The sequence below is a fragment of the Rathayibacter sp. AY1F4 genome (assembly GCF_002931775.1).
Classification (GTDB): Bacteria; Actinomycetota; Actinomycetes; order Actinomycetales; family Microbacteriaceae; genus Rathayibacter.
In genome coordinates, this window is the sequence record NZ_PSVE01000019.1 from 1 (window position 1) to 56,611 (window position 56,611).

Below are 56,611 nucleotides of genomic sequence, written 5' to 3' on the forward strand. Positions count from 1 at the left end.
GGCGACGCTCGCGCCGACGAAGACGATCGTGTTGCCGGTGGCCTTCACGAATCCCGGGTCTCCCAGGACCTCCGCGCGCACCGCGGCAGCTCGGCGCCAAGCTCGGCGTCTGGGTCCTCCTGCTGATCGGCGCCGCCTTCGCGGGCCTGCCGATCATCTGGATGGCCGCCAGCTCGTTCAAGTCGAACACCGAGATCTTCGAGTACCCGCCGCGGCTGATCACCGACACGTTCTCGTTCGATGCGTACTCGGGCATCCTCGGCGACCCGACCAAGGTGCGCTTCTTCATCAACAGCTACGTCGTGGCGATCGCCGTGGTCGTGCTGACGCTCGTGGTCGCGATCCTCGCCTCCTACGCGTTCAGCCGCTACGAGTTCCGCTTCAAGCGCCCGATCAACGTGATCATCGTCAGCGTCCAGGCGGTCCCGCCGATCACGCTGCTGATCCCGTTCTTCGGCCTGATGGTGGTGCTGCGCCTCTACAACACCTACCAGGGCCTGATCCTCACCTACCTGGTCTTCACCCTGCCGTACGCGATCATCATGCTGACCGGCTACTTCAACACCCTCCCCCGGGACCTCGACGAGGCGGCGCGGATGGACGGGGCCGGCCCGATGACCGTGCTGTGGCGGATCCTGGTGCCCATCGCGATCCCGGGCATCGTCTCGGTCGGCGTCTACACGTTCATGATCGCGTGGAACGAGTACCTGTTCGCGCTGACCCTCACGCGCACCGACGACATGCGCACCGTCCCCATCGGCATCCAGCTGCTGATGGGCCAGAACTCCTACGAGTGGAACGAGATGATGGCGATGAGCATCCTCGGATGCATCCCCGTCCTCCTCCTCTTCCTCTTCTTCCAGCGGTACTTCATCGGCGGCATGACCGCCGGGGCCGTCAAGAGCTGAGGCGCGCGACCGCGCGCCCGGAACCACCACAGAGAAGGACGATCACAGAATGCTTGTATCCGGAAAAGACCTCCTGGACGTCGCGAACGCCAACGGCTTCGCGGTCCCGGCCTTCAACGTCAGCGACTACGCGATGATGAACGGGCTGTTCGAGATCAGCGAGGAGAAGCAGTCCCCGCTCCTGATCGCCATCCACCCCGACGAGCTGAGCCACACCGGCGTCGACATCCTGCACGCGATCATCGCCCGCGCCCACCGCTCGAGCGTCCCCGTCACCATCCACCTCGACCACGGCGCGACCTACGAGCAGGTGCTGCTGGCGATCAAGTCCGGCTTCACCTCCGTGATGATCGACGGCTCGATGCTCCCCTACGACGAGAACGTCGCCGTCACCAAGCGCGTCGTCGACACCGCCCACGCGGTCGGCGTCTCGGTCGAGGGCGAGCTCGGCACGATCGGGAAGACCGACGACGAGGCCGAGGACGGAGCGGCGAGCATCATCTACACGGAGCCCGACGAGGCCGTCGACTTCGTCTCGTCGACCGGCGTGGACAGCCTCGCGATCGCGATCGGCACGAGCCACGGCCTCTACCCCGCCTCGATGAAGCCGGCGCTCAAGCTCGACCTGCTCGCCGAGATCAAGAAGCGCGTAGCCGTCCCCCTCGTCCTCCACGGCGGCTCGAACAACCCCGACGCCGAGATCGCGGAATCGGTGAAGCGCGGAGTGAACAAGATCAACATCTCGAGCGACATCAAGGCGGCGTACCACAACCGCATGCGCGAGGTGCTGGCCGACCCGTCCGTCCGCGAGCCGAACACCATCCAGCCGCCGTCCATCGCGGCGATGAAGGAGACGGCCGCGCAGAAGATCGACCTGTTCGGCTCCGCCGGCAAGGCCTCGCTCTACTAGGCGCGGGAGACGTGGTGAACGCGAGGATCGTGCTCGGACTGGGCGGGACCGTCGACTACGAGATCGACTGGGACGACGCGGTCGTCCAGGCCCTCGTCGACGACTACCGGATCGCCCCGGACGAGCTCACGACGACGGCGCCGGTCGACACCGAGCGCGATCTCGTCGTCGCCCTCCTCGCGTTCCTCGCCGTCGGCGCGGGAGGGGAGAGATTCGCCTCCTCCTCCTGCGTCGTCGAGGAGTTCGCGCAGCGCTTCCCCCGCAGGATCACCCTCGGCGGGACGGGCGTCCGGGCCGGCTACGCACTCGCGGTGCACGGTCTCGTCGCGACCCAGCACCTGGTGAGCATCGACGACCACGTGCGCCGGCTGCTCCCCGTCGGCAACGACTACGTGCTCAGCGCGACGGCCGACAGCACCGACCCGCACCTGATCGTGCAGTTCCCCCGCGGCGCGCGGGTGCGGGTCGGCGATGCGGAGCTCGTCGCTCCGCACCCCAACCGGGTCATCGTCTCGAACGACCCGCCCAACCGCGAGCTGCTGCTGGCGGAGGAGCTCGGCACGGTCCTCGCGGACGCCCGCATCGTCCTCGTGTCCGGCTTCAACTCGATCCAGGACGAGGCGGTCCTCGACGACCGGCTCGCCACACTCCGCCGGCACCTCGACGCGCTGCCCCGCGGCGCGGTCGTGATCTACGAGGACGCGGGCTTCCACCTCCCCGAGCTCCAGGCACGAGCGCGGGCGGCACTGCTCGATCGGGTCGACGTCCTCAGCATGAACGAGGACGAGCTCCAGGCGATGCTCGGTCGGCCGATCGACCTGCTCGACACCGTCGCGGTCGTCACCGCGCTCCGCGACGCCGCCGCGCAGCTCCCGGGACCGGTGCTGATCGTGCACACCCGGCACTGGTCGGCGGCCGTCGGCGGCCGGGCGCATCGGTACCGGGGGGCTCTGCGGGGCGCCGTCACGATGGCCAGTGCCCGCTACCTCCTCGGGGACGGCTTCACCGCCGCCGACTACGACCGCGTCGGCGGACTCCCTCCCCAGCCCGGCTCGCAAGCGGTGTGCGCAGCGGTGGAGTCGACGCTCGAGGCCTGCTGCGTCCCCGGGCTCGTCCTCGAGACGGACCGGCCGACGACGATCGGCCTCGGCGACACCTTCGCCGGCGGCTTCGTCTCGGCCCTCGCGCGCGGCGAGTCCTGACGGCAGGCGAGGCCGGGCTCCGAGCCTCCGCAGGAACGCCGACGGCCCCGGACCCCGCTGCTGCGGGACCGGGGCCGAGGGCGTCGTCCGGGGAGGACTCAGCGGCGCTTGGACTGCGCGCGTCGCTCCTCGCGGTTGGCGGGGGCGTCCGAGCCGCCCGGCTTCTGGCCGAAGGCGCCGGTCGTCGGAGTCTCCTCCGCCTCGCCCTCGGGGAGCGCCCTGCGGGCCTCCTCGGCGCGGGCCTTCGCGGTGGCCGCCTGCTGCACCTGTCCGCGCTGGTCGCGGACCTCGACGCCGCCGGTGTCGCTCGGGGCCGAGTAGCTGAGCTTCTCGGCCGGAGCGACCGGCTGAGCGAGGCCCTTGGCCGCGACTCCGGCGACCTCGCCCTGCTTCTGGGTCACCTCGACCTCGAGGTTGAAGAGGAAGCCGACGGTCTCCTCGCGGATCTGCCCCATCATCTGCTGGAACAGGGCGAAGCCCTCGCGCTGGTACTCGACCAGCGGATCACGCTGGGCCATCGCGCGCAGGCCGATGCCGTCCTTGAGGTAGTCCATCTCGTAGAGGTGGTCGCGCCAGCGGCGGTCGATCACCGAGAGCACGACGCGGCGCTCGAGCTCGCGCATGGCGGGAGAGCCCAGCTGCTCCTCGCGGTGCTGGTAGGCGAGCTGCGCGTCCGAGAGGATCTCGCGGCGCATGAACTCCTTGTTGATGCGGCCGCGGCTGCCCGCCTCCTGCACCACCTCGTCGATGGTGAGGCTGATCGGGTACAGCGTCTTCAGCTCGGTCCAGAGGGCGTCGAAGTCCCAGTCGTCGCCGTTGCCGTCGCCGGTGTGCACCTCGAGGATCTCGTCGATCACGTCGACGAGGAACTTCTGGGTGCGCTCGTGCAGGTCGTCGCCCTCGAGGATGTGGCGGCGGTCCGAGTAGATCGCCTCGCGCTGGCGGTTGAGGACGTCGTCGTACTTGAGGACGTTCTTGCGGATCTCGGCGTTGCGGGCCTCGACCTGCGACTGGGCGCTGCGGATGGCGCGCGAGACGACCTTCGACTCGATGGCGATGTCGTCCGGGACGTTGCCCCGGCCCATGAGCGCCTCGGCGGCGCCGGAGTTGAACAGGCGCATGAGGTCGTCGGTGAGCGAGAGGTAGAAGCGGCTCTCCCCCGGGTCGCCCTGGCGGCCCGAGCGTCCGCGGAGCTGGTTGTCGATGCGGCGCGACTCGTGGCGCTCGGTGCCGAGCACGTAGAGGCCGCCGGCGGCCTGGACCTTCTCGGCCTCCTCGCCCACCTTCTCCTTGACGGCGGCGAAGACCTCGTCCCACGCGGCCTCGTACTCCTCCGGGGTCTCGGAGGGGTTCAGGCCCTTGGCCGTCATCTCGGAGACCGCGAGGAACTCGGCGTTGCCGCCGAGCATGATGTCGGTGCCTCGACCGGCCATGTTGGTCGCGACGGTGACGGCGCCGAGGCGGCCGGCCTGGGCGACGATGGCCGCCTCCCGCGCGTGGTTCTTGGCGTTCAGGACCTCGTGGCGCACGCCCTTCTTGGCGAGCAGGCGCGAGAGGTACTCGCTCTTCTCGACGCTGGTCGTGCCGACGAGGACCGGCTGCCCGGCCGCGTGGCGCTCCGCGATGTCCTCGACGACCTGGGCGAACTTGACCTGCTCGTTCTTGTAGACGAGGTCGGCGTTGTCGATCCGCTGCATCTTGCGGTTCGTCGGGATCGGTACGACGCCGAGCTTGTAGGTCGACATGAACTCGGCGGCCTCGGTCTCGGCCGTTCCGGTCATGCCGGAGAGCTTCGCGTAGAGGCGGAAGTAGTTCTGGAGCGTGACGGTCGCCAGGGTCTGGTTCTCGGCCTTGACCTGCACGCCCTCCTTCGCCTCGATGGCCTGGTGGATGCCCTCGTTGTAGCGGCGTCCGGCCAGGATGCGCCCGGTGTGCTCGTCGACGATCAGGACCTCGCCGTTCAGCACGACATAGTCCTTGTCCTTCTTGAACAGCGCGCGCGCCTTGATGGCGTTGTTGAGGAACGAGATCAGCGGGGTGTTCGCCGACTCGTAGAGGTTGTCGATGCCGAGGTAGTCCTCGACCTTCTCGATGCCGGGCTCGAGGACGCCGACGGTGCGCTTCTTCTCGTCGACCTCGAAGTCCTCCCCCTCGTCGAGGCGCTTGGCGAGGTTGGCGAACTCCGCGAACCAGCGGTTCGCCTCGCCCGAGGCCGGCCCGGAGATGATCAGCGGGGTGCGGGCCTCGTCGATGAGGATCGAGTCGACCTCGTCGACGATGGCGTAGAAGTGGCCGCGCTGGACCATGTCCTGCGCCTGCCACGCCATGTTGTCGCGGAGGTAGTCGAAGCCGAACTCGTTGTTCGTGCCGTAGGTGATGTCGGCCGAGTACTGCTCGCGGCGCTGCTCCGGGGTCTGGCCCGAGAGGATCACTCCGGTCGTCATGCCGAGGGCGCGGAACACGCGCCCCATCAGCTCGGACTGGTACGACGCGAGGAAGTCGTTGACCGTGACGATGTGCACGCCGCGGCTGGCGATCGCGTTGAGGTAGGCCGGGAGGGTCGCGACGAGCGTCTTGCCCTCTCCGGTCTTCATCTCGGCGATGTTGCCCAGGTGCAGGGCGGCACCGCCCATGAGCTGCACGTCGAAGTGGCGGAGGCCGAGCGTCCGGCGCGAGGCCTCGCGGACGGCGGCGAACGCCTCCGGCAGCAGGTCGTCGAGGGACTCGCCGTTCGAGTAGCGCTCGCGCAGCTCGACGGTCTCGTTCTTCAGCTCCTCGTCGCTGAGGTGCGTGAAGTCCTCTTCGAGGGCGTTGACGGCCTTCGCGTAGTTCTCGAGGCGGCGGATGACCCGCCCCTCCCCGACGCGAAGGACCTTTTCGAGGACAGAGGCCACGGGGTACTCCAAAAAAGTAGAAGACAGGAGTCGCGCGCCGGAGCGCGGACCGCGACCAGCCTAGCCGGGGCGGGCGGCGAGCGGTCGGGGCGACGCGTCCGCCCTGGGCGGACTCCCTGCCTGGGCACGGGGAGGGCCCCGGAGCGGATGCTCCGGGGCCCGGGGTCGGATCTCAGCCGGCGGCCTGCTCGGCGAGCTCGTCGGCCTCGTCGCCGAGGCCGATCACGCCGTAGTCCCAGCCCTTGCGGCGGTAGACCACGCTCGGGCGGTTCGTGTCGGAGTCGATGAAGAGGTAGAAGTCGTGTCCGACCAGCTCCATGTAGTCGACGGCGTCGTCGACGGTCATCGAGACGGAGGCGAAGACCTTCTTGCGGATGACGACGGGGCAGTACGGCTCCTCGACCTCGTCCTCGACCGGCTCCGGCGCCACCTGCACGGGGATGACGCCTGTGCTCAGCTGCTCCAGCACCGCCGCGTCGGCCGGCTGGATGGCGACGACGCTGAAGTCGTCGGCGGCCGCGTCGCGGAGCGAGGTCGGCCGATGCTGGCCCCGATGGACCTTCTTCCGGTCCTTGGCGCGTCTCACCCGTTCGAGCAGCCGGCCGATGGCGACGTCGAACGCCGCGTACTTGTCGGCTCCGCTCGCCTCGGCCCGGACCACGGGCCCCTTGCCGATCAGCGTCAGCTCCACGCGGTCGCCGCCGGCCGAGCCCTTGCCCTCGGCGTGCCTGCTCGCCTTGATCTCGAGTGCGAGAGCACGATCGGCGAGGTGCGCCACCTTGTCCGACTTCTCCGTCGCGTACGCGCGGAAGCGATCGGTGATGTCGATGTTGCGTCCTGTGATGTCGATGTCCATGACAACCTCCCAGTCGAGTACGGCGTGCCGCCTTTCTCCGGGGCGGACCGTTCACGCCGTGCCCCCACCGTAGACCCCGGCCACCGGATCGTCACCGGGAGTTCGTCCGGATTCTGCTGCTACGTTCCCTCCTCGTTGCGCGGTGCCGACCAGGGCCGCCGCGGCCCGGACCGTCCCGCCGGCCGCACGCACGGCGCGCCGGAGCTCGAGCAGGGTCGCGCCGGAGGTGACCACGTCGTCGACGAGGACCACCGGCGGCCACGACGAGAGCGGACGGCGGGCGCGGAACGCCCCGTCGAGGTTGCCGCGCCGCTCGACGCGGCCGAGCCCGACCTGGTCGCGGACCATCCGCGACCGCCGGAGAGGACGCGCCGCCCGCCCTCCCGCCGCGGCGACCAGCTGCGCGACGGGATCGGCACCCCGCCGCACGCGGCCGAGCCAGGAGCCGGGCGGGACGACCAGGATCGCGGGGCTGCCGGCGAGCGCCGCGCCGAGAGCGGGACGCAGCAGCGCGCCGAGCGGGGCGAGGCTGGCCGTGCGGCCCTCCTCCTTCAGCGCGACGACGAGGCGGCGCACCGTGCCCTCGTACGGGGCACCGGTGACGACGAGGAGCGGATCGTCCGGCGGTCCCACGACGCGGGTCAGCAGGCAGGCCGAGGCGGCCGCGTCGGCCGAGCAGTCCGGACAGGGCGCCCGGCTCGTCGGCTCTCCGCAGGCGGGGCACTCCAGCGGGAGGAGGACGGCGAGGGCGTCGAGCAGGTGATCGGAGAGCATGCCTTCCACGCTCGCCGTCCGGGCCTCGGCGCGGAGGGCTGATACGTCGGATCGGGACGATCCGCCCGCCCGACGCGCCTGGGGAGGAGCATCCGGAGCGCTCCGTCGTCGACAGGGCTCGTCGCCGCCGACAGGACCGGTCAGGACCCCATGCCGGTCTGCGTCGCGAGCAGCCGGATGTCCGTCGCGGTCGTCTGCCAGGCCGAGCCCCGCTGCTGCCGGAGCTCCCCGCCCTCGGCGAGGATGCGGACCTGGGTCGAGGTGTTGCCCGCGGCGATCTGGACCGTGCCCGTTGTCGTGCCGAGCGCCGTGGCGCCTCCGCCGAGCAGGTTCATCGTGACGGCGTCCTCCCCCGTCGAGCCGCGCACGACCGACACCACGTCGAGCTCGTCCGTCCAGGCCGCGGCGACCGCGGTCCCCAGGGTCGAGCGGAGGACGACCGGCTCGCCGACCGCCACCGGGTCGCCGTCCCGTGAGCGGGTGATGCCGGCCACCAGCACCGTCGCCTGCTGCCCGTCCTGGGCGAGCGCCAGCATCCGGGTGCCGTCGCGCGACACGGCGATCGAGGCGAGCGACTCGACCTCGCTCCAGGCCGTCGCGACCTGCATCGAGCGCGAGCCGTCCGCGGAGTACGCCACCAGCTGCCCGGGCGAGGCCGACGGCACGGACCACACGTACCCGAGCGGATCGATCGTCGGCGCGACGAGGCCCGACCGCGCGTCGAGGAGGACGTCGGCGCCGTCGGGCTCCACGAGGCTCACACCCGCGGCGGTGAGCACGGCGGCCGATGCGTCCGAGTCGGCCCCGCGCTGCTCGCCGAGGACCGCGGCCCGCGGCTGCAGCGCCTCGATCCGATCCGAGATCCCGAGGCCGGCCAGCCCGGAGGAGCCGAGGAATCCGAAAGCATCGTCGGTCAGCACGAGCGGCCGGGTGTCGACGCGGGGCGAGGTCGGCAGCCCGGTGACCTCGGAGGGGACGTCGATCGGGTTCTGCTCGACGGAGAGCGCGACTCCGGTGACGTTCGAGACGTTCGCGAGGCTCCGGTTCAGCTGCAGGGCCATCAGCCGCCACTGCGCCGGATCGGCCTCGAGAGCGGCCGGGTTCAGGTCCACCACGGCGCGCTGCGACTCGACCGGGACGGTCTCGGCCGCCAGGGTCGTGCCGGTCGGGAAGGCCGACACGACGGCGGCGGAGTCCCGCAGCCACGGCGTGGGGCCGCGCAGCAGCTCGGTGACGATCGTGGTGCTGGTGGAGCTGTCGGCGCGCGAGGCGAACCAGCGCAGGTCCGGCACCAGGTACTGGTATCCGGGGTCGAAGAAGTAGAGCGCGTGCGTCGAGAAGACCTGCTCGAAGGTGGTGCGATCGATCACCACGCCGCTCGGCGGCGCGCTGATGCGCCACTCGCCGTTCTCCTGGACGAAGCCGTAGTCGAGGGTCAGGCCGGCCGTGGTGGCGACGTCGGTGTAGACGCCGGTCGCGTCGACCTCGGCGACGGGCGTGATCGTCAGCGAGAGCGTGGATCCCGACTGCGGCGAGGCGGAGCGCTGGCCCTCGTCGACCGTCACGTGCTCGCCCGGCGTCCAGTCGGCTCCGGTGGAGAGGAACTCGCGGGCGATCTTGTAGTTGTTCTGCGGGCTCGACGCGGCGTCGATGAAGCCGGTCAGGATGTCGCGCTGCGACGCACCGACGGCGGGTCCCGACGGGAGGAAGTCGTACTGGAGGTCCTGCGGCGCGGTGTCTGGCCGTCCGACTCCGACGTCGCCGTCCCGCGGGATGCCGGCGCACCCGGCCAGCCCGAGCGCGAGCAGCGCGGCGGCCGCGGCGGCGCGGACGACGCCGCGCCTCACGGGAGCACCCCCGCGGCCCTGACCGGAGGAGCCTGCAGCGGCGGGAGGACGATCGGGCCGCTGTAGGCCTGCTCGCCCGCGTCGACCGGGGGAAGCGGGAGCGGCGAGGCCTCGATCCGCTCGCCGCGGTGCCGGGGCACGGTCAGGCGGAAGCAGGCGCCGCGGTCGGGCACGGACCAGACCTGCAGCCAGCCGTGGTGCAGTGCGGTGTCCTCCTGCGCGATGGAGAGGCCGAGGCCGGTGCCGCCGAGCGTGCGGCGGCGGGACGGATCGGCGCGCCAGAAGCGGTCGAAGACGCGCACCACCTCCTCGCTGCTCATGCCGTGCCCGTAGTCGCGCACGGCGAGGGCGACCGCGCTGGCGTTGCTGTCGACGGTGACGACGACCTCGCGGCCGTCGCCGTGCTCGATCGCGTTGCCCAGCAGGTTGCGGACGATCCGGCGGATGCGGCGCGGATCGAGGTCGGCGTCGAAGTAGCCGCCCGGGGCGGAGAGAGTGAGCCGGGAGCCGTTCGCCTCCGCGATCCCCCGCATCGCCTCGATCTCGTCGCCGGCCAGCTTCACCAGGTTGACCGGCTCGAGCTCGAGCTCGGCCGATCCCGCGTCGTGGCGGGAGATCTCGAGCAGGTCGGCGAGGAGGCTCTCGAAGCGGTCGATCTGGCTGTGCAGCAGCTCGACCGTGCGCTCGGCGACCGGGGCGAAGTCCTCGCGCTGGTCGTAGAGCACGTCCCCGGCCAGCTTCATCGTCGTCAGCGGCGTCCGGAGCTCGTGCGAGACGTCCGAGACGAAGCGCTGCTGGACCTGGCTGAGCGTCGCGAGCTCGCTGATCCGGTCCTGCAGACTGTCGGCCATGCCGTTGAAGGACCGGGCGAGGGTCGCGATCACGTCCTGGCCCCGCTCGGGGATCCGCACGTCGAAGTCGCCGGCGGCGAGGCGCTGGCTCGTCTCGGCCGCGACCCGGACCGGGGCGACGACGATCCGCACGACGACCCAGCTGACCGCTCCGATCAGCAGGATGAGCAGGATCCCCGCCACGTTGAGCACCTGCTGCACGAACTGGAGCGTCCGCTCCGCGTCCGCGAGGGAGTAGCCGATGTACAGCTCGTAGCGCCCGGCCGAGCTCGGCAGCTCGAGGGTCGAGCCGACGAGGATGCCGGGCTGCTGCTGACCGGAGGCGTCGAGCGTCACCGACTGCCAGTACTGCCCGTCGGAGCCCGCCTGCACCCGCTCGCGCAGCGCGTCGCTGATCACGCCGTTCTGCAGCTCGCGGTTGTAGATGTCCTGGGGCGCCAGCGAGGACGCCTCCTGGTCGGGCGAGCGCACGACGGCGATCAGCGCGGAGGAGGAGGCGTCCCGGACGGCGGTGCGCACCGAGCTCATCACCTCCTCCATGTCCTGGCGGGTGGAGACGGTGGCGGCGTCGAGGTATCCCTGCGCGGCCCGGGTCGCGCGCGACGTGTCGCCCGTGACCTGCGTCAGCCGCGACTGGAACAGGTTGTCGCTGATGCTGTACGAGAGGTAGACGCCGGTCGAGCCGATGGCGATGCCGCTGAGCAGGACCGTGATCGCGACCGCGCGGAACTGCAGCGACGTGCGCCACACCCCGAGCACGCGGCGGGGCCACCGGCGCACGTCGGGAGCGGCGAGGCGGGGCACGGTCAGCCCGGGAGGACGGCGCCGGCGCGGTAGCCGACGCCGCGCACGGTCATCACGATGCGGGGGTCGTCCGGGTCCTTCTCGACCTTGGCGCGCAGGCGCTGGACGTGCACGTTCACGAGGCGGGTGTCGGCCTTGTAGTGGTAGCCCCAGACCTGCTCGAGCAGCATCTCGCGGGTGAAGACCTGCTGGGGCTTGGAGGCGAGGGCGAGGAGGAGGTCGAACTCGAGCGGGGTCAGGCCGATGCGCGTCTCGCCGCGGCGGACCTCGTGGCCGGCGACGTCGAGGCTCAGGTCACCGACCTGCAGCACCGCGTTCGCGGCGGCGGTGGCGGGACGCAGGCGCGTCCTGATCCGCGCGACGAGCTCCTTGGGGTCGAACGGCTTGACCATGTAGTCGTCGGCGCCGGACTCGAGGCCCTGCACGACGTCGGAGGTGTCGGACTTGGCCGTCAGCATGATGACGGGGACGCCGGACTCGGCGCGGATCGCGCGGCACACCTCGATCCCGTCGATCCCGGGCAGCATCAGGTCGAGCAGGACCAGGTCCGGCCGGGCCCGCCGGAAGGCCTCGAGGGCGCCGGAGCCGTCCGCGCAGAAGGAGACGTCGTACCCGTCGGCGCGCAGGACGATGCCGATCATCTCGGCCAGGGCGGCGTCGTCGTCGACCACCAGAATGCGCGCGCTCATCGGTCTGCTCTTCCTCGTCTCGGGTCGCGCCCGCCCACGGCGCGCACGGTGACCCGACCCAGGCTAACCGACGCACCTCCCCGCGGGCGGGGAGCGGGCTCGGCGGCCGAAGGGGTCCGCTCGGGGGAGGACCCCGCCCGCACGCCTGTGACAGCATGGAGGGGATGACCGACGCAGCTCAGTGGCCCCCGCCCGCAGGGCGTCCGGACGACGCGGCCGTCCCGGCGCAGGACGGCGACCGTCGCAGGCCGCTGCCCGCTCCCGTCGCCCCGGCCTGGTCGCCCGCGCCGCCGAGCTCAGGTCCCGTACCACCCGCTCCCGCCGGGGGCTCCTGGTCGCCCGCCGGCGCCGGCCCCTGGTCGCCCGGACGCCCAGCGCCCGGCTGGACTCCCCCGCCCAAGCCCGGTCTCGTGCCGCTGCGCCCGCTCGGCTTCGGCACCCTGCTCGGCGCCCCGTTCCAGGTCCTCCGCCGCAGCCCCCGCACGACCCTGGGCGTCGCCCTGCTGGTGCAGGGCCTCGGGTCGGTGCTCGCCCTGGCGGTCTACGGCCTGATCGCGGTGCTCGCCGTCGGGCGCATCGCGCAGGCGGAGTCCGCCGACCGCGACGCCGTCGGCGCGGGCTCCCTCGCGGTCGTGGTCCTGGCCGCCCTCATCCCCCTCGCCGTCTCGCTCGCCAGCGGTGCCCTCGTGCAGGGCGTGGTCGTGCTCGAGGTCACCCGCGGCGTCCTCGGCGAGCGGGCGACCTTCCGACAGCTGCTCGCCCGGCTGCGGGGCCGCTTCTGGGCGCTGATCGGCTGGACGGTCCTGCTGGGCGTCGGCTACCTCCTCCTGGTGCTCCTCGCCGTGGCGCTCGCCGTGCCGCTGTTCGTCATCGGAGCGATGGACGGGACGTCGAGCGCGATCGTCGGCGGGATCCTGGTGCTCGTCGGCTCCGGCCTGGTCGCCCTCGCGCTGGGGGTCTGGCTGTCGACGAAGCTCGCCCTGGTTCCGAGCCTGATCGTCGTCGAGCGGCTGCCGCTGCGCCGTGCGGTGGCGCGCTCCTGGCGGCTGGTGGCGGGCGGCTTCTGGCGCACCTTCGGCGCGCTCGCGCTGATGACCGTGATCATCCAGGTCGCCGGCCAGATCGTGGCCACGCCGTTCAGCCTGCTCATCCCGATCGCCGGCGCCCTGATCGCCCCGACCGACCCTGACGCGCAGCTCGTCACCTCGCTCGTGGTGACGATCGCCTCCGTCGCCGTGGGCTTCGTGATCGGCGCCGTCGGCACCGTGCTCCAGTCGGCCGTGACGGGCCTCGTCTACCTCGACCGACGGATGCGCCGCGAGGGCTTCGACCTGGTGCTGATGCGCCACGTCGAGGAGCGCGCGGCGGGCCGCCCCTCCCCCGATCCCTTCCCCGTGCCGGAGCGCCCGTGATCCTCGCCGCGGCCCCTCTCGAGCCCGACGCGGAGCAGGCGCGCCGACTCCTCCTCGAGGAGCTCGCCGACCCGCGCTACCGGGCGGCCGAGCCGACCCTCTTCGACCGGGTGGTGCAGGCGGTGCGCGACTGGTTCGCCTCCCTCACGCTGCAGGGCGACGGCCCGCCGGTGCCGATCGCCGCCGTGATCGGCGTGCTCGTGCTGGTGGCGCTCGTGGTGGCCGCGCTCGTCATCGCCGGACGGCCCCGCGCCGGTCGCCGCAGCACCGTCACGGGAGCGGTGCTCGCCGACGACGACACCCGCTCGGCCGCGATCCTCCGCTCGCTCGCCGAGGCCGCGGCCGCCCGCGGGGATTGGGACGAAGCGCTCGTCGAGCGCTTCCGCGCCCTGGTGCGCTCCCTCGACGAGCGGACCGTCCTGCGGGTCTCGCCCGGCACGACCGCGCTCGGCCTGGCGTCGCGCGCCTCCGCGGCCTTCCCCTCCTCCGCCGCCGCGCTGCGCCGCACGGCCGACGACTTCGACCGCGTGCGCTACCTCGGGCAGCCCTGCGGCCCGGCCGAGTACGAGAGGGTCGCGGCTCTGGACCGCGAGCTCGGCGCGGCCTCGCCGGTCCTGGACGCCCTGGCGGCGCCCCGGTGAGCGCCGACACGGTCTCCAGCCCGACCCTCGGCGCACTGCTGCGCCGCGGACGGGTGTGGGTGCTCCTCCTCGTGATCGTCGCGGTCGGCACTCTGCTGCTCACCGTCGCGACCGGGACCCGGGTGGCCGCCCCGGACCTCGACGTCGACAGCGCGACCCCGGACGGCGCCCGCGCGCTCGCCCAGGTGCTGCGCGATCAGGGCGTCGAGGTCGTCCGCGCCGACGACCTGGACTCCGCTCTCGCCGCCTCCTCCCCCGAGGCGACACTGCTCGTCGACGACCCGGACGTGGCCCTCGACGAGGCCCAGTACCGCCGGCTCGCCCGCGCCTCGGCCTCGCTCGTCCTGGTGACCCCGGGAGGAGCCGCGCTCGACGCCCTGCTGCCGGATGTCCGCTTCGCCGGCTCCCCGGCCGGCGACGGCCCCTTCCGCGCCGAGTGCCCGCTCCCGGCGGCCGAGCGCGCCGGGACGCTCCCCGCCGGAGGGAGCACGTACCGGATCCTCGACGACGGCGACGCCGTCGGCTGCTTCCCCTCGGGCGACGACGGCTTCCTGCTCGTGAGCACCGTGTTCCCGCAGGGCGCCGAGGTCACCGCGATCGGCGACGCCGACCTCCTCCGCAACGGCACCGTCGGCCAGGACGGCCGCGCCGCTCTCGCGCTCGGACTGCTCGGCGGTGAGGACCGGCTGGTCTGGTACCGCGCCGGAGCCGCCGACTCGGCGAGCACCACCCCTGCACCCGCCGACCTCGCGCCCGGCTGGGTGACCCCGGCTCTCCTGCTGCTGGTGGCCGTGTTCGTCGCCTCCGCCGTCTGGCGCGGCCGCCGGCTCGGCCCGCTCGCGGTCGAGCCGCTGCCGGTCGTCGTGCATGCGAGCGAGACGGCCCGCGGCCGCGCGCGGCTCTACGCGCGCGGAGCCCTGCGGCCCCGCGCCCTCGACGCACTGCGCATCGGCACCCTCCGGCGGACGGCCGCGCTCCTGGGACTCGCTCCGGCGACCGGGGTCGACGAGATCGTCGCCGTCGCCGCCGAGCGCCTCGGCCGCGATCAGGCCGCGCTGCGCCGTCTGCTCGTCGACGACCTGCCGGGCGACGACGCCGCCCTCGTCGCCGCCTCCGACGACCTCCTCCGCTTCGAGAGCGCGCTTCGCGCCGCCCTCTCCCCGACGACCGCCCGACGACCGGAAGGCCCCTCCCGATGAGCGACACCACCCCCTCCGCCCGCGACGGAGCGCCGGTCTCCGACGACGACCTGCGCGCCGAGCTCGACCGGGTCCGCTCCGAGGTCGGCCGCGCGGTCGTCGGCCAGGACGGCGCCGTCTCCGGGCTCCTGATCGCCCTGCTCGCGGGCGGGCACGTCCTGCTCGAGGGCGTCCCCGGAGTCGCGAAGACGCTCCTCGTGCGCGCCCTGTCCGTCTCGCTCGGCCTCGACACCCGCCGGGTGCAGTTCACGCCGGACCTGATGCCCGGCGACATCACCGGCTCCCTCGTCTACGACGCCTCCACCTCCGGCTTCGCCTTCCGGGAGGGCCCGGTCTTCACGAACCTCCTGCTCGCGGACGAGATCAACCGCACGCCGCCGAAGACCCAGGCCGCGCTCCTCGAGGCGATGGAGGAGCGCCAGGTCAGCGTCGACGGGCGCACCCTGCCTCTGCCGGACCCGTTCCTCGTCGCCGCCACCCAGAACCCGGTGGAGTACGAGGGGACCTACGTGCTCCCGGAGGCCCAGCTGGACCGGTTCCTGCTCAAGCTCGTGCTCGACATCCCGCCGCGCGACGTCGAGGTGGAGGTGCTCTCGCGCCACGCCGCGGGCTTCGACCCGCGCGATCTCGACGCCGCGGGCGTGCGACCCGTGCTCGACGCCGCCCGTCTGCGCGCCGCCCAGGCCTCGGCCCGGCGCGTCGGAGCCGGCCCCGACGTCCTCGGCTACATCGTCGACCTCGCCCGCGCCACCCGCGAGAGCCCGAGCGTCAAGCTCGGCACCAGCCCCCGCGGCTCGACCGCCCTGCTCGCGGCGTCCCGCGCCTGGGCCTGGCTCAACGGCTACGGCTCGATCACCCCCGACCACGTGCAGGCGATGGTCCTGCCCGTGCTGCGCCACCGCATCCAGCTGGAGCCGGAGGCGGAGCTCGAGGGCGTCCGCACCGAGGCCGTCCTGGGCGGGATCCTGCAGCAGGTCCGCGTCCCGGTCTGAGCCGTGCACCTCACCGGACGCAGCGTCCTCGTCCTCCTCGTCGGCCTGCTGCCGGTCGTCCTCCTGGGCGGCCGCCTCGAGGTCGCCTTCGCCGTGCTCGGCCTCTGGCTCCTGGCCTGGGCGGTCCTCGTCGGGATCGACGTCGCGGTCGCGGGCTCGCCCCGGGCCGTCGTGCTCGAGCGGCGGGTGCCGGACCGGGTGCGGCTCGGCGAGCGGGCCGAGGCGACCCTCCTGGTCACGAGCACCGGCCGCAGGAGGATCACGGGGGTCCTCCGCGACGCCTGGGAACCCTCGGCCGGCGCCCTCGAGACCCGGTCGTCCCTGCGTCTGCCGCCGGGCGAGCGCCGCGCGGTGACCACGGTCCTGGAGCCGCTCCGCCGCGGCGAGCGCCGGGCACTCCACGTCACCATCCGCTCCCGCGGGCCGCTCGGGCTGGCCGGCCGCCAGGCGACGCGGGCCGCGCCGGCCGTCGTCCGGGTGCTGCCCGCCTTCCGCTCCCGCCGCCACCTGCCCTCGCGCCTGGCGCGGCTGCGCGAGCTGGAGGGGCGGACCAGCGTGATGATCCGCGGCCAGGGGACCGAGTTCGACAGCCTGCGCGAGTACGTCCGCGGCGACGACGTCCGCTCGCTCGACTGGCGGGCGACCGCGCGGCGCCGGGAGCCGGTCGTCCGCACCTGGCGCCCGGAGCGCGACCGGCGCGTGATCGTCGTGCTCGACACGGGCCGCACGTCCGCCGCCCGGATCGAGGACGAGCCGCGCCTGGACACGGCGATCGAGGCGTCACTCCTCCTGGCGGCCCTCGCGGCCTCGGCCGGCGACCGGGTCGACGTCCTCGCGTTCGACCGCACCCGGCGAGCCCGCGTGCACGGCGCCACCGGCACGGAGGTGCTGACCCGCGTCGTGGACGCCCTCGCCCCCGTGCAGCCCCAGCTCATCGAGACCGACTGGGCGGCGGTCCCCGCGCAGGTGCGCACCCTGGCCTCCCAGCGCTCGCTGGTGGTCCTCCTCACCGCGCTCGACTCGGTCGGCTCGGCGGAGGGGCTCCTCGCGGTGCTCCCGCAGCTCACCCGCGTGCACACGGTCGTGGTCGCCTGCGCGCTCGACCCCGAGCTGCAGCGGATGGCGGAGGACCGGAGCGACCGGGCCGCGGTCTACTCCGCCGCCGCCGCGGAGCGCTCGCTCGCGGACGTCGACCGGCTCTCGGCCGCCGTCCGCCGTCTCGGCGGGGACGTCGTGCTCGGCAGCCCCTCCGCGCTCCCGCCGGCGCTCGCGGACCGCTACCTCGCGCTCAAGGCGGCCGGACGGCTCTGACCTGCGAGAGGGGGCGTCGTCGGTCCCGGGAGCGCTGATCGACGGCCCCGCTCCGACGGCTGCGCTCGTCCGGCGCGGCTCAGCCGGCCGCGATGCTCCGCGACCCGGCCTCGAACCGGTCGAGGTCGCCCGTCTCCCCCGCCCGCACCGCGCGCCCGCCGACGACGATCATGTAGAAGAGGAACGCGCCGAGGGCGAGCGCCCCGATCCCGATCTTGAGCCACCAGGGCCAGGGCGCCGGAGTGACGAACCCCTCGATCACGCCCGAGACGAGCAGCACGAAGACCAGGCCGATCGCCACCGTGAACAGGCTCCGCGCGTCCTCGGCGAGCGCCTGGCCGCGGGTGCGCGCGCCGGGAGCGATCCAGGCCCAGAAGATCCGCAGGCCCGCGGCCGCGGCGACGAACACGGCCGTCAGCTCGAGCTGGCCGTGCGGCGCGATGTAGAGGAAGAACGTGTCGCCCTCCCCCACGTGGAACATCACCGCGATCGACGTGCCGAGGTTCTGCGCGTTCTGCAGCAGGATGTACGGCACGTAGACGCCGACGATCCCGAAGGCCACGCACTGCGCCGCGATCCACGCGTTGTTGGTCCAGACCTGCCCGGCGAACGAGGCGGCGGGGTTCTCGGAGTAGTAGTCGATGAAGTCGCCCCGGGCGAAGCGCCGCAGCTCCTCGTCGTCGCCCAGCGCGGCGAGCAGGCGCGGGTCGCCCAGGATCCAGAGCGCGTAGAGCGTCGCCACCACCGCGGTCGCGAGGGCGACGGCGAGCGTCAGCCAGCGCAGCCGGTGCAGAGCGGCCGGGAGCGAGAGGACGACGAAGCGGGAGACCGCGGCGAGCGGCTCGTCTCGCGTGCCGGTCAAGCGTCCCCGAGCCCGCGAGAGGGAGACGGCGAGCCGCGTGCCGACGGCCGTCGATCCGGCGGTGGAGGAGATCGTGGCGAGGTCGGCCGAGGCCGCCTGGTAGCGCTCGATCAGCTCGTCCGCCTCGGCTCCGGTCAGGCGGCGCCTGCGCGAGAGCTCGTCGAGGCGGGTCCACTGCGCAGCGCGCGCGGCCGAGAGAGCGTCGATGTCCATCTCCTGACAGGATAGCCAGGCACGCCGCCGAGGCCGAGCATCCGGGAGGAGCACCGTGGAGGAGCAGCGCACCGAGTTCGACGACGCCGACCTGGTCACCGGCGAGGCGATCGCGCTCGAGGTGCCCGTCACCTCCTTCGTGCTCCGTGCGGTCGGCGCGATCATCGACCTGATCGCGGAGCTCCTGCTCGCGCTGGGCCTGTTCCTCCTGGTCTCCTCCCTCTCCGGGGACGGCGGCCTGGACCCCGCTGCCTCGGCCGCCGTGGCGATCGCGGCCCTCGTCATCGCCGTGGTGATCGTGCCGGTCACCGTCGAGACCGCCAGTCGCGGGCGCTCGCTCGGGAAGCTCACCGTCGGCGCTCGCGTCGTCCGCGACGACGGCGGTTCCATCGGTTTCCGGCACGCCCTCGTGCGCGGCCTCACCGGCGTCCTCGAGATCCTGATGACCTTCGGCGGGCTCGCCGCGGTCGTCGGCCTCCTCTCGCGCCGATCGCGCCGTCTCGGCGACGTCCTCGCCGGCACGCACAGCCAGCTCGAGCGCGTCCCCCGCGCGGAGCCGCTGGTCGTCGAGATCCCGGAGCCGCTGCGGGGCTGGGCCGTCACGGCGGACACCGCGCGCCTCCCCGACGCACTGGCGCGCCGACTGGCGCAGTTCCTCCGTCAGCGCCACGGCATGACGGAGCCCTCGCGCTCGCAGCTCGCCGCCGCGCTGGCCGACGAGACCGCGGTCCACGTCTCCCCGCTGCCCGCCGCGCCCGCGGAGGACTTCCTCCTCGCCGTGGCGGCCCTCCGCCGGGCGCGGGAGGAGCGCGCCCTTCTCCTGTCCGACCAGCGCCTCGAGCGGCTGGCCCCCGTGCTCTCGAGCACACCGCGCGGCTTCCCCGAGCGGTCCTGACGCGCGCGGCAGCGGCCTAGGCGGGTCCCGCGCCGTAGCGGACGGTCTCCCAGCCGCGCGGGACGAGGAGCCGCCGGTCGTGCTCGACGCAGAGGTCGTAGCCGTGCGGATCCGGCGCAGGACTCAGCGGCCCGACCGCCACCAGCGAGTCGCGGTAGTCGTAGGTCAGCGTGACGACGGCCTGCGCGCGGCAGCCCGTCCGCGAGCAGTGCCGTCCGGTCATCGCCGCCCACAGTAGCAATAGGCTGGAGCCATGCCCCGTGCTCGTCGTTCCGCCGCTCGCCCGACGAGCGGGTCGCGCGGAGGCTCCCGCGACCGGCACGGCCGCGGCGCACGAGGGCCGATCACCGGTCCGCACCTCCCCCTGCTGCAGACCCGCTCCGACTTCTTCGAGGCGACGATCGGCTCGGCCTTCGACTACCTGCGCGGCACCTGGCCGGAGGAGCTCGCCGGCATCCGCGTCGACGTCGCGGCGACTCCCGACGTCGACCCCGACCGGCTGCAGGGCACGGGCATCGCGCGATGGCGCGTCGACCACGCCGCGCGCCGCATCACGCTCTACCGCGTGCCGATCGAGCGCCTGGCGAAGCTGCACCGCCGCGACGAGTGGCACCAGCGCATGCTGATCGAGAGCTACGTGTTCCGCGCCGTCGCGGAGCTGCTCGGCCGCGACCCGTGGGACATCTCCCCGGACCGCTACCGGCACCCCTGAGGCGTCGGCAGCTCTGAGGCGCCGGCAGCGCCGAGGCGCCGCCGCCCCGCGTCTCAGTGCGAGTAGACCGTGATCGGCGAGGAGAGCGGTCCCGGCGGGACGATCGTGTACGAGGCGATCCGCCCGTCGCGCGCGATCGAGACCGAGGCCTGCACCGGCTGGGTGCTGCTGACGACCGCGCCGTCGCCGTCCAGCGGGGTCGCGAGAGCCGCGAACGGGCCGAGCTCGAGCGTGCGGGTGCCGCCCGGGGCCTCGATCTCGACCGAGGCGGTCGAGTCGCTGCCGTTGACCAGGTGCAGTCGCGCGTCGCCCTCGCGCGTGCCGGCGACGCCGAAGGGCGTCGTGGTCGCGGTGCCGGAGGCGAACCAGGCGAAGTCCGTGCCGGCCGAGCCGGTCGAGGTCGTCCGCCCCGCCGCGACAATCGGCTGATCGGCCCGCAGGACGATGCGGTAGGAGCCGTCCGCCAGGCCCGTGAGCGGGACCTCGCCGACGAGGCCGGCGGGGACGACGACCTGGGTGGAGGCGCCCGACCCGCTCGGGTCCTCGTTGGTGACCTCGACCGAGACCGTGCTGTCGGCGTCGCCGGGGGTGAGGATGCGCAGCACGGGGCTGCCCGCGCCGCCGCTGCCGTCGTCGCTCGCGGTCTCGGCCGGAGGCGACGTGACGGTGAAGCCGGCGATCACGGCGAGCGTGTCCGGGCCGGCGGAGGGGCCGGTGGTCTCGACGCCCTCCGGGGTGAGCCCGGAGATGGCGCTGCTCTGCATGCTCGCGGCGACCTCGCCGCCCCGGGCGGTCACGTGCACGACGGGCTGGACGACCCCGGGGGCGAGCCCCGCGAGCGGGAGCGCGCGGACCGCTCCGGCCGGAACGACGATGCCCGTGGCGCCGGTGGCCTGGACGGTGCCGGTCTCGGAGAAGAGCGTGAGGTCGACGGTGGAGGCGACCTCGCTCGGGTTCGCCAGGATCAGCACGGAGGTGCGCCCGACGTCGGTCGAGCCGGCCACGAGCCAGCTGTCGGCCGAGGGCTCGGCGCAGGCGCGGGCGGACAGTCCGGAGAGGGTGTCCGTGCCGATGGCCTGGACGGTGGCTCCACCGGGAGCGGGGTCGGCGCCCGCGGGCACGCTCAGACCCGTGATGCCGGTGCCCGGTGCGGCGACGTCGTCCTCGTCGAGGACCGTGGGGTCCGAGGTGGAGCCCTCGGGCCGGACCGCGGTCGCCGCGCCGTCGAGGGCGCGCAGCTGCTCCGGCTCGCCGGCGTCGATCAGATCGCCGCCGCAGACCAGCGAGCTGTCGGCCGCGACGGGCGTCACGACGACGCCCTCCGCGGCGCTCGAGACCAGGGGGGACGGGAGGAGCTGGGGCACGACCACGGCGGCCGCGGCGATCACGACTCCGGCCGCGCCCACCGCACCGCGCAGGGCCGTCCGGCGCCGACGGGCGGCCGAGGGTGCGCGATCGGGCGTCGAGGCCGCGGCGCGATCGGCGCGGCGCTCCGCGCGGGAGCGGCGGGCGGAGGACTCGGGCATCTGCTTCTCCTGGTCGGCGGGGTCAGACATCGTCGTTCCCGTCGTCGAACTGGCCGGTGGCCTCGCCCGGCTCGTCGTCGATCCCGGCGACCGCGCCGCTGGAGCGGCCCCGCTCGAGGGAGAGCCCGGTGGGCACCGCCAGCAGGAGGGCGACGACGAAGACGAGGAGGAGGGCGATCGTGTAGGCGATCCCGAAGGGTCCGACCACGCCGGACGGAGCGGCCTCGGTGCGGGTCCCCTCCGTGTCGACGGCCGTCCAGAGGAGCCCGTAGCGGGTGTCGCCGACGGCCGAGAACGCCGCGTTGCCGTCGAGGGAGACGGCCGCCCGCGCGCGCACGGCGGCGGCCGCGTCGCCGACCTGGGTGCCGGCCGGCTCGGTCAGCACGACGAAGCGCACGCCGAGGCTCTCGAGCGCGGAGGGGACGTCGTAGCCCGTCCGCGAGACGAGGTTGCCCGCCAGCTCGTCGATCGCGTCCGTGCTCTCGGCGCCGGTGTTCGCGAGGGTCGACTGCTGGTCGAGGGTCGCGCCCGCTCCGCGCTCCAGTCGGGCGAGGATGCCGCCGTCGGCCTGCGGGACGAGCACGATCGTGCCCACCCGCGGGTCGTTCCGGGCCTCGGCCGCCACGTAGGCGGGGAGCGAGCGGTCCGACGTGGTCGACACCGACGTGCCGGCGCCGGTCGGGAAGGCCACCGCGAGCGGACCGACCAGTGCTGCCGCCGCGGCCGTGACGACGAGCGCCGGCACCACGCGCACCGAGCGCACGGCGGCGAGCGAGAGCGACGCGCCGATAACCAGGCCGAGCCAGTAGAGGCTGAGACCGGTGCCGCTCCAGACGGAGACCGCCTCGGAGCCGGTGGTCGCGACCTGCACGCCCTGGGCGAGCGAGGCGGTCACGAGACCCGCCGCCGCGACGCCGACGCCGCCGAGGGCCGAGAGGTTGTTCGGGAGGAGGAGGGCGGCCAGCGCCGCGACGATCAGCGGCACGACGAGCACGGCCGTGACCAGCGGGGCGGCGGAGGCGCCGATCCCCAGACCGCCGAGGAACGCGAGCCATCCGTCGGGCAGACCGGCCGGGAACCCGGCGAGCAGCGCGACGAGGTCCGACTGCGCGGAGGGCAGCGGGACGCCCGGATCCGCGAGGACGCCGAGCCAGTCGCCCCGCGGTGCGCGGGCGACCACCAGCGGGAAGAGCAGGACGGCCGCGGGGATCGGCAGGCCGAGGAAGCGGCCGATCCGCCGCCCCGAGGTGGCGACGACGACGAGCCAGATCACCAGGAGCGGCACGGCCAGCACCGGCGCGCACGCGACGACGGCCGCAGCCAGGATCGAGGCGCTCGCGGAGGCGGACCAGGAGCGATACGCGCCGAACCCGGCGAAGAAGAGCCAGGGAAGCAGCACGTGCACCAGCAGCGGGGCGGGGCGCCCGTCGGCCTGCGCGGCGAAGAAGGCGGGAGCGAGGATGTAGACGAGGGCTCCGGCGGCGCGGGCGGTCGCGCGCGGGGTGAGCCGCGCGATCATCAGCCAGGCGCCGAGGGCGGCAGCGGGGAGCGCGACGAGATAGAGCAGCACCATCGAGTAGCTGGGCGACCAGAAGGTCAGCGAGCCGAGCACGGCGAGGACGGCGGCGAACGGGTCCGCCGCGCCAATGAATCCCGAGCCGAGGTCGCGCCAGCCGTAGGCCGCGTTGCGCCACAGCTCGCCGACGGTCGGCGAGAGCGTCAGCAGACCGCCGCCGCTGAGCGCGGGAGCAGCGAGGAGCGGCGTGTAGACCACCAGGCCGGCGAGCGCGGCGACGAGGACGACCCACACTCCCCCGCCCTGGAAGAAGTGCAGCGGATGGCGATCCCGCCCGGCCTGCACGCGCACCGCGTCGTGGCGCACCGAGCGCAGCTGCCGCACCACGTCCAGCGGGATGCGCAGCGGCGCGACGGCCTTCCAGCCCACGTTCTTCGACGAGCGGAGAACGGTGCGGGCCCGCAGCACCTTCGTCCCCCCGAAGGCGACGACGAGGGCCGCCAGCAGCTCCCCTCCGACCAGCCCGGGCTGCTTGCGCAGCAGGCGCACGACCGCGCGGCCGATCGCCAGCGGGACGAGCGAGAGCCAGTGCAGGAGGAGGAGCGCGACGGGCGCGTAGGCGAGCCGGCGGTGCAGCTGCGCGGTGCGGTGCTGACGCGCCCGGCGCCGTTCGCCGCTGTCGATGCGGCGGCCGTCGGGGCGCTGCAGCCCGATGCGGGCGGTGGTGACGCGGGCGTCCGGCACGCGGCTGACCCGGTGCCCGGCGAGCCGGGTGCGGATCGAGAAGTCGAGCGCGTCGTCGACGACCGGCAAGCCGGGGTCGAAGCCGCCGAGCTCCTCCCAGAGGGAGTGGCGCACGAGCATGCCGCCGGCGGCGACGGCCAGGACGTCGGGCGTGGAGTCGTGCTGCCCCTGGTCGAGCTCGTCCTCGACCAGGTGGACGGTCGTGCCGTGCTTGGTGATCGACTCGCCGTAGCTGCGGATGTAGCCGGAGCGCGTCCAGTCCATGATCTTGGGGCCGGCGACCGCGACGGAGGGGGCGACCTCGACGGCTCCCAGCAGCGCCGCGAGGGCGCCGGGCTCGGGGGCGGAGTCCTGCGCGAGCAGCCACAGCCACTCGTCCTCTCCGGCCGGCGGCTGCATCACGCGGACAGCGCGGGCCACGGCCTGGCCGAAGGGGAGGTGCTCGGCGACCTGCACGAGCTGCGTCGGACCCCAGGACGCGAGGAGCTCGTCGGTCGTGTCCTTCGAGCCTCCGTCGACGAACACCGTCGCGTCGGGCTGACGGGTCTGCGCCCGCAGGGCCGCGAGGGTTCGTTCCAGATAGGCCGCGCCGTTGCGCGCGACGAGGACGGCGGTGACTCGTGGATACATCGCGGACCACCCTAAGCGATGCCGCCGCGCCGCCCGCCTGCGGCTCGCCGCCCCGTCGGTCGGGTCGCGGCGAGGAGGGGACTAGGCCCGGCGGCGCAGCTTCCGGCGCTCGCGCTCGGAGAGGCCGCCCCAGATGCCGAAGCGCTCGTCGTTCTCGAGCGCGTACTCGAGGCACTGGGCCCGGACCTCGCACGAGGTGCAGATCTTCTTGGCGTCGCGGGTCGAGCCGCCCTTCTCGGGGAAGAAGGCCTCGGGATCGGTCTGCGCGCACAGCGAGTCGACCTGCCAGGAGAGCGCGCCCCCCGGCGCCTCGGTCGCGGTGTCGATCCCGGGTCGGACCCCGGGCACGCCCAGACGGACCGGATCGACGAACCAGTCCTCGGGGACTCCGGAGTGCTGTTCCGGAAGCGTCATGCCGTCTCCTACCCCGCCTGCGAACCGATGATCGGCGGCCGCTCCTCCCGGAGCCGCTGCCTAGGTAATTACAGCGGTGTCATTCGCTCAGGTCAAGTCGCGGACCATAAACCCTCAACCCGCCGTGGAGGGTTCACGACACACCGGCGTGTCGCGAACGTGAGATCCGATCAGGCGGTCGCGGCGCTCCGTGCGCGCCAGGCGCTCTCCACCATCTCGGCGACCGTGTGCCGCATCTCCCAGCCCAGGTCGCGGGCCGCTGTCGCGCCGGAGGCGACGATGCGGGGCGGATCGCCCGGCCGCCGTGGGGCGACCTCGGGCGTGAAGGCGATGCCGGTGCTGTCGGCGATCGCGCGCATGATCTCGCCGACGGAGGCCCCGGATCCGCTGCCCAGGTTGTAGACCGGGTCGATCGGCTCGCCGGCGGCCAGGCGGCGCGCCGCGGCGACGTGCGCGAGCGCCAGATCGGCGACGTGGATGTAGTCGCGGACGCAGGTGCCGTCCGGCGTCGGGTAGTCGTCGCCGTTGATCCGGGGCGTGCGGCCGTCCAGCAGCGCCTCGAAGACGAGGGGGAAGAGGTTGTGGGGGCTGGTGTCGTAGACGTCCGGGTAGCCGGACCCGACGACGTTGAAGTAGCGCAGGGAGGCGTGCCGGACGCCGTGCGCCCGCCCCGCGTCCGCGAGCAGCCACTCGCCGATCAGCTTCGACTCGCCGTAGGGCGATTCCGGGCTCTTGGGGGTGTCCTCGGTGACGATCTCGACGTCGACTGCGCCGTAGACGGCAGCGCTCGAGGAGAAGACGATCGAGGAGACCCCGGCGCGCTCCATCGCCGCCAGCACGCGCATGGTGCCGGTGACGTTCTGCTCGTAGGTGTGCAGGGGGCGCTGCACCGAGACTCCGGCGTACTTGAACCCGGCGACGTGGACGACGCCCTCGATGTCGTGCTCGGCGAGCACGCGGTCGAGCAGGGCCTCGTCGAGGATCGAGCCCTGGTGGAACGGGACGCCCTCGGGCACGAACGACGCGTGCCCCGAGGAGAGGTCGTCGAGGACGACGGGGTCGATGCCCTGCTCCGAGAACGCGCGCACCACGTGCGCTCCGATGTACCCGGCTCCCCCGGTGACCAGCCATGCCATGTGGATCCTCCTCGGTCCGGGCCCGCGACTCCGCGCACCGGAAGACACCCTAGCGGCGGGGATCGGCGGCGCGGATCGGCCGGATGACGCCGGGTGGCGATATCCTGCCGCCGTGCTCCGCTCCGTCGCCCTCCTCGCCCTGCCCGGCCTCGCGCCGTTCGAGTTCGGGGTCGTCTGCGAGGTGTTCGGGATCGACCGCGGCGCCGACGGAGGTCCCGCCCTCGACTTCCGGATCGCCACTCCCTCTCCGGGCCCCGTCCGGACGAGCCTCGGATTCGACCTGCTGATCGCCGATGGTCTCGACGCGGCCCGGGACGCGGACCTGATCGCCGTCCCCGCCCACGGCCGCGGGCCCGCCGACGAGCGGGTGCTCGACCTCCTCCGCGAGGCTCACGAGCGCGGCGCGTGGATCCTCAGCGTCTGCAGCGGGGCCTTCACCCTGGCGCAGGCGGGCCTGCTCGACGGCCGGCGCGCGACCACCCACTGGATGCACGCCGCGGAGCTCGCCCGGCGCTTCCCCTCCGTCACGGTGGACCCCGAGGTGCTCTACGTGCAGGAGGGGCGCATCGTGACGAGCGCGGGCACCGCGGCCGGCATCGACGCGGCGCTGCACGTGGTGCGCGAGGAGCTGGGCGCGACGGCGGCGAGCGTTGTCGCCCGGCGGATGGTCGTGCCCCCGCAGCGCCACGGCGGGCAGGCGCAGTACCTGCGGACCCCCGTTCCCGAGGCGCGCGCGGACTCGCTGGCCGAGGTCACCGAGTGGATGCTGGAGCACCTCGACGAGGACCTCTCGATCGAGGCGCTGGCCCGTCGGGCCCTGATGGCCCCCCGCACCTTCGCGCGCCGCTTCCGGGCCGACCTCGGCACGACTCCGCTCGCCTGGCTCACCCGCCAGCGCCTCCTCCGGGCGCAGGTGCTGCTGGAGGAGACGGAGCTGACCCTCGAGGCGGTCGCCGCGCGGGTCGGCTTCGGCACGGCCGCGGTGATGCGCCACCACTTCACGCGCGTCCTGCGGACCACGCCGGCGGTCTACCGCCGCACATTCGCCGCCTGAGCGGCCGGCACCGGGATCGCTGGAGGGATCAGACCGTCGCGACGAAGAGCCTGCCCCGTCCGGTGACGGCGAGAGCGCCCTCCGACGGGGTCACGAACACGCTGCCGCCGCGCTCGACGCGGACCGAGCCCTCGGCGCCCTCGAGCGAGAACGAGCCCTCGGTCGCGATCGCGATGGCGGGTCCGTGCAGGGCGACGCGGGCCGGCGACTCCGACTCCGGCTCCACGACGGCGAGCACGAAGTCGGGGACGTCCGGACGGTAGACGCGCACGCCCGGCCCGGCCTGCTCGGCCGGGAGGTAGGGCACGGGCAGCGGCGAGAACTCGAGCACGCTCACCAGCTCGGGCACGTCGATGTGCTTGGGCGTGAGGCCCCCGCGCAGCACGTTGTCGGAGGCGGCCATCAGCTCCACGCCCGTGCCCGCGAGGTAGGCGTGGATGTTGCCTGCGGGCAGGTAGAGCACCTCGCCGCGGGCGAGGCGGACGCGGTTGAGCAGGAGCGAGAGCACGATTCCGGGGTCGCCCGGGTAGCTCTCGGCCAGGTCCCGGACCGTGGTCGTCTCGAGGCGGTCGTCGCCCGCGGACGCCGCGACGACCGCGGACACCAGCGCGGCGACCTCGGCACGGTCGCCGTCGGCGAGCAGCCACGACACGGCGCCGCGGAGGACCTCCGAGGGCTCGCCCTCGAGCGTCCGAGCGAACCGCGCGATCGCGGCCGCCTCCTCCGCCGGGGCGCGCCCGGCCAGCTCGGCGAGCAGCGCCCGGGCGTCCGCCGGCTCACGGAAGCCGCAGAGCGCGTCGAAGGTCTCGCTGAGCGCGTAGATCAGCTCGGGCTTGTGGAACGGGTCCTTGTAGTTGCGATCGGCGGCGTTCCGCGGGATGCCGGCCTCCTCCTCCTCGACGAACCGACGCCGGGCCCGCTCGGACGAGGGGTGGGCCTGGAGCGACAGCGGCCCGCCCGCCGCGAGGATCTTGAGCAGGAACGGCAGACGGGGAGCGCCCGAGACCGGATCGACCGACCCCTCCACTCCGGCGAGCGCCGCCTCGGGGTGATCGGCGACCCACTCGGCGAGCGTGCCGGCGCCGACCGAGGCGGGGTCGAGGATGCGCGCGGGCGAGCCCGGGTGCGCGCCGAGCCAGAGCTCGGCCTCGGGGGCGCCGGAGGGCGCGGTGCCGAGGGCCTCCGAGATGCCGGTGAGCGAGCCCCAGGCGTAGTCGCGGGGGGTGTTGCCGATCGGGATGAACACGGGAGCGCTGGCCTTCCGTCCGAGGGGTGGGTCCGAGCCGCTCAGCCGGACGCGCCGGGGCCGCTCCGCTGCGACGCTAGCAGGATCCACAACGCGGGCCCGGGAGGAGGGCCCGCCTGTTGGTGCTCTCCGCCAGCGGACGCGGCACTCGCAGGCGCGCTTCGTACGCTGGGAGTCGCAGCACTGTCGCCGTCGGAGCGGTCGCCGTGCCGCATCCGACGAGCGAGGGAGCACAGAGCATGGACAGCACGACCTTCGAGACCCTGGGGGCCGACTTCTACGGGTTCGAGGCGGCGCTCACGCCCGCCGAGAAGGAGCTGCTGGTCGGCGTCCGCGCGTTCCTCGAGGAGCAGGTGCGGCCGATCGCCGACGAGTACTGGGAGCGCGCGGAGTTCCCGCGGCAGCTGATCCCCGGGATCCACGCCACCGGCGTCATCGGCCTCTCCTGGCCCGAGACCCGCGCGATCGAGAACTCCGCCGTGTTCCGCGGCTGGGTGGCGCTCGAGCTGGGCCGGGTGGACGCGGGCATCGCGACCTACGTCGGCGTGCAGAACGGCCTGGTGATGGGCACGGTCGGCGTCGCCGGCTCCGAGGAGCAGCGCGCCGAGTGGCTGCCGAAGCTCGCCTCGGGCGAGGTCGTCGGCGCCTTCGGCCTCACCGAGCCGCACTCCGGCTCCGACTCCGCCCAGGGCCTGCGCACCACCGCCCGCCGGGACGGCGACGACTGGATCCTCGACGGCGAGAAGCGCTGGATCGGCAACGCGACCTTCAGCGACGTGACCGTGATCTGGGCGAAGGACGCGGAGGACGGCCAGGTGAAGGGCTTCCTCGTCCCCACCTCGACACCGGGCTACCGCGCCACCGCCATCGCGCGCAAGCAGAGCCTGCGGACGGTGCAGAACGCCGACATCATGCTCGAGGGCGTCCGCGTCCCGGAGTCGCTGCGCCTGCAGGGCGCGAACTCGTTCCGCGACACCGCGAAGGTGCTCCGGCTCACCCGCGCCGAGGTCGCCTGGCAGGCCATCGGCGTCGCGATAGGCGCCTACGACGCGGCGCTGCGCTACGCGAAGGAGCGCGTGCAGTTCGGCAAGCCGCTCGTCGGGCACCAGCTGGTGCAGGACCTCCTGGTCAAGAGCATCGGCAACATCACGGCCAGCATCGCCCTGGCGACCCGCGTGTCCGAGATGCTCGACGCCGGCGAGCAGCGCGACGAGCACTCCGCCCTCGCGAAGGCCTACGCGACGGCCCGGATGCGCGAGACCGTCGCCTGGTGCCGCGAGGTGATGGGCGGCAACGGCATCGTCCTCGACTACGGCGTCGCCCGCTTCTTCGCCGACGCGGAGGCCCTCTACTCCTACGAGGGCACCCGCGAGATGAACACGCTGATCGTCGGCCGCTCGATCACCGGCACCGCCGCGTTCGTCTGAGCCTCCCGTCCAAGCCGTCTCCCCCGAGGGGGCGGCCCGGCCGGGGAGCGAGCGGCGGCGCGCCCGGCACGCCGCCGCGCCGCCCCCGCTCCCTAGACTGGTCGCCATGATCCGACGCGCCGCCCCCGCCGCTCCCCGAGCGCTCGCGGTGGCGGTGCTGGCCGTGCTGCTGGCCGGCCAGTCGCTGCGGAACCTCGCCGGATGGTGGGGCTGGGGCGTCGTCGTCGCGGTGCTCCTGGGCGCCTCGATCGCCGTGCTCGTCCGCGCCCGTCCCCGCCTGCGCTGGGCCCGCACGCCGAAGTCGCTGGTCCTCTTCCTCGGGCTCGCGGTGCTCTCGCTGCTGTGGTCCGCCTATCCGGGAGCGAGCGCGATCGGAGTCACGGCGCAGCTCGCGACGACGCTCGGCGGCGTCGTCCTCGCCGTCACGCTGAGCAGCCGGGAACTGCTCACGGCTCTCGGACGGGCCCTGCGCCTCTCGGTCGGCCTGTCGCTCCTGTTCGAGCTCGTGATCGCGGTCGTCGTGCGGCAGCCCGTCCTGCCGTTCGGCGTCGAGCCTCCCGCCGACGGACCGACGCCCGACGCCTTCTACTGGTCGCAGGCCGCCCTCTTCACCGGCGAGCCCGTCCAGGGGATCGTCGGCAACCGCAACCTCCTCGGCTTCCTCGCCCTGCTCGGCCTGACCGTGATCGCGATCGAGCTGGCGGCCCACTCGATCCGGCGCCGCTGGGGAGCGGTCTGGGTCGCCCTGTTCGTCGCGACCCTTCTGCTCACCCGCTCGGCGACCGTCCTGCTCTGCCTCGTCGCCGTCGTCCTCGCGGCCGCGTTCGCGCTCTGGGCTCGCCGGAGGGGCGAGTCCCGCCGCCGTCCCGTCTACCTGACCGCCGCGGGGCTGGCGGTGGCGACCGTCGCCGGAGGCGCCGCGGGCTGGGGCGCCCTCCTCGGCCTGCTCGGCAAGAGCGAGGACGCCACGGGCCGCCTCGACATCTGGGACTCGGTGATCGCGCTCACACTGCAGCGCCCGGTCCTCGGCTGGGGCTGGGTCAGCTACTGGGCTCCCTGGGCCGCCCCGTTCGACACCCTCGCCGAGCGCAAGGGCGTGCTCTACCTGCAGGCCCACGACGCCTGGCTCGACGTCGCCCTCCAGCTGGGAGCGGTCGGCCTCGTCCTCTTCGCGGCGCTCGCCGTCTCGACGCTGTGGCGCTCCTGGTTCCGCGCGGTCGACCGCCCGCGGCGCGACGCGACCTCGACCCTCCCCTACACGGCCGTCAGCCTCGCTCCGCTGCTGATCGTGGTCGCCCTCCTGGCGCAGTCGCTGTTCGAGAGCCGGATCCTGATCGAGGGAGGCTGGCTGCTCCTCGTCCTCTTCGCGGTGCAGACCAAGCGGCCGGCGACCGAGACGCCCGAGGTCCTCGCCGCGACCCCGCTCCCCCTCGCCGACGCCTCCCCGAGGCGATGAGGCCCCGCCGCCCCTCGCTCCCCGCCTCCGTCGCCGACGCGACGGCGTCCCCGCAGTTCGCGGCGGCCCTCGCGCAGACCACTCTCGTCACCGTCCTCTGCGCCCCGGCGGTCCGCGGGCTCCTCGGCTGGCCCGGCTACATCGCCGCCGTCGCCACGCTCACCGCCCTCGCGGCGGTCATGCTCGTCCTGCGGCGCGGGCGGCTCGACTGGGAGGGCCTGCTGCCCACGAGCATCCTGGTGTTCCTCGGCTGGATCGCGCTCAGCGTGCTGTGGAGCGACTACACCTGGGCCACGGTCTCGAGCGTCGTCTACCAGTTCGCCCTGGCGTTCCTGGCGATCGCGATCGGCCTGACGCGCGACATCATCCAGATCATCCGCTCGGTCGGCGACGTGCTGCGGGTCGTGCTGATCGCCTCGCTGGCCGTGGAGGTGCTCTCGGGGGTGCTGATCGACCAGCCGCTGCGCTTCCTCGGCGTGGAGGGCCTGCTCGCGGTCGGCGGGCCGATCCAGGGACTCGTCGGCACGCGCAACCAGCTCGGGCTGGTCTGCCTGCTGGCGATCGTGACGTTCTCGGTGGAGCTGATGACCCGCTCCGTCGCCCGCGGGCCGGCCGTCGCCTCGATCGCCCTCGCCGCGGTCACCCTCCTCTTCACGCGCTCCGCCGTGAGCGCGGGCGTGCTCGCCGTGGCCGTCGTCGTCGCCCTCGCTCTGCGCTGGGTGCGCCACGGCGACGGCACCCACCGCCGTCGGCGGCAGTTCGCGGTGCTCGGCGTCGCCGCCGCGGCCTCCCTCACCGTGTGGCTCCTGCGCTACCGGGTGATCGAGCTGCTGAACGCGGGCAGCGAGTTCGAGTTCCGGCTGCGGCTCTGGCAGCAGGTCTGGCGCTTCACGGACCTCGCTCCGATCGTCGGCTGGGGCTGGGTGGGCTACTGGCGGCCCGACCTCTACCCCTTCACCGCCATCGACTACCTTTCGGGCCGCCCGCACTCGTCGAGCCTCAACGCGCTCTTCGACGTGGCCCTGCAGGTCGGCGCGGTCGGGGTGGTCCTCTTCGTCGTGCTGATCGGCCTCGCGCTCTGGCGCTCCTGGCTGATCGCCTCCGAGCGCAAGGCGGTCGTGCACGTCTGGCCGGTGCTGGTGCTGACCGTGCTGATGGTCACCGCGCTGGCCGAGAGCTCGATCCTGCTCGACGCCGGCTGGCTGCTCGTGGTGCTCTGCGCGATGCGCGCGGCCCAGGGACTGAGCTGGCGCCGGCTCCTGCACCCGCGGGACTGACCGGACTCCTCAGCGCCCGCGCCGCCGCGCCACCTGGCGGAGCACGGCGAGGTGCTCCTCCCGGCAGCGCTCCCAGCTGAAGGACCGGGCACGCTCGACGCCGAGCGGGCCGAGCTCGCCGGTCCGCTCGATCGCCTCGAGGATCCCGTCCGCGATCGAGCGCGGCTCGAACGGATCGACGTAGACCGCGGCGTCCCCGCAGATCTCCGGGAGCGAGCCCGCGTCGGAGGCGGCGACCGGGCATCCCGACGCCATCGCCTCGATGGGCGGGAGGCCGAAGCCCTCGTAGAGGCTCGGGAACGCCAGCACCGCGGCTCGGCGGTAGAGGTCGGCGAGCTCCTCCGGAGTGACGTGGCCGCGCCACTCGACGAAGTCCGGCAGCGGGCCGAGGCGGTCCAGATCCCCTCCGGTCAGCACGAGCCGGAGGGAGTGCCCCTCCTCCCGCAGGAGGCGCACCGCCTCGAACAGGCGGGCGTGGTTCTTGTGCGGCCAGGCGCGCGCCGGGTAGAAGACGAAGTCCTCGCGTGTGCCCAGATTCGCGACGAAGCGCCGGGTGTCCACGCCGAGATGCGACACGTGGATCCGCTCCTCCGGGATGCCCAGCAGCTCGACGATCCGCCCCTTGGTGAAGGCGCTGATGGTGATGACCGCGTCGGCGCGGCGAGCGGTCGCCTCGTAGGCGAGCCGGCGGAAGACGCGCTCGACGCAGGGGAAGAGGTGCGGGAGGTCGCGGTGCTGCAGGTCGAACAGCATCTGCACGTGCCCCTGCCGCCGCGACGGCCACGGGAGCGGGACCGTGAACGGGAAGTAGAGCACCGCGTCCCGGCCCAGGCGCCGGCGCAGGCTCGGCGTGCGCAGGAGCGCCTGGAGCATCCCCACGGCCCGGCGGCGGTGGCCCGCCCCGCTGACGACCCCCTCAGCCACGACCTCGGGCACGCCCTCGCTGAAGCCGCGCGCGTTCTCGGGGACGAGCACCTGCACGGCGGGCCCCTCCTCCCCCGGCCGCGGCGCCAGGAGGCGCGTGAGCGCGCGAGCGTAGGTCTCGCCGCCGCCCATCCCGCCCGGGTCGACGGTGAGCACGGCGAGCGTGACGGGGCGGAGTTCCGGCATGGCGTCCAATCGGTCCGAAGCCCGGCCAGGATACCGGCGGGCCGCACCGCTCCCGGCGCCCGGCCGTGCCCGTGGGTAGTATGTGTCCCGCTGTCATCGACCCCGACGAATTGGACCACCACGTGCCCCGCGCTTTGATCACCGGAATCACCGGCCAGGACGGCCTCTACCTCGCCGAGCTCCTCCTCTCGAAGGGCTACGAGGTCTTCGGGCTCGTCCGCGGGCAGAACAACCCCAAGTACGAGCTGGTCCGCCGCACCGTGCCCGAGGTGACCCTGCTCACCGGCGACCTGACCGACGTGTCGAGCCTCGTGCGCGTGCTCGCCGCCGCCCAGCCCGACGAGGTCTACAACCTCGGCGCGATCTCGTTCGTCGCCTACTCGTGGGAGAACGCGTCGCTCACCACCGACGTGACCGGCAAGGGCGTGCTCAACATCCTCGAGGCGACCCGCCTCTACGCCGGCTCCGACATGTCGCGCGTGAAGTTCTACCAGGCCTCCTCCTCCGAGATGTTCGGTAAGGTCCAGCAGGTCCCCCAGAGCGAGGAGACGCTGCTCTGGCCGCGCTCGCCCTACGGCGTGGCCAAGGTCTTCGGCCACTACATGACCATCAACTACCGCGAGTCGTACGGCATGCACGCCTCCTCCGGCATCCTCTTCAACCACGAGTCGCCCCGCCGCGGCCCGGAGTTCGTCACCCGCAAGATCAGCCTCGCGGTCGCCCGCATCAAGCTCGGCCTCCAGGAGACGCTGGAGCTCGGCAACCTCGACGCGAAGCGCGACTGGGGCTTCGCCGGCGACTACGTCGACGCGATGTGGCGCATGCTGCAGCAGCCCGAGGGCGACGACTACGTGGTCGCGACCGGCGAGACCCACGAGATCCGCGAGTACCTCGACATCGCCTTCAACCACGTCGGCATCGAGGACTGGACCCCGTACGTGACCCAGAACCCCGCGTTCATGCGTCCCGCCGAGGTGGACCTGCTGATCGGCGACCCGGCGAAGGCGCGGGATGTCCTCGGCTGGGAGCCGAAGGTCTCGTTCCCCGAGCTCGTGGCGATGATGGTCGAGAACGACCTCGCCGAGCAGTCCGCGCTGATCAAGTAGTCATGCCTGCCGCTCTCGTCACCGGAGCGAGCGGTCAGGACGGGGGCTACCTCGTCGAGCGCCTGCTCGCCGACGGCTGGGAGGTCTCCGCGCTCGTGCGCGGGACCGACGACGCCGCTCTTCCCGCCGCCGTCCGCGCCTTCGAGGGCGACCTCCGCGACGCCTCCGGCCTCGGCCGCATCGTCGCGGAGGCGCAGCCGGACACGGTCTTCCACCTCGCCGGCCTCTCCTCCGTCGCGCTCTCCTGGAAGGAGCCCGTGCTCACGGCCGAGGTGACCGGCACCGCGGTCGCCGCGCTCCTGGAGGCCTCGCTGGCGCTCCAGGAGTCGGCGGGCCGGGAGGTCCGCTTCGTCCAGGCCTCGTCCTCCGAGATCTTCGGGGCCGCGACCGAGAACCCGCAGACCGAGCGGACCCCGATCCGCCCCGTCTCGCCCTACGGAGCCGCGAAGGCGTTCGCGCACCACCTCGTCACGGTCTACCGCGGCCGAGGGCTCCACGCCTCGTCCGGCATCCTCTACAACCACGAGTCGCCGCGTCGGCCGCTCGGCTTCGTCACCCGCAAGATCACCGCCGGAGTCGCGGCGATCGCGACGGGCGCCGAGTCGGAGCTCTCGCTCGGCAATCTCGACGCGCGCCGCGACTGGGGCTGGGCCCCCGACTACGTGGACGCCCTCGTGCGCGCCTCGCGCGCCGAGGAGGCGGGCGACTACGTCGTGGCGACCGGAGTCGCGCACTCGGTCCGCGACTTCGTCCGTGCCGCCTTCACCGCGGCCGGCATCGACGACTGGGAGCAGCGGGTCACGATCGACCCGCGGTTCGCGCGCCCCGTGGACGCCCCCGAGATGCGCGGGGACGCCTCCCGGGCCCGCGAGGTGCTCGGCTGGGCGCCGACCGTCGGCTTCGAGGAGATCGTCGCCCGCATGGTCGAGAACGACATCGAGCTGGCGCGCCGCTCCGGCTGAGCCGCGCCCACCGCGTGCAGAAGGCCCCCGCTCCTGGAGCGGGGGCCTTCTGCACGCGGTGGGTCGAGGACGCCTAGGCGGTCGCGTCCGACTGCTCGGCCCGGCCCCGCTCGTCGACGCCCTCGCCCTCGACGAGGTACGACCAGACGCGGGCGGCGTACTCGTCCCAGGTGCCGCCGTCGATCGCGAGCGCCTCCGCCGAGAGCCGCGCGTGCAGCTCGTCGTCGGTCAGCAGCCGCTCGAGGGCCGCGGCGATGTCGTGGTCGTCGTGCGGATCGACGAACAGCGCGCCGCCCGAGGCGGAGACCTCGTGCATGCTGCCGAAGCCGGAGGTCACGACCGGGGTGCCGACCGAGATCGACTCCACGATCGGGAGACCGTAGCCCTCGTTGATCGAGGGGAACACCGTGCACCGGGCCAGGCGGTAGGCGCTCCAGAGCAGCGCGTCGGTGATCTTGGAGAGCGAGCGGACCGGACGGCCCTGGCCCTCGAGGACCTCGAGTCGGTACTCGAACTCGGCGCTGCTCCAGGCGTTGCCGCCGATGAAGACCAGGCTGAAGCGCACGCCCCGGCGCCAGAGCAGCTCGGCGGCCTGGAGCACCGCCAGGTGGTTCTTCCGCGGCTCGTGGCTGCCGACGCAGACGACGAGCGGGAGGTCACCGGTCACCAGCGAGCGCGCGGCGGTGGCCAGCTCCTCGTCCGAGACGCTCTCCGGCTGCGAGGGCAGCAGGATCGGACGGATGTCCGGCCCCTGCATCCCGACGCTGCCGAGCATGTGGCGCCAGCCGGAGTACTCGGTCGCGGCCGCCTCGGAGATGGTCGCGATGCGGTCCATGTGCGACACGGCGACGAGCGTGCGCGAGAAGGCGGCGCTGATGCCGGTGCTCGCCGTCTCGGCGGTGGTGACCGGCACGCAGTCGAAGCCGATGGTGCCCGTGCGATTGCCGCTGAACTCGGCCAGGGCGGAGACGCGCGACGTCCGCTCGTCCTCCACGGCGAGCTCGGGCAGGAGGTAGGTGCCCTGCCACGGGACGATCACGCGGGAGCGGTCCTCGGCGGCGTCGGGCACGTCGCCCGAGACGGCGTTCCGGCTCTGCTCCGGGGTGAGCATGACGAGCGACTCGTGGGTCGAGTCCCAGCCGGCGAGCAGGATCTCGTGGTCGCGCGTCCAGCGGACGAGGCTCTGGCGCACCACGCGCTGGATGCCCGTGGCCAGTCCCGTGCGCGCGGTGTGGTGCACGTCGACGACGACCGCGCCGACGACCACCTCGACCTCGGGGTGGTGGAAGCGGGCGAAGACCCGGTTCGAGGCGATGGTGGACGCGGCGTGGGTGAGCAGACCGGCGGTGCCGTCCAGCCGGGCCCGGCGGCGGCCGTCGACGACGTCCTCCCGGCGCGGGAGCGTGCCGCGGAGGACGGCGAGCACCAGCCAGACCTCGCGGTCGGTCGGGGCGGGCAGCAGAACGCTCAGCTGTCCGGTGAGGGCGTCGACGCTGCCCAGCGGCTCCACGGTGGGGGCCAGGGTGCGCACCAGGGTGGCGAGACGGTCGACCAGGTACTGCTTAGAGCGCACGGGGCGCCTCCTCGTGCTCGATGAGGGCCGAGGGGCCGATCAGGGCGGCCCACAGCTCCCGGGCGTAGTCGTCCCAGGTGCGCTCGGGCCGCTCGGCCGCCTCGAGGCGGAGCTCGTCGACGAGCTCCGGCGACGTCAGCAGGCGGCGCATGCCGTCGGTGATCTCCTCGTCGGACTCCGGGTCGATCAGGACGCATCCGCCGTGCTCGGCGATCTGCGCCGTGCTGCCGTAGCGCGAGGTCAGCACGGGGAGCCCGATCGACAGCGCCTCGGCGACCGGCAGGCCGTACCCCTCGTGCAGCGACGGGAACGCCAGGAACAGCGCCTCCCGGTAGCTCGCGATCAGGACGTCGTCGTCGGCTCCGCGGAGCACCTCGACCGGGCGTCCGGCGGCGACCAGCTCGCGGACGCGGGGATCGAAGACCTGGTGCGCCCACGGGTTGGCCCCGCCGATGAAGCGGACGCGGAAGCGCAGGCCCTCGCGCCAGAGGACCTCGGCGGCGTGCAGCACCGCGAGATGGTTCTTGCGGGGCTCCTGGCTGCCCACGCAGAGCACGAGCGGCAGGCCGGACGCGCTCCGCCCCTCGGAGCGCAGGCCGTCCGGGAGCTCCACGGGCAGCGGGACCGGGACGACGGTCGGGCCGGTGAGGCCCTGAGCGGGGAGCGCTCGCACGAAGCCCTCGAACTCCAGCGCGGCCGCGGCGCTCACCGTGGCGACGCGCTCGGCGTGCTTGACCACGGAGAGGAAGTTGACGAAGCGCACCGTCTCCTCCGGCGGCACCGTGTCGGCGCTGACGACGGGGATAGCGTCGTGGCCGAGGACGACGACCTCGTTGCCGGAGTACTCGGCGAGGGCCGCGAGCGGCCCGCACTGGTTGTAGTCGGGCACCGAGGGGATGACGACGACGCTGCGGTAGGGCACGACGAACTCGATGCGCTCCGGATCGCCGTGCTCCCAGTCGCGCCGCCCGGCGGAGGACCAGTCGACGACGCGCTCGTGCTCGATCGCGCTCAGGCGCCGGAAGGACATCGATCCATGGACCCAGGCGACCGGGACGATCTCGTGCTCGGCGTCCCAGCGGGACACGGTCTGGCGCACGACCCGCTGGACGCCGGTGTTGTGCCCGTGGCGGGCGGGGAAGTCGACGTCGATCAGGACGGCCCCGGTGACGACCTCGACGCGGGCGTCCAGATCGGCGAACCCGGTCGCGGTGCGGGAGCCCGCCTCGAGGAAGATGCGCAGCGCCGCCTCCTCGGGTGCGAGCTCGAGGGCGCGGCGGAACCAGTCGAACAGCTCGCTCGTCGGGTACGCGGCCGTGAACGACACCAGCGCGACCCAGGTCAGCTCGTCGTCCTGGCGCGAGCGGATCTCGCGGGCCACCTCGTCGAGGTACGGGCCGGGCCCGCGGGTGCGCAGCGAGGCGCGGCGCTCCTCGTCGAAGAGGAGCGCGCCGATCTGCTCCAGGCGCTGCAGCATCGCCTCCGTGCGGTGGGCGCGCGCGGCGGCCGCGCCGGCGGCCGAGACCTGCGACCGGTCGCTCATCGCGCCCGACCGGACAGGCGGCGCTTCACGAAGCGCGCGCTGTGGCCGACGGCGCCCGACAGCCCGAGCTGCTCGACGCGGATCTGGAAGGTGCGCACCAGGCGGAGCGGCTTCGTCACCCGCCAGGAGAGGGTGCGCTCGAAGCCGGAGGCGGTCACTCCGCCCACCTGGATCCGCTCGACCCACTCGTCGAAGGGGTCGTTGAGGAGGGAGTCGACCTGCGCGCGCAGGCGGGCCAGCTCCTCGTCCGGAGACTCGGGCTCGGCGAGACGGGGCTCGATGGGAGCCCCGGACGTGCGCGCGGGCTCCGCCGGGACGGCGGCGGGAGCGGCGTCGCCGACGGCCGACTCGAGGCTCGGGTCGGGAGCGGGAGGAGCGTCCTCGCCCGTGCCGCCGAGGACGGGGGCGGGGTCCCCAGCGCTCTGCGGCGCCGGGTCCAGGGGGACGTCGGAAGGCTGCGTGGGCATGGCGAACACCTCGTTCGTGTCGTTCAGTCGGCGAGCGGGAGCAAGACTACCCGCCATGCGCCGCGCACCGGCACGCCAGCCAGGGGGCTCCAGGGTGGGCCGCACGTATAATGATGCGGTCCGTCGCCCGGCGGAGGCCGAGAGCTTGGAGTTCCATGCCCAGCAAAGCTGTGGATCGCGCGCGCGCGATCGCCGACGAGCCGTTCCAGATCGCCGGCACCACGTCGGCCGTCGGCGGCGGCTCGGGCGGCTTCGTCGCCTCCCTCGCCGAGATCCTGCGGCACCGCGAGCTGCTCCGCCTGCTCGTGGGGCGCGAGCTGAAGTCGCGCTACAAGGACAGCAGCCTGGGCTTCGTCTGGAGCCTCGTCCGGCCGCTGATCATGCTCCTCATCTACTACGTGGCGATCGGCCAGATCCTCGGGGCCTCGCGCGGCGTCCCGAACTTCGCGATCTTCGTCTTCTCGGGGCTCACCCTCTGGGGCCTGTTCAGCGAGATCGTGACCGCGGGCACCACGTCGATCCTCGGCAACGGCGGACTGATCAAGAAGGTGTACCTGCCGCGGGAGATCTTCCCGGTGGCGGCCATCGGCTCGGCCCTCTTCAACTTCGGTGTGCAGTTCGTCGTCCTGATCGCGGGAGCCGTCCTCACGGGCTCGCTGATCTTCGGCGTCCAGCTCCTCTACATCGTGCCCGCGCTGGCGATCGTGCTCGTGTACGGCCTCGCGCTGGCCCTGGCCCTCTCGGCCCTCAACGTCTACCTCCGCGACGTCCAGTTCCTCGTCGAGGTCGGGCTGCAGATCTTCTTCTGGCTCTCCCCCATCGTCTACGCGTGGAACTTCGTCGTCGCCGCCTCCACCGGAGCGGGCCACGGCTGGGCCGAGCAGCTCTACCTGATCAACCCGATCTCGAACGCGATCCTCGCCTTCCAGCGCGCGATCTGGGGAGACGGCTCGCGCGTCAGCATCATCGACGGCAACGAGATCGCCCCCCAGGTGTGGCCGCCGGACATGGAGCTGCGCCTTCTCATCGTCCTCGTCGTCGGGCTGGTGTTCGTGTGGATCGGCCACCGGATCTTCCGCCGCCTCGAGGGCAACTTCGCCCAGGAGATCTGATCGTGACCCTCACCAGCAAGCAGGAGTCCGTGCCCGCCTCCTCCGGCACCCCGACCGTCGTCCGGGTGCGCAACGCCTCCAAGCGCTTCGTCATCCGCAAGGACAAGTCGTTCAAGGAGCGGATCGTCAACTTCGGCCGCGGGCGCAAGCACCGCGACGAGTTCTGGGCACTCCGCGACGTCGACCTCGAGATCCCCCTGGGCTCGACCGTCGGCCTCATCGGCGCGAACGGATCGGGCAAGAGCACGCTCCTCAAGCTCATCGGCGGCATCGTGCAGCCGACGACCGGCACCGTGGAGCGCCGCGGACGCCTCGCCGCGCTCCTCGAGCTCGGAGCGGGCTTCCACCCCGACCTCACCGGGCGCGAGAACGTCTACCTCAACGGCGCGATCCTCGGACTCTCGCGCAGCGAGCTGGACAGCAAGTTCGACTCGATCGTCGACTTCTCCGAGATCGCCGAGTTCATCGACACCCAGGTCAAGTTCTACTCGTCGGGCATGTACGTGCGGCTCGCCTTCGCTATCGCGATCCACACCGATCCCGACCTGCTGCTGGTCGACGAGGTGCTCGCCGTCGGCGACGAGCCGTTCCAGCGCAAGTGCATGGACCGCATCCGCGCCTTCCAGCGCGCGGGGAAGACCATCGTGCTGGTCACCCACTCGCTCGAGCAGGTCGGCGAGCTCTGCGACCGCACCATCGTCCTCGAGAAGGGCACCGTCGTCTTCGACGGCGAGACCTCCGAGGGACTCCAGGTCCTCCGCGAGAGCTTCGAGGACCGTCGGGCCGCCCGCCAGGAGCGCGAGGCCGAGGCCGCCGAGGCCGCGGACGAGCCCGCCCCCCAGCTCATCGAGATCCTGGGCTGCCGACTGCGCGGCGGATCGATCGAGCACGGCGGCACGGTCGTCCGCAGCGGCGAGACCCTCGAGTTCGACGTCACGGTGCGCACCAGCCGCCCGGTCGACGACTGGAACATCGGCATGGGCATCGACACCCCCCTCGGCCAGCGCGTCTTCGGGACGAACACCGAGCGCATCGGCACGCCGCTGAGCGCGGTCGACGGAGAGATGACGGTCACGTTCACCCTCCCCGACCTGCACCTCGGCGCCGGCAACTACGCCGTGCACGCCTCCTCGGCCACCTTCTCGCAGGGCGAGACCATGCGGATGCCGGTCGCCGCGACCTTCACGGTCGAGCGGGCCTCCGTGCACGACGGCGTCGTCGACATCGACTCCACCGTCCGCCTCAGCAGGCCGTGACCGCGCGGCGCCGCCGCCTCCTGGTCGACGCGACCGCCCTCGCGGCGCCGCGCCTGACCGGGGTCGGCCGCGTCCTGCTCGGCCTGCTGCACGCGCTGGACACCGACGCGACCGCCGCAGAGGTCGAGGTGCTCCTCGTCGTTCCGGCGAGCGAGGCGGGCTCGCTCGGGCGCTTCGGCTTCCGTACGCTGCGCGTCCGACCGGTGCCGCTGCCCCGGCCGGTGTGGAGCGCACTGACCCGAGTGCCCGCGCCGGGGATCGACCTCCTGCTCGGCCGCGGCGCCTACTTCTTCCCGAACTTCCGGAGCTGGCCGCTCGCCCGCTCCCGCTCGCTCACCTTCGTGCACGACGTCTGCTTCGCTGTGATGCCCGAGCTCGTTCCGCGCGAGCGCCGAGAGCTGCTGTCGCGGTCCGTGCCCCGGTGGATCCGGCGCAGCGACCTGGTCCTGACCGGCACCCCGTCCTCCGCGGCCGAGGTCGAGAGCGCTCTGGGCGTCGATCCGGCGCGCGTCCGCGTGCTGCCGACCACGATCGACGCCGACCTCTTCCATGCCCGCGGCGAGGAGGAGGTGGCGCGGGTCCGCGCGGAGCACGGGCTCGGGTCCTACCTGCTCTTCGTCGGATCGATCGAGCGCCGCAAGAACCTCGTCACCCTGGTGGACGCGTACCGGCAGGCCGAGCGGCCGGAGAACCACACCCTGCTCCTGGTCGGCGGGGACGGCTGGGACAACGAGGACGTCCACTCCGCCGTCGCCCGCGCGGTCGCCGCAGGAGCCGACGTGCGCTTCGCCTCCTCCTACGTCGCCGACGAGGATCTGCCGGCCCTGCTCACGGGCGCCGACGCCGTCGCCATGCCCTCCTGGCACGAGGGCTTCGGCCTCCCCGCCCTCGAGGCCGTCGCCTGTGGCACTCCGGTGCTCGCGGCCGACATCCCCGGCCTCCGCGACGCGCTCGCCGGGCGGGAGTCCGCCGCCGTCTTCATCGACCCGGCGGACCGCACCGGGTGGTCGGCCGCGATCGGAGAGGCGCTGCGCCGTCCCCGGCGACTCGCACCGGAGCCCATCCCGGGGTGGGACCGCACCGCCCGGCGCCTGCTCGAGCTGGCCTTCGACGACCGCTGATCAGCGCCGGGTCGTGAACAGCAGCCAGCGCCCGGAGGCGGAGGCGACCTCGGGCTCGACGTCCCCCGTCGCCGCCTCGACGTAGGCCCGCCAGCCGTCGGGGTCGTCGGTGTAGCCGGCGGTGTCCACGTAGACGGCGCAGGCGCCGCTGCCCGCCACGGCGTCGGCGAACTCCGCCGGGTCGTCGACGTCGCCCCAGACGTCCCAGCCGTAGGTGCCCTCCACCGCCCCGTAGCTCCAGCGGAGGCGTCCCTCCTCGGTCGCGAGGTAGGGCAGCGCCTCGTCGTAGTCGGAGAGCGCTCCGATCCGCCCGCTGTCGGGGAAGCTCTTCAGGGGGAGCTCCACCACTCCGCAGCCGTCGTCCAGCTGCGCGTCGGCCTCCGACACGAACGAGCGCATCTCGGAGTCGTCGGTGGGAGCGATCGGCACCGCGGCCGATACTCCGGCCAGCTGATCGACCACGGCGACGGCGGCGAGGAGCGCCGCCACGAGGATCCGGACACCGCCACGGGCCGTGATCCGATCGAGCAGAAGCGCGAGCACGCCGAGGACGAGGACCGCGATGACGATCGACATCCGCGCCCACGCGCGGATCGTCGGCCCCGCCACCAGCGAGACCACGACGCCCAGGCCCGTCACCGTATAGAAGAGGAGCGCGGCCAGCGTCGCCACGGCGAGGACGCGCACGCGGGCGTCCGAGAAGAACCGGCCGATCGCGGTCGTACGGAGCGCCCGTCCGCCGCCGAGCGCGGTGATCGGAAGCGCCACGAGCGTGATCAGGAGCGCGACGCTGGCGAGGATCGAGAACCCGGGCGGCTCCGTCGTCGGCGCCACGCCGGACTGGCCCGCGTAGGTGTTCAGCAGGCCGTACCCCTGCGGCAGCCCGGTCCCCGACCAGGGCAGGCCCAGCAGCACGAGCTTGCCGGCGTAGGCCTCCGACTCCCCCACGGTCCGCGACGTGAAGTACGGGCTGTAGCGCTCCCCGAAGTCGAGCGAGAGCAGCAGCAGCGAGAGCCCGACGAACACGCCGAGCGCGAGGAACGGCACCGACGAGACAGCGAGCACGCGCAGCCGCTCGCGGGAGAGGAGCCCGGCGGCCGTGCTCACCGCCCAGGTCGCTCCGAGGACCAGGACCGCGAAGACGTAGTAGTAGCCGCCCGTGCTCGCCACCAGGAGCCCGAGCACGACTCCCGGGACGACGGAGCGCAGTACGCGGCTCCTCCGCGTCGCGCCCCGCTCGGCCCAGGCTCGGAGAGGATCGGTGCGCGGTCCGGCGACCATCAGCACCATCACGCCCAGGAGCGGGATCGCCCAGTAGTTGGCGAGGAACGCGTGGCCGAATCCGATCCGGAGGAAGTGGTACGGCAGCAGCGACAGCAGGACCGCGGAGAACGCCGCGACCCAGGGCCGCGTGCGGAGGGCGCGGAAGAACACGTAGCCGGTGACGGCGACCGTCGCGAACGTGCCCAGGTAGAAGACGTTCAGGAGCGTCGTCCCGTCGCGCACCACGAGGGCCAGGACCGACACGGCGAGGGCGGAGGCGACGTCGAACTGCGCGCTGAAGAAGGCGTTGAACCCGTCGGGGAAGCCGAGCGCCGCGTTGCCGTCGAACGGGAACGCCTGCGTGGCGCTGGTGAAGAGCGTGTAGTGCAGGATCTGGTCGTCGCCGCCCACGGTCCAGCGGGCCGTCAGGTCCTGCGGCCCGATCCCGAGCGCGAGCACGGCGGCGACGACCGAGACGAGGGCGGCGACGAGGGCCCATCCGAGCTCGACGAGCGTCCGGCGCCGCCGACTCGCCGTCCGCGGGCCGCGCACGTCAGTAGCCGCGCTCACGGCGCTGCTCCTCCACGCTGGTCTGGACGATCCGGTTCAGCTCGGTCTCGCCGTCGGTGCCCGCGTAGTCGTAGATGTCGAACCCCCCGCAGGCGACGATATCGGAGGGAGCGCCGAGCGTCCCGCGCGCGAGCCCCGCCCAGTCGGGAGAGCGGTCGGCCAGCACGAAGCTGTACTGCCGGTCGCGGTAGTCGCTCAGGTTGTTCATCCACAGCTGCACCGTGAAGTCGAAGTTGACCTGCTGGACGAGCAGCGAGGCCGGCCCGTAGAGGTCCAGGGGCCGCGTGGACCAGAACGAGCCGACGCCCGCGAGCTCGCGGCCGTCGATCCAGCGCTCCAGGCAATCGGCGTCCGGGTCCGATCGCGCCTCGGCCGCCGCGGAGGCGACCGCCGTTGTGGCCGGCACGGCGGCTACGACGAGGCCTGCCGCAGCCAGCGGGGCGACGACGCGGACGACCGGCGCCAGCCGCGCGCCCGCAGCACGCCGGTACGCCGCCGCGGCCCCGATCAGGGCGATCACGACCACGGTCGCAGTCACCGGGATCGGCATCAGGTAGCGGCTGACCGAGCTGCCGGTGAAGACCTGCACCACCAGGAGCACCGCCGTCTGCGCCGGCAGGAACGCGCACACCGCGAAGCGCGCACGGGCCGCCTCGTCGAGGGCGGCTCCCCGCGCCAGTCGGGCGACACCGGCCACGACGACGGCGAGGGCCGCCAGCAGCAGCAGACCCAGCAGCGCCACCTCGAGCTTGCCGATCAGCGGCGCCTTCAGCACCAGGAACTGCACGATCAGGTCGTCCAGGGCCGTCCCGGCGAGCGGCAGCCGGAGGTACCCGCCGGCGTCGGTCCCGATCAGGAAGCCGAGCGGGATCCGCAGCGCGGCCCCGAGCGCGGCGGCCCCGAGGACCGTTCCCGCGACGATCAGCACCGCGCGGGGAGCAGCGAGACCGAGCACCAGCAGCACGACGAGGACCACCAGCAGGGGGCCGACGAACTGCACGAGGAGGAGGGGATCGGAGAGGGTCGTCGCGGCTACGGCCGCTCCGACCAGGAGCAGCGGACGCGCGGCCGGACGGCGCTCGCGCAGCGCGCCCAGGGTGACGGCGAGCCCGGCGAGGCCTGTGAGCACCGCGCCGTAGTAGTAGGTCGTGAGGAGGAAGGTGGTCGCCAGGGCGCCCTCGTTGTTGAGCGCGCGGCCCTCCGTCAGGCAGAGCACCAGCAGCACGGCGATGCCGGCGAGCGCGGCGGCGGGCCGCAGCCGGCGGCGCCGGTCCTCGACGAGCCGTCGCGCGAGCATCCGGAGCACGCCGTAGAGGAGGACGACGTTGAGCACGGCGTTGACCGCGAGCGCCGCCGCGGGATCGCCACCGGTCAGCAGCCACGCGACGCCGAAGACGGGGAGCTCGGGGAAGAGGAAGAGCTGGCTCGTCATCACCCACGCCGCGGGGCGGCCCTCGGCGGAGGACTGCAGGATCAGCGGCAGCGCCAGCGAGTCGCCGTCGCGGAAGAGCAGCGGCCGCCACGGCGTGCCGACCATGAATCCGAGCACGAGCAGGGTCCCGCTGACGACGACGGCGAGGGCGGCGAGCTCGAGGAGGGCCCTCCGGGTCCGAGGGGATCCCGTCGGACCCGCCGTCACCGGTGCTTCCCGCCGAACCGGATGGCCAGGACGAGCAGGAGGTTCTTCAGGAGGGTGTCGCTCGGGATCTTGGAGTTGCCGACCGTGCGGTCGAGGAAGACGATCGGGATCTCCTTCACTCCGCGGGCCCGGCGCAGGGCCCGGTACTTGAGCACGATCTGGAAGCCGTAGCCGGCTGCGCGGATCGTCTCGAGGTGGAGGGTGCGCAGGAGGTCCGCGCTGAAGAGGTTGAAGCCGCCGGTCCAGTCGGTGATCTTCGAGCCGAGGAAGAGGCGCGTGTAGAGGTTGCCGCCACCGCTCAGCAGCTTGCGGTCGAGCGTCCAGTCGGGAGTGCCCCCGCCCGCGATGTAGCGGGAGGCGACCACGAAGTCGGCGCCCGCGCGCACCTCGCGGAGGAAGGCGTCGATGTAGTCCGGGTCGTGCGAGAGGTCGGCGTCCATCTGCAGCAGGTAGTCGTAGCGGCGCTCGGCCGCGAGGAGGTGCTGGAAGGCCCAGATGTACGCCGCGCCGAGCCCCTCCTTCTTCTCGCGCGAGAGCACGAGGACCTCGAAGGTGTCGGATCCGAGCTCGGCCGCGAGCTCGCGCGCGCGGTCCGCGGTGCCGTCGGGGGAGCTGTCGTCGATGACGGCGACGGTCACGTGGAAGTCGGGGTTGCGGGACGCCGCGAGCGCGACCCGCGGCAGCGCCGTCGCGATGTTCGCGACTTCGTTGTAGGTGGGGACGACGACGGCGAGGGAGCGCATGAGGCGGGGAGGATCCGTTCTTCCGGTGCACCGGCTGACCGGTGAGAGCCCTGCGAGTATAACGAGGCGGTGCTCGCGAGCCTCCGAGCGCGCCCCGCGGCCCGCCGCCCGCCCGCGCACTCTCTCAGGAACATGGCACCGGCCGTTCGACCGCCCGGCAGGGCTCCGCGGTTACGATGGACGACAGTGCACGGCGGTTCACCCCTTGTTCGCCTGCCCCGATGGACGCCCGTCGGAGCCCGACGGTCGGGCATCGACGCCAGAGGGGGACGGGAAAGAGCACCGCAGATGAAGAGACTCCTCGAATCGCAGAAGGTCCGCTTCCTCATCGCGGGCTGCACCAACACGGCGATCGACTTCCTCATCCTCAACACGCTCGTGCTCCTGCTCGGTCTGCCGACCCTCGTCGCCAACGTCTTCTCCGTCCTGGTCGGCATCACGATCTCGTACGCGCTGAACCACTTCTTCGTCTTCCGCCACCCGGGCAGGGTCTCGGTCGCCACGTTCGCGAAGTTCTTCCTCGTCACCGGGTTCAGCTCGCTGGTCCTGCAGTCGGCGATCATCTACGGCTTCGAGGTCTTCTTCGACACCCGCTTCGGCAACTCGCTGCTCTTCCTCCCCAGCTCCGGCGAGAACGCCTTCCTCGCGATCAACATCGCCAAGGCCGTCGCCGTCCTCGTGGGACTGGTGTGGAACTTCTGCATGTACAAGTTCGTCGTCTTCCGCCGTCCGGCGCACGATGCGCTGCCCGCGATCGAGACGGTCTCCCCCGCCGCCGTGGCCGTCAGCACCGAGCCCGTCGACATCGTCCGCTGAGGGCCGCAGGCTCCCGGGCACCGCTCGAGCCGCGTGCTAGCCTCGTCGAGTTCTTCCGACGGGGCACTCCTCCCGTCGACGCCGCACCACCCGGAGGCTCCCATCGCCCGCTCGACGTTGCCCATCGCGGTCGTCGTCGTCACCCACTTCTCGGGTGAGGTCCTCCGCGCGTGCCTCGAGTCCGTGCCGGAGGCGACGGAGCACGACGTGCGCATCGTGGTGGTCGACAACCTGACCACGGACGACTCCGTCCGCAGCGTCGTCGAGCGCCTGCCGCAGGTCGAGTTCCACGAGACCGGGCAGAACCTCGGCTACGGCCGGGCCGTCAACTACGCGGTCGACCGCCTCGGACCCGAGGTCGAGTGGATCCTGGTGACCAACCCGGACACGGTCTTCCTCCCCGGCTCGATCGACGCTCTCTACGCCGCCGCGACGGCGGACGACCGGATCGGCTCGATCGGGCCCCGGATCCTCGACTCCGACGGCACGATCTACCCCTCCGCCCGCGCTCTGCCCTCGCTCGGCACGGGCGTAGGGCACGCCGTCTTCGCCCACGTCTGGCCCGGCAACCCGTGGTCGGCGACCTACCGGCGCTCGCGCGCGGTCGAGACCCTCCGCCACGGCCGGATGGAGGCGGGCTGGCTCTCCGGCGCCTGCGTGATGGTGCGCCGCACGGCCTTCGAGGAGATCGGCGGGTTCGACGACCGCTACTTCATGTACTTCGAGGACGTCCAGCTGGGCGACTCGCTCGGACAGCGCGGGTGGACCAACGTCTACCTCGCCGACGCGGTCGTCTCCCACCTCGGCGGGCACTCCACCCGCCTGGCCTCGGCGCGGATGCTCGCGGTCCACCACCGCAGCGCCTACCTCTACCTCGCGCAGAAGTACGGGGCCTGGTACCAGGCGCCGATCCGTGCGGCGGTCCGCGCCGGGCTGGGCGCCCGGGTCGCGCTGATGCGCCTGCGCTCGAAGAGCTGATCCACTCCGGTCGGGCGGGCCGCCCGGCCGGAGGCGGGCGGCCCGTCGGCCGGATCGGCGGTCAGGACGCGGAGTCGAGCTCCGTGTAGAAGGCCCGCGCCTCGTCCCAGGTCGGCAGCAGGCCCTGCGCCTCGGCCTCGGCCAGCGTCGGCGCGTCGGTGTCCTTCGGCGAGAGGAGCAGCTCGCCGGCCTCCTCCGGGAAGCGCAGGCCGATCTGCTCGTCGAGCGGATCGATCCCCTTCTCCCGCACCGGGTCGAAGGTGGCGTTCACGAGGTACGAGACCACGGCGCCCTCGGTCAGCGCCACGAAGGCGTGCGCGACGCCCTCGGCGATGTAGACGGAGCGGCGGTCGACGTCGTCGAGCAGGATCGACTCCCAGCGCCCGAAGGTCGGCGACCCGACGCGCACGTCGATCACGTAGTCGAGGACCGCGCCGGAGAAGCACGAGACGTACTTGGCCTGCGACGGCGGGATCTGCGCGAAGTGGATGCCGCGGACGGTGCCGCGCCGTGAGACGGAGGTGTTGCCCTGCCGGAGCGAGAGCGGGTGCCCGACCTTCTCGGCCAGGCGGTCGAAGCGGTAGAACTCGTAGAAGACCCCGCGATCGTCGGGGAACTGGCGCGGAGTCACTTCGTAGACGTCGGGGATGTCGAGCTCTCGGATCTGCACGGTCGCCAGTGTAACGACGGCGTGTCACGGGCCCGCGACGCCTCTCTGCCCCACCCGGCGGCGTGCCGGAGCGCCGATCGTCGACCGACGGACCGCTCGGGCATGATGAGGAGGTGACCTTCCTCATCACGGGCGCCTCCGGCATGCTCGGCACCGACCTGCGCGCGGCCCTCGGCTCCCGCCCCAGTACCGCCCTCGGCCGCTCCGACCTCGACGTGACCGACCTCGACGCCGTGCGCGCCGCCGTCGCGGGACACGACGCCGTGGTGAACTGCGCCGCGTACACCCGCGTCGACGACGCCGAGACCGACGAGGAGGAGGCGCACCGCGTCAACGCCGTCGGAGCGCGCAACCTCGCCCTCGCCACCGCGGAGACGGGAGCCGCATTCGTGCAGGTCTCCACCGACTACGTCTTCGACGGCTCCGCGACGACCCCGTACTCCGAGGACCACCCCCGGAATCCGATCTCGGCCTACGGCCGCACGAAGGCCGAGGGCGAGCGCCTGGTGCTCGAGGCCAACCCGGAGCGCGGCTACGTCGTCCGCACGGCCTGGCTCTACGGCGAGCACGGCGGCAACTTCGCGAAGACGATGGTGCGACTGGCGGGCGCGCACGAGACGCTGACCGTGGTCGATGACCAGCACGGCCAGCCCACCTGGACCGCCGACCTCGCCGTGCGCCTGATCGAGCTGGTCGACGCGGAGGCCCCGGCCGGCGTCTACCACGGCACCAGCTCCGGCGAGACGACCTGGCTCGGCTTCGCCCGTGCCGTCTTCGCCAAGGCGGGCCTGGATCCCGAGCGCCTGCGCCCGACCGACAGCGGCTCGTTCGTCCGTCCCGCTCCGCGTCCGGCCTACTCGGTCCTCGGCCACGACGGCTGGAGCCGGGCGGGCCTGCCGCCGCTGCGCTCCTGGCAGGACGCGCTCGCCGCCGCACCCCTCGAGGCGGTGACCCCGTGACCACCACCCTCCGCGTCGTCGTCGACCAGATGCTCGCCCGCGTGCCCGGCGGCATCGGCCGCTACACCGAGGAGCTCACCCGCGAGCTGATCGCGACGGCTCCCCGCGACTGCGAGGTGGAGGCCGTCGTCTCCGCCCACCCGCCCGAGAAGGAGGAGGAGCTGCGCCTGCGCCTGCCCGGCCTCGCGCGCATCCACCGGCTGCCGCTCGGGCGCCGCGAGCTCTCGCGCGCCTGGCAGTACGGGATCGCCATCCCGGCCGGCGGCGGCATGATGCACGCCCCGAGCCTCTTCGCCCCGCTGCGCAGCCACGACGGGAGCGAGGGCGAGCAGATCGCCGTCACGATCCACGACACGGTGCCGTGGACGCATCCCGAGACCCTCACCCCCCACGGCGCGAAGTGGCACCGGGCGATGGCCAAGCGCGCCCGCAAGCACGCGGACGCCGTCGTCGTCCCCACTCACGCTGTCGCCCACCAGCTCTCCCAGCTGATGGACTTCGGCGATCGACTGCGCGTAATCGGCGGAGCCGTCGGCTCCGGCCTGGTCGTCCCGGAGGACGCCGACGAGCGCGCCACGACGCTGGGCCTCCCCCCGGAGTACGTGCTGAGCGTCGGCACGCTGGAGCCGCGCAAGGGCCTGGTCTCGCTGATCGCGGCCTTCGGAGGAGCGTCCGCGCCGGCGATCCCGCTGCTCCTGGTCGGCCCGACCGGCTGGGGCGACCTGGACGTGGCCTCCGTCGCCGACGAGCAGGGCCTCGACGAGACGCGCGTGCGCGCCCTGGGAGTCCTCAGCGACGCCGACCTCGCCGTCGTCCTCTCCCGTGCCACGCTCTTCGTCTACCCGAGCATCGCCGAGGGCTTCGGCCTGCCCGTGCTCGAGGCGATGCACTTCGGAGTGCCGGTGGTGCACTCCGACGACCCCGCGCTGATGGAGGTCGCCGCGGACGCCGGCGTCGCCGTCGAGCGCGGCGACGCGAAGGACTATCCGGACCGCCTCGCCCTCGCCATGAGCAGCGTGCTCGCCGACACCGGGCTGCGCGAGCGGATGTCGGTGGCCGGCCGCGACCGCTCCCGCGCCTTCAGCTGGCGCGACTCCGCCGAGCGCGTCTGGGCGCTGCACGCCGACCTCTGAGGCGTGCGGCACCCGGCCCTCTACGGCGCGGAGTCGCCCGACAGTCCGGCACTCACCAGCGAGTGCACGACGTCGTAGTCCGGGTCCTCCGGGTCGACGGCCGGCGGGACCAGCTCGATCGGATCCACCGGCTGGGACTTCGTCTTGAGCCCCAGCTGCACGAAGTAGCCGAGCATCCCCTGCGGGACGTCCGTCTTGATGACCTGGGACCCGGCGGACGCGACGTCCTGGAACTTGGCGAGGACGTTGCCCGGCTCGAACTGGGCGAGCAGCGCCTCCTGCACCTGCCGCTGGCGCGCCATCCGGTCGTAGTCGCTCGTGGTGTAGCGAGACCGGGCGTAGGCGAGGGCCTGCTCGCCGTTGAAGTGCCAGTGCCCGGGATCGATCCACTGGTTGACGCCCTGCATCACGCCGTCGGAGTCGGGCAGCCCGCCCAGGGGCAGCGGCTCGTCGGCCACGTAGTCGATGTCGATGCCGCCGAGCGCATCGATCAGCTGGGCGAAGCCCTCCATGTCGATCAGCGCGTAGTACTGGATCCTCAGGTCGAGGATGCCCTCGACCGCGTCGCGCATCGCCTCGATGCCGGGCTCGCTGCCGTGGTCGACGGCGTCGGGGTAGAGCTCCGGATGCTTCAGCTCGACCTCGGTGTAGACCGAGTTGAGCTTGCAGACGTCGACGGCGCAGTTGTCGGTGTCGTAGCCGTCGGGGTAGAGCTCGTGCATCGGGCTGGTCTCGGGGAACGGGAAGTCGACGAACTCGCGCGAGACGCCGATGATCGAGGCCTTGCCGCTCGACGCGTCGATGCTGACCACCGAGATGCTGTCGGGGCGCAGACCGTCGCGGTCCTCCCCCGCGTCGCCGCCGAGGAGCATCACGTTGTAGCGGCCGTCGATCGGCTGCTCGATCGCTCCGCCGCCGAAGATCGACGACAGCGTCCCCCGGGTCACGCCGAGCAGGTAGGTGCCGTAGGCGGTGGTGCCGACCGAGACCGCCATCAGCGCGATCGTCGCGAACGCGAGCACACCGCGCATCCGCGGGCGCACCCGGACAACGCGGATCAGGCGGAGGGTGTCGAGCGTCAGCACGGCCCAGACCACCCCGTAGACGACGAGCGCGGCCTGGAGCGCGAGCATCGAGAGGTCGAAGGTCGCGAGCGTGTAGAGGCCGGTCGGGAAGACGAAGTAGAGGAGCACCGCGACCAGGAGGGCGACCCAGAGCCCGAGGGTGAAGCCGAGCCCCAGGCGCCCGAGCCGGCGGTTGCCCGCGAGGACCTGAGCGGACCCTGGCACCAGCAGGTTGACGATCAGCAGCCACCACGCCCGCCGCGTCATGAAGGCGCGGGAGGCGACGTCCGGGTGCCGCAGCGGCAGGGCGACGGCCGTCACAGGCCCGCCACCAGGGCGTCGTTCTTCGCGGCGACCTGCACCTCGAGGTCGGCGGCGAAGGCGTCGAGCGCTGCGGAGAGGGCGTCGTCCGCCGTCGCGAGGATCTTCACCGCGAGCAGTCCGGCGTTCCGCGCTCCGCCGATGGAGACGGTGGCGACGGGGACGCCCGCGGGCATCTGCACGATCGAGAGGAGGGAGTCGAGCCCGTCGAGGCGGGCGAGCGGGACCGGCACTCCGACGACGGGGAGCGAGGTCACGGCGGCGAGCATGCCGGGGAGGTGGGCGGCTCCGCCCGCCCCGGCGATGACGACCTTCAGGCCGCGGCCGCGGGCCTCGCGGCCGTACGCGATCATCGCCTCCGGGGTGCGGTGCGCGGAGACGACGCGGACCTCGTGCGCCACGCCGAACTCGGCGAGGACGGTGGACGCCGCCTGCATGACGGACCAATCCGAGTCCGACCCCATCACGACGCCGACGAGCGGCGCGGGCCCGTTCACGAGCGCGTCCGCGCTCACGAGAGGGCTCCGGCAGGGGTCGGGGAGGTCGGCAGGCTCGTCACGGCGACCATCGTACGGGTCAGTCCGTGAGAACGGCCGCCGCCGCGCGAGCCTCGTAGACCACGAGGTCGAGGTCGTCGCCGGTGGCGTTCACGTGCCCGACCTTGCGGCCCGGTCGCGGCTCCTTGCCGTAGTTGTGCACTTTCACGCCCGGGTGATCGGCGAGCACCCGCGGGTAGCGGTCGGTCAGCGACTCCCCCACCGGGCCGCCGAGCACGTTGACCATCACGGTCCACGGATCGCGGCAGCCCGTCGCGCCGAGCGGCAGGTCGAGGACCGCGCGCAGGTGCTGCTCGAACTGCGACGTGGTCGATCCGTCCATCGTCCAGTGGCCGCTGTTGTGCGGGCGCATGGCCAGCTCGTTGACCAGGATCCGGTCGTCCGTCGTCTCGAACAGCTCGACGGCCAGGACGCCGGTGACCCCGAGGCTGTCGGCGATCTTCTGCGCGATCTCGGCCGCGGCGGCCGCGAGCCGGCCGGCGGACGCGGGGGCCGGAGCGATCACCTCGGCGCAGACGCCGTCGCGCTGCACGGACTCCACCACCGGCCAGAGGATGCTCTCGCCGGAGGGACGCCGGGCGACGAGCTGCGCGAGCTCGCGGCGGAAGCCCACCAGCTCCTCGACCAGGAGCGAGCCGCCCCGGCCGTCCTCGGCGAGGGCGGTGAACCAGTCGTCCGCCTCGTGGGCGCCGCGCACCACGCGAACGCCCTTGCCGTCGTAGCCGCCCCGCGCGGTCTTCACCACGGCGCTGCCGCCGTGCTCGGCCAGGAACTCCCCCAGCTCCTCGGCGGAGGAGACCTCGGCCCACTCGGGCACGGGCACGCCGAGCTCGGTCAGGCGGCGCCGCATCATCAGCTTGTCCTGGGCGAACAGCAGGGCGTCGGGGCCGGGGTGCACGGCGACGCCGCGGGCGACGAGCTCGCGGAGGATCGGCTGGGGAACGTGCTCGTGGTCGAACGTGACCACGTCCACGGTCTCGGCGAAGGCGAGCACGGTCGCCTCGTCGCGGTGGTCGCCGACCCGTGTCGCGGCGAGCCCCGCCGGGGCGCCCTCGCTCTCGGCGAGCACGGCGATCTCGATGCCGAGCTCCACCGCCGCGGGGATCATCATCCGAGCGAGCTGGCCGCCCCCGATCACGCCGACGCGCATGGCGCTCCTCCGTCTCCGCCCGCTGGCGCGGGGCGGCTCCATGCTACCGAGGCCCCGACGCGCTCACGCGGGCGGCGGCCACTCCTGCTCGAGAGCGGGAGCCGCGCCGATCGCCTCCCGCAGCAGGTCGGCCGTGAGCTCCGGGTCCGGCAGGTCCCGCAGCACGAACACCTCGGCTCCCGCCTGCAGGATCCGGACGTCGCCGCACCGCGCGAGGCGCTGGCCGAGGGTGCGCTCGACCGCGACCTCCATCCTCCGATCGAAGACCACCTCGGCCCGCCGGATCGACGCCACGCCCCGGCGCGCGCTGAGGCCGGAGGCGGTGACGCGGTAGCGCACGCTCGCCCAGCCCGCGATCCCGGGAGCGCAGAGGAGAAGCACCAGAAGTGCGGTGCCGAGCCCGATGATCCAGCGCTGCAGGGCGAGCTCGAACTGCGCGGCGAAGTAGAAGCCCGTCCAGGTGAGCAGGAGGAGGCCGACGACCGGTGCGACCGCCCGGCGGGCGCGCGGGGTCAGCCGCGCCAGCTCGCGGTCGGCGGGGTCGGTCCTGGCCATCAGGAGCGCAGGTGCGTGACGTCGCCGGCCGGGAACGAGCGCAGCGCACCGCCCTGCTCGAGCAGGAGCGAGCCGTCCGGGGCGAGTGCGGCGGCGGTCCCCTCCTCCTGCGTGCCGTCGGGCAGCTCGAGCCGGACGTGCGTGCCGAGGGTGCCGCAGGAGGCGCGGACGGCGGCGGCCGCACCGGAGGCCTCGGCGTCGCCCTGGGCGAGCAGCGGAGCAAGCAGTGCCTGGAACCCGGTCAGGAACGCGGCGAGCACCTCGTCGGCGCTCGTCGTCCGTGCTCCGGCGAGGGCGAGCGAGGTGGCGGTCGGGACCGGCAGCTCCGCCTCCGTCAGCAGCAGGTTCACGCCGGTGCCGACGACGACCCGCCCGTCCGGCAGGCGCTCGGCGAGGATCCCCGCGACCTTCCGGCCGTCGATCAGGACGTCGTTGGGCCACTTGACGGCGACGTCCCCGTCGACGAGGGGTGCGAGGGCCCGGGCGAGAGCAGCGCCGGCCACGAGCGGCAGCCAGCCGGAGGCCTCGGCGCCGAGGGCGGAGGCGTCGACCAGCGTCGAGGCCGCGAGCGTGCGGCCCGCGGGCGCCCGCCAGACGCGCCCCAGCCGGCCGCGCCCGGCTCGCTGGTCGCCGGTGGCGACGACGGAGAGGTGCGGCCACACGGTGGGGTCGGCGGCCGCCCGCTCGCGGAGCTCGTCGTTCGTCGACCCCGCCGACTCGAGCGCGAGGACGCGGGGGGAGACGGCGGAGGAGAGCGGGAGGAGCATGCCGCCACGGTAGCGGCGGCTCCCGCGAGGCCGCTCCGAGCGCCGCTCGCGACGGCCCGCCCTTGTCCGGATCCTCCCGCCCGGAGCGGCCCTCCCTGTGCGAGTGCGACAAGAGGAGGCGTCCGCCCCGCCGGTAGGGTGAGCGGGTGACCGCGAACACCGAACGTCCCGCGCCCGATCTGTACACGACCGCGGGGAAGATCGCGGACCTCAGGAACCGCTACCACGAGGCCGTCACGGCCAGTGGCGAGGCGGCGATCGAGAAGCAGCACGCCAAGGGCAAGATGACCGCGCGCGAGCGGATCGACACCCTCCTCGACCCGGGCTCGTTCGTCGAGCTGGACGAGTTCGTGCGCCACCGCACCCACGCCTTCGGCATGGAGAAGAAGCGCCCCTACGGCGACGCCGTCGTCACCGGGACCGGCACCATCCACGGCCGCCAGGTCGCCGTGTACTCGCAGGACTTCACGATCTTCGGCGGCTCGCTCGGCGAGGTGGCCGGCGAGAAGATCATCAAGGTGATGGACCTCGCCCTGAAGACCGGCGTCCCGATCATCGGCATCCTCGACTCCGGCGGAGCACGGATCCAGGAGGGCGTGGTCGCCCTCGGCAAGTACGGCGAGATCTTCCGCCGCAACACCGCGGCGAGCGGCGTGATCCCCCAGATCTCGATCATCTGCGGCCCGGCCGCAGGAGGCGCGGTCTACTCCCCCGCCCTGACCGACTTCGTGATCATGGTCGACAAGACCAGCCAGATGTTCGTCACCGGTCCCGACGT

General features: G+C 73.2%; 50 protein-coding genes (1 of these 50 cut by a window edge). 24 read left to right on the top strand and 26 right to left on the bottom strand.

Going from position 1 to position 56,611, the window contains the following annotated elements:
* Window positions 1-161: 161 nt before the first annotated feature.
* The 3 genes from C5C59_RS12285 to C5C59_RS12295 are packed head-to-tail and all read left to right on the top strand — an operon-like array spanning window position 162 to window position 3,020.
* The gene (locus C5C59_RS12285; RefSeq protein WP_258062758.1) at window positions 162-908 is read left to right on the top strand and encodes a carbohydrate ABC transporter permease; all 747 of its coding nucleotides are present in this window, start codon (window positions 162-164) and stop codon (window positions 906-908) included.
* Between the two features lie 49 nt (window positions 909-957).
* Entirely contained in the window at window positions 958-1,818 is an 861-nt protein-coding gene (locus tag C5C59_RS12290) for a ketose-bisphosphate aldolase (RefSeq protein ID WP_104238058.1), read from the top strand.
* 11 nt (window positions 1,819-1,829) lie between these two features.
* Window positions 1,830-3,020, top strand: coding sequence for an ADP-dependent glucokinase/phosphofructokinase (locus tag C5C59_RS12295; protein WP_244229463.1), 1,191 nt, complete (start codon window positions 1,830-1,832; stop codon window positions 3,018-3,020).
* Window positions 3,021-3,118: 98 nt separating this feature from the next.
* On the opposite strand, the gene secA is transcribed toward C5C59_RS12295, so the two are convergent.
* The 6 genes from secA to mtrA form a co-directional block, all read right to left on the bottom strand.
* Window positions 3,119-5,914, bottom strand: coding sequence for a preprotein translocase subunit SecA (gene secA, locus C5C59_RS12300; RefSeq protein ID WP_104238057.1), 2,796 nt, complete (start codon window positions 5,912-5,914; stop codon window positions 3,119-3,121).
* A gap of 172 nt (window positions 5,915-6,086) precedes the next feature.
* A complete protein-coding gene (gene hpf, locus C5C59_RS12305; RefSeq protein WP_104238056.1) occupies window positions 6,087-6,770 on the bottom strand; it encodes a ribosome hibernation-promoting factor, HPF/YfiA family in 684 nt (227 codons plus the stop codon).
* A 51-nt stretch (window positions 6,771-6,821) separates the two neighbouring features.
* Entirely contained in the window at window positions 6,822-7,544 is a 723-nt protein-coding gene (locus C5C59_RS12310; RefSeq protein WP_104238055.1) for a ComF family protein, read from the bottom strand.
* Between the two features lie 140 nt (window positions 7,545-7,684).
* Window positions 7,685-9,391 (bottom strand): LpqB family beta-propeller domain-containing protein, encoded by a 1,707-nt coding sequence (locus tag C5C59_RS17045; RefSeq protein ID WP_146082814.1) that lies wholly within the window; start codon window positions 9,389-9,391, stop codon window positions 7,685-7,687.
* Complete coding sequence (gene mtrB / locus C5C59_RS12325; protein ID WP_258062759.1) at window positions 9,388-11,046, bottom strand: MtrAB system histidine kinase MtrB; 1,659 nt, start codon at window positions 11,044-11,046, stop codon at window positions 9,388-9,390. Before mtrB ends, C5C59_RS17045 begins: the two co-directional genes overlap by 4 nt.
* A gap of 2 nt (window positions 11,047-11,048) precedes the next feature.
* Window positions 11,049-11,735: an MtrAB system response regulator MtrA gene (gene mtrA / locus C5C59_RS12330; protein WP_104224133.1), complete on the bottom strand. Its 687-nt coding sequence runs from the start codon at window positions 11,733-11,735 to the stop codon at window positions 11,049-11,051.
* A 164-nt stretch (window positions 11,736-11,899) separates the two neighbouring features.
* On the opposite strand from mtrA, the gene C5C59_RS12335 reads away from it, so the two are divergent.
* From C5C59_RS12335 to C5C59_RS12355, 5 genes are read left to right on the top strand one after another with little or no spacing between them, the layout of a single operon-like run.
* Window positions 11,900-13,147, top strand: coding sequence for a hypothetical protein (locus tag C5C59_RS12335; RefSeq protein WP_146082813.1), 1,248 nt, complete (start codon window positions 11,900-11,902; stop codon window positions 13,145-13,147).
* Window positions 13,144-13,788 carry a DUF4129 domain-containing protein gene (locus C5C59_RS12340; protein WP_104238052.1) on the top strand — a complete coding sequence of 215 codons (645 nt, stop codon included), beginning with the start codon at window positions 13,144-13,146 and terminating at the stop codon, window positions 13,786-13,788. The genes C5C59_RS12335 and C5C59_RS12340 overlap by 4 nt, the downstream gene beginning before the upstream one ends.
* Window positions 13,785-14,987 carry a DUF4350 domain-containing protein gene (locus C5C59_RS12345; protein ID WP_181134898.1) on the top strand — a complete coding sequence of 401 codons (1,203 nt, stop codon included), beginning with the start codon at window positions 13,785-13,787 and terminating at the stop codon, window positions 14,985-14,987. Before C5C59_RS12340 ends, C5C59_RS12345 begins: the two co-directional genes overlap by 4 nt.
* Entirely contained in the window at window positions 14,984-15,979 is a 996-nt protein-coding gene (locus C5C59_RS12350; protein ID WP_104224137.1) for a MoxR family ATPase, read from the top strand. The genes C5C59_RS12345 and C5C59_RS12350 overlap by 4 nt, the downstream gene beginning before the upstream one ends.
* 3 nt (window positions 15,980-15,982) lie before the next feature.
* A complete protein-coding gene (locus tag C5C59_RS12355; protein WP_104238050.1) occupies window positions 15,983-17,290 on the top strand; it encodes a DUF58 domain-containing protein in 1,308 nt (435 codons plus the stop codon).
* 79 nt (window positions 17,291-17,369) lie between these two features.
* On the opposite strand, the gene C5C59_RS12360 is transcribed toward C5C59_RS12355, so the two are convergent.
* Window positions 17,370-18,365, bottom strand: a complete 996-nt coding sequence (locus tag C5C59_RS12360) for a stage II sporulation protein M (RefSeq protein WP_104232803.1) — start codon at window positions 18,363-18,365, stop codon at window positions 17,370-17,372.
* A 55-nt stretch (window positions 18,366-18,420) separates the two neighbouring features.
* Between C5C59_RS12360 and C5C59_RS12365 the strand changes: the two genes are divergently transcribed.
* Window positions 18,421-19,260, top strand: coding sequence for an RDD family protein (locus C5C59_RS12365; protein WP_104238049.1), 840 nt, complete (start codon window positions 18,421-18,423; stop codon window positions 19,258-19,260).
* Between the two features lie 16 nt (window positions 19,261-19,276).
* Here the strand turns inward: C5C59_RS12365 and C5C59_RS12370 are convergent, their stop codons facing one another.
* The gene (locus C5C59_RS12370) at window positions 19,277-19,483 is read right to left on the bottom strand and encodes a DUF3499 family protein (RefSeq protein WP_104238048.1); all 207 of its coding nucleotides are present in this window, start codon (window positions 19,481-19,483) and stop codon (window positions 19,277-19,279) included.
* 30 nt (window positions 19,484-19,513) lie between these two features.
* Here C5C59_RS12370 and C5C59_RS12375 point away from each other — a divergent pair, with 30 nt between their 5' ends.
* On the top strand, window positions 19,514-19,972 hold the full coding sequence (locus C5C59_RS12375) for a metallopeptidase family protein (RefSeq protein WP_104224142.1): 459 nt from the start codon (window positions 19,514-19,516) through the stop codon (window positions 19,970-19,972).
* A 53-nt stretch (window positions 19,973-20,025) separates the two neighbouring features.
* Here C5C59_RS12375 and C5C59_RS12380 read toward each other — a convergent pair whose 3' ends face one another.
* From C5C59_RS12380 to galE, 4 genes are all read right to left on the bottom strand, one after another.
* Window positions 20,026-21,528, bottom strand: a complete 1,503-nt coding sequence (locus tag C5C59_RS12380; RefSeq protein ID WP_146082812.1) for a DUF5719 family protein — start codon at window positions 21,526-21,528, stop codon at window positions 20,026-20,028.
* Complete coding sequence (locus C5C59_RS12385; protein ID WP_104238046.1) at window positions 21,521-24,388, bottom strand: glycosyltransferase family 2 protein; 2,868 nt, start codon at window positions 24,386-24,388, stop codon at window positions 21,521-21,523. Before C5C59_RS12385 ends, C5C59_RS12380 begins: the two co-directional genes overlap by 8 nt.
* Window positions 24,389-24,469: 81 nt before the next feature.
* Window positions 24,470-24,802: a WhiB family transcriptional regulator gene (locus C5C59_RS12390; protein WP_104224145.1), complete on the bottom strand. Its 333-nt coding sequence runs from the start codon at window positions 24,800-24,802 to the stop codon at window positions 24,470-24,472.
* 170 nt (window positions 24,803-24,972) lie between these two features.
* Window positions 24,973-25,938: a UDP-glucose 4-epimerase GalE gene (gene galE / locus C5C59_RS12395; RefSeq protein WP_104232806.1), complete on the bottom strand. Its 966-nt coding sequence runs from the start codon at window positions 25,936-25,938 to the stop codon at window positions 24,973-24,975.
* 112 nt (window positions 25,939-26,050) lie between these two features.
* Between galE and C5C59_RS12400 the strand changes: the two genes are divergently transcribed.
* Window positions 26,051-26,992: a GlxA family transcriptional regulator gene (locus tag C5C59_RS12400; protein ID WP_104238045.1), complete on the top strand. Its 942-nt coding sequence runs from the start codon at window positions 26,051-26,053 to the stop codon at window positions 26,990-26,992.
* Window positions 26,993-27,020: 28 nt separating this feature from the next.
* Here C5C59_RS12400 and manA read toward each other — a convergent pair whose 3' ends face one another.
* Window positions 27,021-28,238, bottom strand: coding sequence for a mannose-6-phosphate isomerase, class I (manA, locus tag C5C59_RS12405; protein ID WP_104238044.1), 1,218 nt, complete (start codon window positions 28,236-28,238; stop codon window positions 27,021-27,023).
* 239 nt (window positions 28,239-28,477) lie between these two features.
* On the opposite strand from manA, the gene C5C59_RS12410 reads away from it, so the two are divergent.
* From C5C59_RS12410 to C5C59_RS12420, 3 genes are all read left to right on the top strand, one after another.
* A complete protein-coding gene (locus C5C59_RS12410) occupies window positions 28,478-29,665 on the top strand; it encodes an acyl-CoA dehydrogenase family protein (protein WP_104238043.1) in 1,188 nt (395 codons plus the stop codon).
* A gap of 106 nt (window positions 29,666-29,771) precedes the next feature.
* The gene (locus C5C59_RS12415; RefSeq protein ID WP_104238042.1) at window positions 29,772-31,121 is read left to right on the top strand and encodes an O-antigen ligase; all 1,350 of its coding nucleotides are present in this window, start codon (window positions 29,772-29,774) and stop codon (window positions 31,119-31,121) included.
* The gene (locus tag C5C59_RS12420) at window positions 31,118-32,398 is read left to right on the top strand and encodes an O-antigen ligase (RefSeq protein ID WP_104238041.1); all 1,281 of its coding nucleotides are present in this window, start codon (window positions 31,118-31,120) and stop codon (window positions 32,396-32,398) included. The genes C5C59_RS12415 and C5C59_RS12420 overlap by 4 nt, the downstream gene beginning before the upstream one ends.
* 9 nt (window positions 32,399-32,407) lie before the next feature.
* Here the strand turns inward: C5C59_RS12420 and C5C59_RS12425 are convergent, their stop codons facing one another.
* Window positions 32,408-33,508, bottom strand: a complete 1,101-nt coding sequence (locus C5C59_RS12425; protein WP_104238040.1) for a glycosyltransferase family 1 protein — start codon at window positions 33,506-33,508, stop codon at window positions 32,408-32,410.
* Window positions 33,509-33,630: 122 nt separating this feature from the next.
* Between C5C59_RS12425 and C5C59_RS12430 the strand changes: the two genes are divergently transcribed.
* The gene (locus tag C5C59_RS12430; protein ID WP_104275317.1) at window positions 33,631-34,614 is read left to right on the top strand and encodes a GDP-mannose 4,6-dehydratase; all 984 of its coding nucleotides are present in this window, start codon (window positions 33,631-33,633) and stop codon (window positions 34,612-34,614) included.
* A 2-nt stretch (window positions 34,615-34,616) separates the two neighbouring features.
* Window positions 34,617-35,576 carry a GDP-mannose 4,6-dehydratase gene (locus tag C5C59_RS12435; protein ID WP_104238039.1) on the top strand — a complete coding sequence of 320 codons (960 nt, stop codon included), beginning with the start codon at window positions 34,617-34,619 and terminating at the stop codon, window positions 35,574-35,576.
* Between the two features lie 73 nt (window positions 35,577-35,649).
* Here the strand turns inward: C5C59_RS12435 and C5C59_RS12440 are convergent, their stop codons facing one another.
* The 3 genes from C5C59_RS12440 to C5C59_RS12450 are packed head-to-tail and all read right to left on the bottom strand — an operon-like array spanning window position 35,650 to window position 39,159.
* The gene (locus tag C5C59_RS12440; RefSeq protein WP_104238038.1) at window positions 35,650-37,149 is read right to left on the bottom strand and encodes a glycosyltransferase family 1 protein; all 1,500 of its coding nucleotides are present in this window, start codon (window positions 37,147-37,149) and stop codon (window positions 35,650-35,652) included.
* Window positions 37,139-38,692, bottom strand: a complete 1,554-nt coding sequence (locus tag C5C59_RS12445) for a glycosyltransferase (protein WP_104232816.1) — start codon at window positions 38,690-38,692, stop codon at window positions 37,139-37,141. The genes C5C59_RS12440 and C5C59_RS12445 overlap by 11 nt, the downstream gene beginning before the upstream one ends.
* Complete coding sequence (locus C5C59_RS12450; protein WP_104223152.1) at window positions 38,689-39,159, bottom strand: hypothetical protein; 471 nt, start codon at window positions 39,157-39,159, stop codon at window positions 38,689-38,691. The genes C5C59_RS12445 and C5C59_RS12450 overlap by 4 nt, the downstream gene beginning before the upstream one ends.
* Before the next feature lie 155 nt (window positions 39,160-39,314).
* On the opposite strand from C5C59_RS12450, the gene C5C59_RS12455 reads away from it, so the two are divergent.
* From C5C59_RS12455 to C5C59_RS12465, 3 genes are read left to right on the top strand one after another with little or no spacing between them, the layout of a single operon-like run.
* Entirely contained in the window at window positions 39,315-40,271 is a 957-nt protein-coding gene (locus C5C59_RS12455; RefSeq protein WP_104223153.1) for an ABC transporter permease, read from the top strand.
* Window positions 40,272-40,273: 2 nt separating this feature from the next.
* Entirely contained in the window at window positions 40,274-41,527 is a 1,254-nt protein-coding gene (locus C5C59_RS12460; protein WP_258062762.1) for an ABC transporter ATP-binding protein, read from the top strand.
* Window positions 41,524-42,648, top strand: coding sequence for a glycosyltransferase family 1 protein (locus tag C5C59_RS12465; RefSeq protein WP_104238037.1), 1,125 nt, complete (start codon window positions 41,524-41,526; stop codon window positions 42,646-42,648). The genes C5C59_RS12460 and C5C59_RS12465 overlap by 4 nt, the downstream gene beginning before the upstream one ends.
* Here C5C59_RS12465 and C5C59_RS12470 read toward each other — a convergent pair whose 3' ends face one another.
* From C5C59_RS12470 to C5C59_RS12480, 3 genes are read right to left on the bottom strand one after another with little or no spacing between them, the layout of a single operon-like run.
* Entirely contained in the window at window positions 42,649-44,481 is a 1,833-nt protein-coding gene (locus C5C59_RS12470) for a hypothetical protein (RefSeq protein WP_146079577.1), read from the bottom strand.
* Window positions 44,465-46,120: a hypothetical protein gene (locus C5C59_RS12475; RefSeq protein WP_104238035.1), complete on the bottom strand. Its 1,656-nt coding sequence runs from the start codon at window positions 46,118-46,120 to the stop codon at window positions 44,465-44,467. The genes C5C59_RS12470 and C5C59_RS12475 overlap by 17 nt, the downstream gene beginning before the upstream one ends.
* Window positions 46,117-46,863 carry a polyprenol monophosphomannose synthase gene (locus C5C59_RS12480; RefSeq protein ID WP_104223157.1) on the bottom strand — a complete coding sequence of 249 codons (747 nt, stop codon included), beginning with the start codon at window positions 46,861-46,863 and terminating at the stop codon, window positions 46,117-46,119. Before C5C59_RS12480 ends, C5C59_RS12475 begins: the two co-directional genes overlap by 4 nt.
* 288 nt (window positions 46,864-47,151) lie before the next feature.
* Here C5C59_RS12480 and C5C59_RS12485 point away from each other — a divergent pair, with 288 nt between their 5' ends.
* Complete coding sequence (locus tag C5C59_RS12485) at window positions 47,152-47,679, top strand: GtrA family protein (protein WP_104223158.1); 528 nt, start codon at window positions 47,152-47,154, stop codon at window positions 47,677-47,679.
* Window positions 47,680-47,796: 117 nt separating this feature from the next.
* On the top strand, window positions 47,797-48,657 hold the full coding sequence (locus C5C59_RS12490) for a glycosyltransferase family 2 protein (protein ID WP_244229466.1): 861 nt from the start codon (window positions 47,797-47,799) through the stop codon (window positions 48,655-48,657).
* 61 nt (window positions 48,658-48,718) lie between these two features.
* Here C5C59_RS12490 and C5C59_RS12495 read toward each other — a convergent pair whose 3' ends face one another.
* Window positions 48,719-49,327: a dTDP-4-dehydrorhamnose 3,5-epimerase family protein gene (locus C5C59_RS12495; protein WP_104232821.1), complete on the bottom strand. Its 609-nt coding sequence runs from the start codon at window positions 49,325-49,327 to the stop codon at window positions 48,719-48,721.
* A 113-nt stretch (window positions 49,328-49,440) separates the two neighbouring features.
* Between C5C59_RS12495 and rfbD the strand changes: the two genes are divergently transcribed.
* Window positions 49,441-50,286, top strand: a complete 846-nt coding sequence (gene rfbD / locus C5C59_RS12500; protein WP_104238034.1) for a dTDP-4-dehydrorhamnose reductase — start codon at window positions 49,441-49,443, stop codon at window positions 50,284-50,286.
* The gene (locus C5C59_RS12505; protein ID WP_258062764.1) at window positions 50,283-51,419 is read left to right on the top strand and encodes a glycosyltransferase family 1 protein; all 1,137 of its coding nucleotides are present in this window, start codon (window positions 50,283-50,285) and stop codon (window positions 51,417-51,419) included. Before rfbD ends, C5C59_RS12505 begins: the two co-directional genes overlap by 4 nt.
* Before the next feature lie 20 nt (window positions 51,420-51,439).
* Here C5C59_RS12505 and C5C59_RS12510 read toward each other — a convergent pair whose 3' ends face one another.
* The 5 genes from C5C59_RS12510 to C5C59_RS12530 all read right to left on the bottom strand — a co-directional run bounded on the left by C5C59_RS12510 (window position 51,440) and on the right by C5C59_RS12530 (window position 55,833).
* Complete coding sequence (locus C5C59_RS12510; RefSeq protein WP_258062765.1) at window positions 51,440-52,804, bottom strand: LCP family protein; 1,365 nt, start codon at window positions 52,802-52,804, stop codon at window positions 51,440-51,442.
* Window positions 52,801-53,268 carry a 5-(carboxyamino)imidazole ribonucleotide mutase gene (purE, locus tag C5C59_RS12515; protein WP_104225651.1) on the bottom strand — a complete coding sequence of 156 codons (468 nt, stop codon included), beginning with the start codon at window positions 53,266-53,268 and terminating at the stop codon, window positions 52,801-52,803. Before purE ends, C5C59_RS12510 begins: the two co-directional genes overlap by 4 nt.
* A 112-nt stretch (window positions 53,269-53,380) precedes the next feature.
* Window positions 53,381-54,511 (bottom strand): 5-(carboxyamino)imidazole ribonucleotide synthase, encoded by a 1,131-nt coding sequence (locus C5C59_RS12520; RefSeq protein WP_104238033.1) that lies wholly within the window; start codon window positions 54,509-54,511, stop codon window positions 53,381-53,383.
* Window positions 54,512-54,574: 63 nt separating this feature from the next.
* Window positions 54,575-55,066, bottom strand: coding sequence for a PH domain-containing protein (locus tag C5C59_RS12525; protein ID WP_104238032.1), 492 nt, complete (start codon window positions 55,064-55,066; stop codon window positions 54,575-54,577).
* Window positions 55,066-55,833 carry a biotin--[acetyl-CoA-carboxylase] ligase gene (locus C5C59_RS12530; protein WP_104238031.1) on the bottom strand — a complete coding sequence of 256 codons (768 nt, stop codon included), beginning with the start codon at window positions 55,831-55,833 and terminating at the stop codon, window positions 55,066-55,068. The genes C5C59_RS12525 and C5C59_RS12530 overlap by 1 nt, the downstream gene beginning before the upstream one ends.
* A gap of 146 nt (window positions 55,834-55,979) precedes the next feature.
* Between C5C59_RS12530 and C5C59_RS12535 the strand changes: the two genes are divergently transcribed.
* Window positions 55,980-56,611, top strand: the 5' end (the start) of a protein-coding gene (locus C5C59_RS12535; protein WP_104238030.1) for an acyl-CoA carboxylase subunit beta. It continues 973 nt past the right edge of the window; 632 of the gene's 1,605 nt are visible here — the first part of the coding sequence; it begins with the start codon at window positions 55,980-55,982; the stop codon falls past the right edge of the window.

Bases quoted from the DNA above. Each gene is read 5' to 3' on its own strand.
- C5C59_RS12410 (WP_104238043.1), top strand. From the start codon at position 28,478: ATGGACAGCACGACCTTCGAGACCCTGGGGGCCGACTTCTACGGGTTC.
- C5C59_RS12375 (WP_104224142.1), top strand. From the start codon at position 19,514: ATGCCCCGTGCTCGTCGTTCCGCCGCTCGCCCGACGAGCGGGTCGCGC.
- galE (WP_104232806.1), bottom strand. From the start codon at position 25,938: ATGGCATGGCTGGTCACCGGGGGAGCCGGGTACATCGGAGCGCACGTG.
- C5C59_RS12390 (WP_104224145.1), bottom strand. From the start codon at position 24,802: ATGACGCTTCCGGAACAGCACTCCGGAGTCCCCGAGGACTGGTTCGTC.
- C5C59_RS12380 (WP_146082812.1), bottom strand. From the start codon at position 21,528: ATGTCTGACCCCGCCGACCAGGAGAAGCAGATGCCCGAGTCCTCCGCC.
- C5C59_RS12370 (WP_104238048.1), bottom strand. From the start codon at position 19,483: ATGACCGGACGGCACTGCTCGCGGACGGGCTGCCGCGCGCAGGCCGTC.
- C5C59_RS12420 (WP_104238041.1), top strand. From the start codon at position 31,118: ATGAGGCCCCGCCGCCCCTCGCTCCCCGCCTCCGTCGCCGACGCGACG.
- mtrA (WP_104224133.1), bottom strand. From the start codon at position 11,735: ATGAGCGCGCGCATTCTGGTGGTCGACGACGACGCCGCCCTGGCCGAG.
- C5C59_RS12480 (WP_104223157.1), bottom strand. From the start codon at position 46,863: ATGCGCTCCCTCGCCGTCGTCGTCCCCACCTACAACGAAGTCGCGAAC.
- C5C59_RS12415 (WP_104238042.1), top strand. From the start codon at position 29,772: ATGATCCGACGCGCCGCCCCCGCCGCTCCCCGAGCGCTCGCGGTGGCG.
- C5C59_RS12290 (WP_104238058.1), top strand. From the start codon at position 958: ATGCTTGTATCCGGAAAAGACCTCCTGGACGTCGCGAACGCCAACGGC.
- C5C59_RS12350 (WP_104224137.1), top strand. From the start codon at position 14,984: ATGAGCGACACCACCCCCTCCGCCCGCGACGGAGCGCCGGTCTCCGAC.
- C5C59_RS12335 (WP_146082813.1), top strand. From the start codon at position 11,900: ATGACCGACGCAGCTCAGTGGCCCCCGCCCGCAGGGCGTCCGGACGAC.
- C5C59_RS12445 (WP_104232816.1), bottom strand. From the start codon at position 38,692: ATGAGCGACCGGTCGCAGGTCTCGGCCGCCGGCGCGGCCGCCGCGCGC.
- purE (WP_104225651.1), bottom strand. From the start codon at position 53,268: ATGGGGTCGGACTCGGATTGGTCCGTCATGCAGGCGGCGTCCACCGTC.
- C5C59_RS12385 (WP_104238046.1), bottom strand. From the start codon at position 24,388: ATGTATCCACGAGTCACCGCCGTCCTCGTCGCGCGCAACGGCGCGGCC.
- hpf (WP_104238056.1), bottom strand. From the start codon at position 6,770: ATGGACATCGACATCACAGGACGCAACATCGACATCACCGATCGCTTC.
- C5C59_RS12455 (WP_104223153.1), top strand. From the start codon at position 39,315: ATGCCCAGCAAAGCTGTGGATCGCGCGCGCGCGATCGCCGACGAGCCG.
- C5C59_RS12360 (WP_104232803.1), bottom strand. From the start codon at position 18,365: ATGGACATCGACGCTCTCTCGGCCGCGCGCGCTGCGCAGTGGACCCGC.
- C5C59_RS12425 (WP_104238040.1), bottom strand. From the start codon at position 33,508: ATGCCGGAACTCCGCCCCGTCACGCTCGCCGTGCTCACCGTCGACCCG.
- C5C59_RS12285 (WP_258062758.1), top strand. From the start codon at position 162: ATGGCCGCCAGCTCGTTCAAGTCGAACACCGAGATCTTCGAGTACCCG.
- C5C59_RS12530 (WP_104238031.1), bottom strand. From the start codon at position 55,833: ATGCTCCTCCCGCTCTCCTCCGCCGTCTCCCCCCGCGTCCTCGCGCTC.
- C5C59_RS12485 (WP_104223158.1), top strand. From the start codon at position 47,152: ATGAAGAGACTCCTCGAATCGCAGAAGGTCCGCTTCCTCATCGCGGGC.
- C5C59_RS12525 (WP_104238032.1), bottom strand. From the start codon at position 55,066: ATGGCCAGGACCGACCCCGCCGACCGCGAGCTGGCGCGGCTGACCCCG.
- C5C59_RS12435 (WP_104238039.1), top strand. From the start codon at position 34,617: ATGCCTGCCGCTCTCGTCACCGGAGCGAGCGGTCAGGACGGGGGCTAC.
- C5C59_RS12310 (WP_104238055.1), bottom strand. From the start codon at position 7,544: ATGCTCTCCGATCACCTGCTCGACGCCCTCGCCGTCCTCCTCCCGCTG.
- C5C59_RS12450 (WP_104223152.1), bottom strand. From the start codon at position 39,159: ATGCCCACGCAGCCTTCCGACGTCCCCCTGGACCCGGCGCCGCAGAGC.
- C5C59_RS12520 (WP_104238033.1), bottom strand. From the start codon at position 54,511: ATGCGCGTCGGCGTGATCGGGGGCGGCCAGCTCGCTCGGATGATGATC.